This window comes from Pelomonas sp. Root1444 (assembly GCF_001426885.1).
GTDB lineage: Bacteria > Pseudomonadota > Gammaproteobacteria > Burkholderiales > Burkholderiaceae_C > Pelomonas.
This window is the reverse complement of record NZ_LMFP01000001.1, coordinates 272,484-327,003: the sequence shown is the minus strand read 5'-3', so window position 1 is coordinate 327,003 and position 54,520 is coordinate 272,484. Positions and strand designations below refer to the sequence as shown.

Annotated in this window: 56 protein-coding genes and 1 pseudogene (2 of these 57 only partly in view); 36 read left to right on the top strand and 21 right to left on the bottom strand. The window is 68.9% G+C overall.

Going from position 1 to position 54,520, the window contains the following annotated elements:
- Positions 1–1,699, top strand: the 3' portion of a protein-coding gene (locus tag ASD35_RS01360) for a ligand-binding sensor domain-containing diguanylate cyclase (protein WP_157275298.1). The gene continues 1,424 nt to the left of window position 1, outside the view; 1,699 of the gene's 3,123 nt are visible here — the last part of the coding sequence; its start codon lies off the left edge, out of view; its stop codon occupies positions 1,697–1,699.
- 42 nt (positions 1,700–1,741) lie between these two features.
- Here ASD35_RS01360 and ASD35_RS01355 read toward each other — a convergent pair whose 3' ends face one another.
- Entirely contained in the window at positions 1,742–2,350 is a 609-nt protein-coding gene (locus ASD35_RS01355; protein ID WP_235538202.1) for a hemerythrin domain-containing protein, read from the bottom strand.
- Positions 2,351–2,462: 112 nt separating this feature from the next.
- Between ASD35_RS01355 and tkt the strand changes: the two genes are divergently transcribed.
- Positions 2,463–4,481 carry a transketolase gene (gene tkt, locus ASD35_RS01350; protein ID WP_056873399.1) on the top strand — a complete coding sequence of 673 codons (2,019 nt, stop codon included), beginning with the start codon at positions 2,463–2,465 and terminating at the stop codon, positions 4,479–4,481.
- A gap of 135 nt (positions 4,482–4,616) precedes the next feature.
- The gene (gene gap, locus ASD35_RS01345; RefSeq protein WP_056873103.1) at positions 4,617–5,615 is read left to right on the top strand and encodes a type I glyceraldehyde-3-phosphate dehydrogenase; all 999 of its coding nucleotides are present in this window, start codon (positions 4,617–4,619) and stop codon (positions 5,613–5,615) included.
- A gap of 59 nt (positions 5,616–5,674) precedes the next feature.
- Here the strand turns inward: gap and sugE are convergent, their stop codons facing one another.
- The 3 genes from sugE to ASD35_RS01330 form a co-directional block, all read right to left on the bottom strand.
- Entirely contained in the window at positions 5,675–5,995 is a 321-nt protein-coding gene (sugE, locus tag ASD35_RS01340) for a quaternary ammonium compound efflux SMR transporter SugE (RefSeq protein ID WP_056873102.1), read from the bottom strand.
- Positions 5,996–6,038: 43 nt separating this feature from the next.
- The gene (locus ASD35_RS01335) at positions 6,039–6,590 is read right to left on the bottom strand and encodes an HPP family protein (RefSeq protein WP_082579806.1); all 552 of its coding nucleotides are present in this window, start codon (positions 6,588–6,590) and stop codon (positions 6,039–6,041) included.
- 140 nt (positions 6,591–6,730) lie between these two features.
- Complete coding sequence (locus ASD35_RS01330) at positions 6,731–8,095, bottom strand: cation:proton antiporter (RefSeq protein WP_056873100.1); 1,365 nt, start codon at positions 8,093–8,095, stop codon at positions 6,731–6,733.
- A 211-nt stretch (positions 8,096–8,306) separates the two neighbouring features.
- On the opposite strand from ASD35_RS01330, the gene ASD35_RS01325 reads away from it, so the two are divergent.
- The 3 genes from ASD35_RS01325 to ASD35_RS01315 all read left to right on the top strand — a co-directional run bounded on the left by ASD35_RS01325 (position 8,307) and on the right by ASD35_RS01315 (position 10,751).
- Positions 8,307–8,558 carry a type II toxin-antitoxin system Phd/YefM family antitoxin gene (locus ASD35_RS01325; RefSeq protein WP_056873099.1) on the top strand — a complete coding sequence of 84 codons (252 nt, stop codon included), beginning with the start codon at positions 8,307–8,309 and terminating at the stop codon, positions 8,556–8,558.
- A gap of 5 nt (positions 8,559–8,563) precedes the next feature.
- Positions 8,564–9,061: a PIN domain-containing protein gene (locus ASD35_RS01320; RefSeq protein WP_056873098.1), complete on the top strand. Its 498-nt coding sequence runs from the start codon at positions 8,564–8,566 to the stop codon at positions 9,059–9,061.
- 142 nt (positions 9,062–9,203) lie between these two features.
- A complete protein-coding gene (locus ASD35_RS01315) occupies positions 9,204–10,751 on the top strand; it encodes a tryptophan halogenase family protein (RefSeq protein WP_056873097.1) in 1,548 nt (515 codons plus the stop codon).
- Positions 10,752–10,917: 166 nt separating this feature from the next.
- Here the strand turns inward: ASD35_RS01315 and ASD35_RS26900 are convergent, their stop codons facing one another.
- Positions 10,918–11,403 (bottom strand): hypothetical protein, encoded by a 486-nt coding sequence (locus ASD35_RS26900; protein WP_162254407.1) that lies wholly within the window; start codon positions 11,401–11,403, stop codon positions 10,918–10,920.
- Between the two features lie 1,359 nt (positions 11,404–12,762).
- Between ASD35_RS26900 and ASD35_RS27750 the strand changes: the two are divergent.
- A pseudogene (locus ASD35_RS27750) lies at positions 12,763–13,005 on the top strand (tyrosine-type recombinase/integrase); the annotation flags it as partial.
- 59 nt (positions 13,006–13,064) lie between these two features.
- Here the strand turns inward: ASD35_RS27750 and ASD35_RS01310 are convergent.
- The 6 genes from ASD35_RS01310 to ASD35_RS01290 all read right to left on the bottom strand — a co-directional run bounded on the left by ASD35_RS01310 (position 13,065) and on the right by ASD35_RS01290 (position 17,362).
- Positions 13,065–13,913 (bottom strand): PHB depolymerase family esterase, encoded by an 849-nt coding sequence (locus ASD35_RS01310; protein ID WP_235538201.1) that lies wholly within the window; start codon positions 13,911–13,913, stop codon positions 13,065–13,067.
- Positions 13,907–14,029, bottom strand: coding sequence for a hypothetical protein (locus tag ASD35_RS28285; RefSeq protein WP_255354481.1), 123 nt, complete (start codon positions 14,027–14,029; stop codon positions 13,907–13,909). The genes ASD35_RS01310 and ASD35_RS28285 overlap by 7 nt, the downstream gene beginning before the upstream one ends.
- Positions 14,026–14,331: a DUF2789 family protein gene (locus tag ASD35_RS01305; RefSeq protein WP_082579805.1), complete on the bottom strand. Its 306-nt coding sequence runs from the start codon at positions 14,329–14,331 to the stop codon at positions 14,026–14,028. Before ASD35_RS01305 ends, ASD35_RS28285 begins: the two co-directional genes overlap by 4 nt.
- Before the next feature lie 119 nt (positions 14,332–14,450).
- The gene (locus tag ASD35_RS01300) at positions 14,451–15,335 is read right to left on the bottom strand and encodes a transglutaminase family protein (RefSeq protein ID WP_082579804.1); all 885 of its coding nucleotides are present in this window, start codon (positions 15,333–15,335) and stop codon (positions 14,451–14,453) included.
- Positions 15,320–16,447 (bottom strand): putative zinc-binding metallopeptidase, encoded by a 1,128-nt coding sequence (locus tag ASD35_RS01295; RefSeq protein ID WP_082579803.1) that lies wholly within the window; start codon positions 16,445–16,447, stop codon positions 15,320–15,322. Before ASD35_RS01295 ends, ASD35_RS01300 begins: the two co-directional genes overlap by 16 nt.
- A gap of 123 nt (positions 16,448–16,570) precedes the next feature.
- Positions 16,571–17,362 carry a helix-turn-helix domain-containing protein gene (locus ASD35_RS01290; RefSeq protein WP_082579849.1) on the bottom strand — a complete coding sequence of 264 codons (792 nt, stop codon included), beginning with the start codon at positions 17,360–17,362 and terminating at the stop codon, positions 16,571–16,573.
- A gap of 91 nt (positions 17,363–17,453) precedes the next feature.
- Between ASD35_RS01290 and ASD35_RS01285 the strand changes: the two genes are divergently transcribed.
- Positions 17,454–18,605 (top strand): PLP-dependent aspartate aminotransferase family protein, encoded by a 1,152-nt coding sequence (locus ASD35_RS01285; protein WP_056873095.1) that lies wholly within the window; start codon positions 17,454–17,456, stop codon positions 18,603–18,605.
- 288 nt (positions 18,606–18,893) lie between these two features.
- Here the strand turns inward: ASD35_RS01285 and ASD35_RS01280 are convergent, their stop codons facing one another.
- Complete coding sequence (locus ASD35_RS01280; protein ID WP_235538200.1) at positions 18,894–19,952, bottom strand: LacI family DNA-binding transcriptional regulator; 1,059 nt, start codon at positions 19,950–19,952, stop codon at positions 18,894–18,896.
- A gap of 564 nt (positions 19,953–20,516) precedes the next feature.
- Between ASD35_RS01280 and ASD35_RS01275 the strand changes: the two genes are divergently transcribed.
- From ASD35_RS01275 to ASD35_RS01260, 4 genes are all read left to right on the top strand, one after another.
- A complete protein-coding gene (locus ASD35_RS01275) occupies positions 20,517–21,059 on the top strand; it encodes a hypothetical protein (RefSeq protein WP_157275295.1) in 543 nt (180 codons plus the stop codon).
- A gap of 197 nt (positions 21,060–21,256) precedes the next feature.
- Entirely contained in the window at positions 21,257–21,610 is a 354-nt protein-coding gene (locus tag ASD35_RS01270) for a GntR family transcriptional regulator (protein ID WP_056873092.1), read from the top strand.
- Entirely contained in the window at positions 21,607–22,476 is an 870-nt protein-coding gene (locus tag ASD35_RS01265) for an ABC transporter ATP-binding protein (RefSeq protein ID WP_056873091.1), read from the top strand. The genes ASD35_RS01270 and ASD35_RS01265 overlap by 4 nt, the downstream gene beginning before the upstream one ends.
- 16 nt (positions 22,477–22,492) lie before the next feature.
- Positions 22,493–23,359, top strand: a complete 867-nt coding sequence (locus tag ASD35_RS01260; protein WP_056873090.1) for a hypothetical protein — start codon at positions 22,493–22,495, stop codon at positions 23,357–23,359.
- 9 nt (positions 23,360–23,368) lie between these two features.
- On the opposite strand, the gene ASD35_RS01255 is transcribed toward ASD35_RS01260, so the two are convergent.
- Together ASD35_RS01255 and ASD35_RS01250 are read right to left on the bottom strand one after the other, a co-directional pair.
- On the bottom strand, positions 23,369–24,238 hold the full coding sequence (locus ASD35_RS01255) for a hypothetical protein (protein WP_056873089.1): 870 nt from the start codon (positions 24,236–24,238) through the stop codon (positions 23,369–23,371).
- 12 nt (positions 24,239–24,250) lie between these two features.
- Positions 24,251–25,228 carry a MerR family transcriptional regulator gene (locus ASD35_RS01250; RefSeq protein ID WP_082579801.1) on the bottom strand — a complete coding sequence of 326 codons (978 nt, stop codon included), beginning with the start codon at positions 25,226–25,228 and terminating at the stop codon, positions 24,251–24,253.
- A gap of 535 nt (positions 25,229–25,763) precedes the next feature.
- Between ASD35_RS01250 and ASD35_RS01245 the strand changes: the two genes are divergently transcribed.
- The 8 genes from ASD35_RS01245 to ASD35_RS01210 all read left to right on the top strand — a co-directional run bounded on the left by ASD35_RS01245 (position 25,764) and on the right by ASD35_RS01210 (position 32,553).
- The gene (locus ASD35_RS01245) at positions 25,764–27,077 is read left to right on the top strand and encodes an NAD(P)/FAD-dependent oxidoreductase (protein ID WP_056873395.1); all 1,314 of its coding nucleotides are present in this window, start codon (positions 25,764–25,766) and stop codon (positions 27,075–27,077) included.
- Positions 27,074–27,835, top strand: a complete 762-nt coding sequence (locus tag ASD35_RS01240; protein ID WP_056873088.1) for a DUF1365 domain-containing protein — start codon at positions 27,074–27,076, stop codon at positions 27,833–27,835. The genes ASD35_RS01245 and ASD35_RS01240 overlap by 4 nt, the downstream gene beginning before the upstream one ends.
- Before the next feature lie 5 nt (positions 27,836–27,840).
- Positions 27,841–29,049 carry a cyclopropane-fatty-acyl-phospholipid synthase family protein gene (locus ASD35_RS01235; protein ID WP_056873087.1) on the top strand — a complete coding sequence of 403 codons (1,209 nt, stop codon included), beginning with the start codon at positions 27,841–27,843 and terminating at the stop codon, positions 29,047–29,049.
- A gap of 3 nt (positions 29,050–29,052) precedes the next feature.
- A complete protein-coding gene (locus tag ASD35_RS01230) occupies positions 29,053–29,568 on the top strand; it encodes a chalcone isomerase family protein (RefSeq protein WP_056873086.1) in 516 nt (171 codons plus the stop codon).
- A complete protein-coding gene (locus ASD35_RS01225; protein WP_056873085.1) occupies positions 29,558–30,790 on the top strand; it encodes an MFS transporter in 1,233 nt (410 codons plus the stop codon). The genes ASD35_RS01230 and ASD35_RS01225 overlap by 11 nt, the downstream gene beginning before the upstream one ends.
- Positions 30,787–31,308: a DUF3833 domain-containing protein gene (locus ASD35_RS01220; RefSeq protein ID WP_056873084.1), complete on the top strand. Its 522-nt coding sequence runs from the start codon at positions 30,787–30,789 to the stop codon at positions 31,306–31,308. Before ASD35_RS01225 ends, ASD35_RS01220 begins: the two co-directional genes overlap by 4 nt.
- 73 nt (positions 31,309–31,381) lie before the next feature.
- Complete coding sequence (locus ASD35_RS01215; RefSeq protein WP_056873083.1) at positions 31,382–32,140, top strand: SDR family NAD(P)-dependent oxidoreductase; 759 nt, start codon at positions 31,382–31,384, stop codon at positions 32,138–32,140.
- Positions 32,137–32,553: a nuclear transport factor 2 family protein gene (locus ASD35_RS01210; protein WP_056873082.1), complete on the top strand. Its 417-nt coding sequence runs from the start codon at positions 32,137–32,139 to the stop codon at positions 32,551–32,553. The genes ASD35_RS01215 and ASD35_RS01210 overlap by 4 nt, the downstream gene beginning before the upstream one ends.
- Here ASD35_RS01210 and corA read toward each other — a convergent pair.
- A complete protein-coding gene (gene corA, locus ASD35_RS01205) occupies positions 32,546–33,535 on the bottom strand; it encodes a magnesium/cobalt transporter CorA (protein ID WP_056873081.1) in 990 nt (329 codons plus the stop codon). The two genes, ASD35_RS01210 and corA, sit on opposite strands and share 8 nt — an antisense overlap.
- 408 nt (positions 33,536–33,943) lie before the next feature.
- Here corA and hpf point away from each other — a divergent pair, with 408 nt between their 5' ends.
- The 4 genes from hpf to ASD35_RS01185 all read left to right on the top strand — a co-directional run bounded on the left by hpf (position 33,944) and on the right by ASD35_RS01185 (position 37,417).
- Positions 33,944–34,285: a ribosome hibernation-promoting factor, HPF/YfiA family gene (gene hpf / locus ASD35_RS01200; protein WP_056200061.1), complete on the top strand. Its 342-nt coding sequence runs from the start codon at positions 33,944–33,946 to the stop codon at positions 34,283–34,285.
- A gap of 240 nt (positions 34,286–34,525) precedes the next feature.
- Positions 34,526–34,996, top strand: coding sequence for a PTS IIA-like nitrogen regulatory protein PtsN (gene ptsN / locus ASD35_RS01195; protein ID WP_056873080.1), 471 nt, complete (start codon positions 34,526–34,528; stop codon positions 34,994–34,996).
- 37 nt (positions 34,997–35,033) lie between these two features.
- Complete coding sequence (hprK, locus tag ASD35_RS01190; RefSeq protein ID WP_056873079.1) at positions 35,034–35,990, top strand: HPr(Ser) kinase/phosphatase; 957 nt, start codon at positions 35,034–35,036, stop codon at positions 35,988–35,990.
- The gene (locus tag ASD35_RS01185) at positions 35,990–37,417 is read left to right on the top strand and encodes a nicotinate phosphoribosyltransferase (protein WP_056873078.1); all 1,428 of its coding nucleotides are present in this window, start codon (positions 35,990–35,992) and stop codon (positions 37,415–37,417) included. The genes hprK and ASD35_RS01185 overlap by 1 nt, the downstream gene beginning before the upstream one ends.
- A gap of 124 nt (positions 37,418–37,541) precedes the next feature.
- On the opposite strand, the gene fur is transcribed toward ASD35_RS01185, so the two are convergent.
- Positions 37,542–37,982, bottom strand: a complete 441-nt coding sequence (fur, locus tag ASD35_RS01180) for a ferric iron uptake transcriptional regulator (protein WP_056873077.1) — start codon at positions 37,980–37,982, stop codon at positions 37,542–37,544.
- A 104-nt stretch (positions 37,983–38,086) separates the two neighbouring features.
- Between fur and ASD35_RS01175 the strand changes: the two genes are divergently transcribed.
- The 4 genes from ASD35_RS01175 to ASD35_RS01160 are packed head-to-tail and all read left to right on the top strand — an operon-like array spanning position 38,087 to position 40,449.
- Positions 38,087–38,656, top strand: coding sequence for an outer membrane protein assembly factor BamE (locus tag ASD35_RS01175; protein ID WP_056873076.1), 570 nt, complete (start codon positions 38,087–38,089; stop codon positions 38,654–38,656).
- Positions 38,653–39,390: a 4-hydroxy-tetrahydrodipicolinate reductase gene (dapB, locus tag ASD35_RS01170; protein WP_056873075.1), complete on the top strand. Its 738-nt coding sequence runs from the start codon at positions 38,653–38,655 to the stop codon at positions 39,388–39,390. The genes ASD35_RS01175 and dapB overlap by 4 nt, the downstream gene beginning before the upstream one ends.
- 1 nt (position 39,391) lies before the next feature.
- Positions 39,392–40,036, top strand: coding sequence for a MotA/TolQ/ExbB proton channel family protein (locus tag ASD35_RS01165; protein ID WP_056873074.1), 645 nt, complete (start codon positions 39,392–39,394; stop codon positions 40,034–40,036).
- On the top strand, positions 40,036–40,449 hold the full coding sequence (locus ASD35_RS01160) for a biopolymer transporter ExbD (RefSeq protein WP_056873073.1): 414 nt from the start codon (positions 40,036–40,038) through the stop codon (positions 40,447–40,449). Before ASD35_RS01165 ends, ASD35_RS01160 begins: the two co-directional genes overlap by 1 nt.
- On the opposite strand, the gene ASD35_RS01155 is transcribed toward ASD35_RS01160, so the two are convergent.
- The gene (locus tag ASD35_RS01155) at positions 40,415–41,284 is read right to left on the bottom strand and encodes a PEP-CTERM sorting domain-containing protein (RefSeq protein ID WP_056873072.1); all 870 of its coding nucleotides are present in this window, start codon (positions 41,282–41,284) and stop codon (positions 40,415–40,417) included. The two genes, ASD35_RS01160 and ASD35_RS01155, sit on opposite strands and share 35 nt — an antisense overlap.
- Positions 41,285–41,498: 214 nt before the next feature.
- On the opposite strand from ASD35_RS01155, the gene leuS reads away from it, so the two are divergent.
- The 5 genes from leuS to ASD35_RS01130 are packed head-to-tail and all read left to right on the top strand — an operon-like array spanning position 41,499 to position 48,809.
- A complete protein-coding gene (leuS, locus tag ASD35_RS01150) occupies positions 41,499–44,129 on the top strand; it encodes a leucine--tRNA ligase (RefSeq protein ID WP_056873071.1) in 2,631 nt (876 codons plus the stop codon).
- Between the two features lie 4 nt (positions 44,130–44,133).
- On the top strand, positions 44,134–44,697 hold the full coding sequence (lptE, locus tag ASD35_RS01145) for an LPS assembly lipoprotein LptE (protein ID WP_235538199.1): 564 nt from the start codon (positions 44,134–44,136) through the stop codon (positions 44,695–44,697).
- A 27-nt stretch (positions 44,698–44,724) separates the two neighbouring features.
- A complete protein-coding gene (gene holA, locus ASD35_RS01140; protein WP_056873069.1) occupies positions 44,725–45,795 on the top strand; it encodes a DNA polymerase III subunit delta in 1,071 nt (356 codons plus the stop codon).
- 39 nt (positions 45,796–45,834) lie between these two features.
- Positions 45,835–46,410, top strand: a complete 576-nt coding sequence (locus ASD35_RS01135; protein WP_056873068.1) for a methylamine utilization protein — start codon at positions 45,835–45,837, stop codon at positions 46,408–46,410.
- A gap of 5 nt (positions 46,411–46,415) precedes the next feature.
- Complete coding sequence (locus ASD35_RS01130; protein ID WP_056873067.1) at positions 46,416–48,809, top strand: bifunctional diguanylate cyclase/phosphodiesterase; 2,394 nt, start codon at positions 46,416–46,418, stop codon at positions 48,807–48,809.
- A gap of 26 nt (positions 48,810–48,835) precedes the next feature.
- On the opposite strand, the gene ASD35_RS01125 is transcribed toward ASD35_RS01130, so the two are convergent.
- The 3 genes from ASD35_RS01125 to thiL are packed head-to-tail and all read right to left on the bottom strand — an operon-like array spanning position 48,836 to position 50,811.
- On the bottom strand, positions 48,836–49,333 hold the full coding sequence (locus ASD35_RS01125; protein ID WP_056873066.1) for a CinA family protein: 498 nt from the start codon (positions 49,331–49,333) through the stop codon (positions 48,836–48,838).
- A 6-nt stretch (positions 49,334–49,339) separates the two neighbouring features.
- A complete protein-coding gene (locus ASD35_RS01120; protein ID WP_056873065.1) occupies positions 49,340–49,867 on the bottom strand; it encodes a phosphatidylglycerophosphatase A in 528 nt (175 codons plus the stop codon).
- The gene (gene thiL, locus ASD35_RS01115) at positions 49,864–50,811 is read right to left on the bottom strand and encodes a thiamine-phosphate kinase (RefSeq protein ID WP_056873064.1); all 948 of its coding nucleotides are present in this window, start codon (positions 50,809–50,811) and stop codon (positions 49,864–49,866) included. Before thiL ends, ASD35_RS01120 begins: the two co-directional genes overlap by 4 nt.
- A gap of 95 nt (positions 50,812–50,906) precedes the next feature.
- On the opposite strand from thiL, the gene ASD35_RS01110 reads away from it, so the two are divergent.
- The 3 genes from ASD35_RS01110 (at position 50,907) to ASD35_RS01100 (ending at position 54,299) form a co-directional block, all read left to right on the top strand.
- On the top strand, positions 50,907–53,204 hold the full coding sequence (locus ASD35_RS01110) for an NADP-dependent malic enzyme (RefSeq protein WP_056873063.1): 2,298 nt from the start codon (positions 50,907–50,909) through the stop codon (positions 53,202–53,204).
- A 234-nt stretch (positions 53,205–53,438) separates the two neighbouring features.
- Entirely contained in the window at positions 53,439–53,858 is a 420-nt protein-coding gene (locus ASD35_RS01105) for a ribonuclease domain-containing protein (RefSeq protein ID WP_056873062.1), read from the top strand.
- A gap of 45 nt (positions 53,859–53,903) precedes the next feature.
- The gene (locus ASD35_RS01100; RefSeq protein WP_056873061.1) at positions 53,904–54,299 is read left to right on the top strand and encodes a barstar family protein; all 396 of its coding nucleotides are present in this window, start codon (positions 53,904–53,906) and stop codon (positions 54,297–54,299) included.
- 212 nt (positions 54,300–54,511) lie between these two features.
- Here ASD35_RS01100 and rsmA read toward each other — a convergent pair whose 3' ends face one another.
- Positions 54,512–54,520 carry the end of a 16S rRNA (adenine(1518)-N(6)/adenine(1519)-N(6))-dimethyltransferase RsmA gene (gene rsmA / locus ASD35_RS01095; RefSeq protein ID WP_056873060.1) on the bottom strand. The gene runs 762 nt beyond the window's last position, so 9 of the gene's 771 nt are visible here — the last part of the coding sequence; its start codon lies beyond the right edge, outside the window; the stop codon is at positions 54,512–54,514.

The window sequence follows — 54,520 nt, the reverse complement described above, 5'->3', positions numbered from 1 at the left end:
CGCCATCCCCACCGCCGGCCTGGTGGGCGGCACCGGCGAGGTCAACACCTTTGCCAGCCTGCCCGATGGCAGCCTGTGGGCCGGCGGCGCGGCAGGGCTGTTCCGCGTCGCCCAGCCGGGCGCCCACGAGCCGGTGGCCGAGTGGGTCGAGCCCAAGGGCCTGACCGGCCAGACCGTGCTGGGCATGGCCGTGGACCCGGAAGGCACGCTGTGGGTCGACACCGGAACCGGCCTGCACCGGCTGCTGAAGATGGAGGGCCGCCAGGCCAGCTTCGAGCCGGTCGGCGCGTCCGAGGTGGGCGGGGCCTTCGGCGCCAACCTGCTGTTCGACGGCCACGGCCGCGTCTGGTCGCAGCGCAACATGTACGACACGCGCAGCGGCGAGCGCCGCGAGCTGGGCGCGGCGGACGGCGCCGACCTCGGCACCGGCTGGTTCCGCGCCTACGCCAAGCTCGACGACGGCCGCATGCTGTTCGGCGGCGCGCGCGGCCTGCTGGTCATCGACCCGGAGCGCTTCTCGCCCTGGTCCTACAAGCCGCCGCTGGTCATCTCGGAGCTGCGCGTGGACGGCCAGGAGCGCCCGCTGCCCGCGGGCGGCGGCCCGCTGCGGCTGGCGCCGGGGGAGCGCTCGTTCAGCGTGGCGTTCGCGTCGCTGGATTACAGCCAGCCTGGCCGCAACCACTACCGCTACCGCCTCGCCGGCCTGGACGCCGGCTGGATCTCCACCGGCGCGCTGAGCCGCACGGCCACCTACACCAACCTTGCGCCGGGCCGCTACAAGCTGCACCTGCAGGGCAGCAACCGCGACGGCGTGTGGGGCCCGCAGGAGCTGCAGATCGACGTCGACGTGCGCGCCGCCTGGTGGCAGACGCGCTGGGCGCTGGCGCTGGCCGTCCTCGCCGCCATCGGCGTCGTGGCCGGCATCGTGCGCATGCGCACCCGGCTGCTGCTGCGCCACCGCCGCGTGCTGGAGCAGCGCGTGCGCGAGCGCACCGAGGCCCTGGAGGCCGCCACGGCCGCGCTGACGGCCAAGTCCCTCGAACTCGAGGAAGCCAGCCTCACCGACCCGCTGACCGGCCTGCGCAACCGCCGCTTCCTGGACCGCCAGATGCCGGCCGACGCGGCGCTGGCGCTGCGCCATTACGAGCCGCTGAGCGACGGCCCGATCGCCGGCGAGAGCGAGCAGGACCTGCTGTTCTTCCTGATCGACATCGACCACTTCAAGCGCATCAACGACGCCCACGGCCACATGGCCGGCGACGCGGTGCTCGAGCAGATGCGCGGCCGGCTGCAGCAGGTCTTCCGTGCGACGGACTACCTGGTGCGCTGGGGCGGCGAGGAGTTCCTCATCGTCGCCCGCGGCACGCCGCGCAGCCGCGCCGCCGAACTGGCCGAGCGCGCCCGCCAGGCCGTGGCCTCGCAGGCCTTCGAGCTCGAAGGCGGCGTGCGCCTGGCGCAGACCTGCTCGGTCGGCTTCTCGGCCTTCCCGCTGTGCCCGGCCCTGCCGCGGGCGCTGGATTGGCGCTCCGCCATCGACCTCGCCGACGCGGCGCTGTACGAGGCCAAGGAAGCCGGCCGCAACGCCTGGGTCGGCCTGCTGAGCGCCGATGCACCGAGCGAGGACGAGCTGCGCCAGGACGTGCGCCGGCCGCTGGACAGCTGGGCGGCGAGCGGCCGGCTGCGCCTGATGCGCTCCTAGGCCTGTTAACAACGCGGCCCATTGCCGTGGTGTTAACAGGCCCTACTCCAGCGCCGGCCCCCAGCCGAACGGTGCCGGCAGCGCCTGCAGGATGCGCTGGCGCAGCGGCGCATAGGCCGCATCGACCGGCCGGCCAGGGCGCGGGGCGAGCGGGTCCTGGTGGCTGCCGAAGGCCTCGTCCAGGTCGGCCCAGTCCTCGGCGCTGAGCAGCTGTGCCGCGCGCGGCAGGATCTCGGTCTCTTCGCGCTTCATGTGGCGCAGGTAGCGCGTCGAGTACACGGACAGCTGCTGCTCGAACTTGGCGCGCCGCGGCTCGCCCATCTGCTCCCAGGCCAGCAGGCTGTGCTGCAGCTCGCGGATGGCGCGCTCGCCCTGCGCGTGGTCGGCGTCCAGGTCGTCCAGCGTGTCGCGCAGCGTCGGCGCGAGGGCGCGCAGCTTGGGGAAGAGCAGCTCGCTTTCCTTTTTGTGATGCAAGCGTTCAGGAAATTCGTCGACGTAGAACAGCATCGCCCGCAGCGCACCGAAGTCCGGCGCCACGCCGGCGCGGCGCTGTTCGGCCAGCAGCAGGGGCACGGTGCGCAGCATGGCGGCCAGGGCGTCGTGCTCGGCGCGGATCACGCGCACGGCCAGGGGCATGGGCGATGTGGGCATGCGCCAAGCGTCGCGCCAGGACGACGGCGGAGCCTTGCGTTGGATCAAGCCGCGCAAAGCCACCCCCGTAAAATCCCGGGTTTTGCCCTTCAGCCCCAAGAAAGCCTCGGCCATGACTGCATCGACCGCCTCCCCCACCCTCATGGCCAACGCGATCCGCGCCCTCGCGATGGACGCGGTGCAGGCGGCCAACTCCGGCCACCCGGGCGCACCCATGGGCATGGCCGACATCGCCGTCGCGCTGTGGGGCCACCATCTGCAGCACAACCCGGCCAACCCGCACTGGGCCAACCGCGACCGCTTCGTGCTGTCCAACGGCCATGGCTCGATGCTGATCTACGCGCTGCTGCATCTGACGGGCTATGACCTGCCTATCGACGAGCTGCGCAACTTCCGCCAGATGCACAGCAGGACGCCGGGCCACCCCGAAGTGGGCATCACCCCCGGCATCGAGACGACCACCGGCCCGCTGGGCCAGGGCGTGACCAACGCCGTCGGCCTGGCCCTGGCCGAGAAGCTGCTGGCACGCGACTTCAACCGCGAAGGCCACGAGATCGTCGACCACCACACCTACGCCTTCCTGGGCGACGGCTGCCTGATGGAAGGCATCAGCCACGAGGCCGCGTCGCTGGCCGGCGCCTGGAAGCTGAACAAGCTGATCGCCATCTACGACGACAACGGCATCAGCATCGACGGTCAGGTCGCTCCCTGGTTCGCCGACGACACCGCCAGGCGCTTCCAGGCCTATGGCTGGCACGTCATCGGCCCGGTGGACGGCCATGACGTCGATGCGCTGGACGACGCCATCGGCAAGGCCAAGGAGAGCCAGGACAAGCCCACGCTCATCATCGCCAAGACGGCCATCGGCAAGGGCTCGCCCAACCGCGCCAACACCAGCAAGGCCCACGGCGAGCCGCTGGGCGCCGAAGAAATCAAGCTGACCCGCGCGGCCCTGGGCTGGGAGCACGAGCCCTTCGCCGTGCCCGCCGAGGTGTATGCCGCCTGGGATGCCAAGGAGCGCGGCAACAAGATCGAGGCCGAGTGGGACAAGCGCTTCGACGCGTATGCCAAGGCCCACCCCGAGCTGGCCGCCGAGTTCCGTCGCCGCATGGCCGGCGCCCTGCCCGCCAACTTCGCGCAGGTCGCCGTCGACGCCGTCGTCAAGGCCCATGCCGAGGCGCAGACCGTGGCCAGCCGCAAGGCCAGCCAGTTGGCGCTGGAAGCCTTCACGCTGGCCCTGCCGGAAATGCTGGGCGGCAGCGCCGACCTGACCGGCTCCAACCTGACCAACACCAGCAGCACGCCCAACCTGCGTTTCGACGACAAGGGCCTGCCCAACAACGGCCGCCACATCAACTACGGCGTGCGCGAGTTCGGCATGGCGGCCATCATGAACGGCATCGCGCTGCATGGCGGCTTCATCCCCTACGGCGGCACCTTCCTGACCTTCAGCGACTACAGCCGCAACGCCATCCGCATGGCCGCGCTGATGAAGACGCGCGTCATCCACGTGATGACGCACGACTCCATCGGCCTGGGCGAGGACGGCCCGACGCACCAGTCCGTCGAGCATGTCGCCTCGCTGCGCCTGATCCCCGGCCTGGACGTCTGGCGCCCGGCCGACACGACCGAGACCGTCGTCGCCTGGACCATGGCCGTCGGCAATGCCCAACGCCCCAGCCTGCTGGCCTTGTCGCGCCAGAACCTGGCCTACTCGCCCAAGACCAACGTCGACGAGATCGCCAAGGGCGCCTACGTGCTGGCCGAGCCCGCCAAGGGCAAGGCCCGCGCGGTCATCATCGCGACCGGCTCCGAGGTGCAACTGGCCATGGCCGCCAAGGCGCTGCTGGCCGAAGAAGGCATCAAGGTGCGCGTCGTCTCCATGCCGTCCACCAACGTCTTCGACCGCCAGGACAAGGACTACAAGAAGAGCGTGCTGCCCAAGGGCCTGCCGCGCGTGGCCGTCGAGATGGGCGTGAGCGACTTCTGGTGGAAGTACGGCGTGGACGCGGTCGTCGGCATCGACACCTTCGGCGAGTCGGCACCGGCCGGCGTGCTGTTCAAGCACTTCGGTTTCACGCCGGAGAACGTCGCGGCGACGGTCAAGGCGGTGCTGAAGAAGAAGGGCTGAAAGGCGCGGGCACGTCGCGGGGCGCTTCACATCTTGAGCCAGCTCAAGCGCTGAAATCGCCCCGAAACCACCCCGTCGCGCGGATCGCCGAGAATCTCGGCCGACCCGAATTTTTCATCCTCTGGAGACTCTCCCATGACCATCAAGATCGGTATCAACGGCTTCGGCCGCATCGGGCGCATGGTGTTCCGTGCCGCCATCGCGAATTTCAAGGACATCGAAGTCGTCGCGATCAACGACCTGCTGGAGCCCGACTACCTGGCCTACATGCTCAAGTACGACAGCGTGCACGGCAAGTTCAATGGTGAAGTCTCGGTGGACGGCAACACCCTCGTCGTCAACGGCAAGAAGATCCGCCTGACCGCCGTGAAGGACCCGTCCGAGCTGCAGTGGGCCGCCGTCGGCGCCGACATCGTCGTCGAAGCCACGGGCATCTTCCTGGACAAGGCCGGCGGCGAGAAGCACCTGGCCGCGGGCGCGAAGAAGGTCATCTTCTCGGCCCCGTCCAAGGATGAGACGCCGATGTTCGTCTTCGGCGTGAACCACACCAAGTACGCCGGCGAGGCCATCATCTCCAACGCGTCCTGCACGACCAACTGCCTGGCCCCGCTGGCCAAGGTGCTGAACGACAAGTGGGGCATCAAGCGCGGCCTGATGACCACCGTGCACGCCGCCACCGCGACGCAGAAGACCGTGGACGGCCCAAGCAACAAGGACTGGCGCGGCGGCCGCGGCATCCTGGAGAACATCATCCCCAGCAGCACCGGCGCCGCCAAGGCCGTCGGCAAGGTCATCCCCGAGCTGAACAAGAAGCTGACGGGCATGAGTTTCCGCGTGCCGACCTCCGACGTGTCGGTGGTTGACCTGACCGTGGAACTGCTGAAGGACGCGACCTACGAGGAGATCTGCGCCGAGTTCAAGGCCCAGAGCCAGGGTGCGCTGAAGGGCGTGCTGGGCTACACGGAAGACAAGGTCGTCGCGACCGACTTCCGCGGCGACCCGCGCACCTCCATCTTCGACGCCGACGCCGGCATCGCGCTGGACGGCACCTTCATCAAGCTGGTGTCCTGGTACGACAACGAGTGGGGCTACTCGAACAAGGTGCTGGAGATGGTGCGCGTGGTCGCGGCCTGATCCTCAGCGCTTCAAGAAGCAAGGCCGTGGCCGCGCAAGCGGGCCACGGCCTTTTTCGTTCAGGTCGGCGACGACAGCTTGAGCCCGGCGATGCCGGCCACGATGAGGCCGACGCTGATCAGCCGCGTGGCGTGCGCCGGCTCGTCGAACAGCACGATGCCCAGGATGACGGTGCCCACTGCACCGACACCGACCCAGACGCCGTAGGCCGTGCCGACCGGCAGCGACTTCATCGCCACGCCGAGCAGCCAGACGCTGGCGACCATGCAGCCGGCGGTCAGCACGCTCGGGATGGGCCGGGTGAAGCCCTCGGTGTACTTCAGGCCGATGGCCCAGCCGACCTCCAGCAGGCCGGCGATGACGAGAATGATCCAGGCCATCCGTGTCCTCCTTGGCAATGGCGGCACGGATTCTGGGCGCTCCTCAATACCAGTACACGGGGTACTGCCGCCGGCAGCCGCGATGGAAGAGCACCGCGACCGCGACCATGGCCAGCGCGCCCAGCAGCGTCGGGAAGACGAGGAAGCCCCACGGCGGCGCCACCAGGAACACGATGACCGGGTTGGACCCCGCGGGCGGATGCAGCGTGCGCGTCAGCATCATCAGCGCGACGGCTGCCGCCGTGGCCGCGGCCAGCGCCCACCAGGCCGGGCCGAACAGCGCCAGCGCCGCCAGCCCCACGGCCGTGCAGATGACGTGCCCGCCGATGACGCTGCGCGGCTGGGAGAAGTGGAGCTCCGGGAAGGTGAACACCATCACCGCGGTGGAGCCGAACGAGCCCAGCAGCAGCAGCCAGCCCAGGTTGAAGGACGCGAACGCCATCACGCCGATGACGATGAAGACGCCGACGCAGGCAATGGCGCCGCGGGCCAGCGAGTAGCTGGGTGCCCGGGTGGCCACGTGGACGGCAGGCGGCGCGGCAGCGGGCGAAACGGCTGAAACGGGCGCTGCGGCGCGGGAAGCAACCTGGCTCATGGATCTCCTCGGCAGGCCTCGTGTGCGTAGCAAGGATCACGCCGCGCTAAAAAACGAGGGGCGGCTCGCATGGCCCCGCCCCTCTGGCAAAGCCGCCCACATCCTCTGGTGGCGGCACGGAGACCCTGTTTCGCGCGTGATCAGGCCCGGCTGCCAGCGGGGATGGCGGCCAGCTCGCCCGATCCACGCGCCTTGCGGCCGTAGAAGAGCTCGAACAGCGGCGTGGCCATCATGGTCGTGACCACCGCCATCAGCACCAGCATGGAGAACAGCGCCGGGCCGATGATCCCTTTCTGCAGGCCGATGTTGATGATGATCAGCTCCATCAGGCCGCGCGAGTTCATCAGCGCGCCGATGCCCAAAGCGGTGCGGTTGTCCTCGCCCGCCATGCGCGCGGCCAGGTAGCAGGCGCCGAACTTGGCCAGCACCGAGGCCAGCAGCACGCCCAGCGCGATCAGCAGCAGCTCGACCGAATTGATCATGTCCAGCCGCGTGTTCAGGCCGGAGTAAGTGAAGAACATCGGCAGCAGCAGGATCACCGTGAGGGGCTCGACCTTCTTCTTCAGCTCGGCCGCGAACTGGCCACGCGGCATGACGGCGCCGAGGATGAAGCCACCGAAGATGGCGTGGATGCCGACGGCATCCATGACGAAGGCCGACGTGCAGAAACAGATCAACGTGATGCCCAGCACCGTGTTGCTCATGTGGCCCTCACGCTCCACGATGCGGCCCAGCGGCGCGAGCAGCTTGCGGCCGAACAGCATGATGAAGGCCGCCCAGACGACGCCGCCGCCGATGGCCAGCACCGCCACGCCCGGGCCGGCGCCGAAGGCCGCCAGCACCAGCGCCAGCACGCACCACGAGGCCGCGTCGTCGAAGGCGCCGGCCGTCAGTGTCAGCGTGCCCAGCGAGGTGTTGGCCAGGCCCTGCTCGTTGATGATGCGGGCCAGCATGGGGAAGGCCGTCAGCGCGATGCAGGCGCCCATGAACAGCGTGGCGTTGGCCGTCGAGATGCCGTCGGCGAACAGCCCCGGGATGCCGACCAGGATGGGCGTGATCAGGAAGGCGATGAAGAACGGCGCCGCGATGCCCGCGACCGACACGCCCATGGCGCTCTTGGCCTTGGTGGCGAAATGGTCCAGCCGCAGCGTCGTGCCGACCAGGAACATGTACAGGCCCACGCCCAGCTGCGCGCCGGTGTACAGCACGTTCTTCATCTCCTTGGGGAAGATGGCCGCCTGGGCCTCGGGCATGAACAGGCCGAACAGCGACGGGCCGAGGATGACGCCGGCGATCATTTCGCCCACCACCTGGGGCTGGCCGAGGAACTTGCGGCCGGCCCAGCCGACGACGCGGCAGGCCAAGATGATGATGGCCAGCTGCAGGAAGAAGTGCACGCTGAAATCGGTGGGCGAGTAGGTCTGCGCCAGCGCGGGCGCCGCCGGGCCGTGTTTGGCGAAGACGTCGGCCAGGATGGCGACGAGGTCGATGTTGTTGAAATCCATTGGGTGTTCCTCTTGGTATTCGCGGCCGTTGCTCGGAGCCGCAGGGCGGCTCTCGACAACGTTGTCCCCTCAGGCCGGCGAAAGCGCTGCCAACCTGGCGGCGCACTGTGCCAGCGGCGTTTCCGCTGTCCATCGGGACGAACCGTGCTGGCCCGACGTGCCTACGTCCCCGTTGCATAAACGTAGGCACGTAGGTACATTGGCCGGCATCATGAAGCTCCTCAGCAGCCGCGAGTTCAACCGCGACGTCAGCCACGCCAAGCGCGCCGCGCAGGTGGAGCCGGTGCTGATCACCGACCGCGGCCAGCCCACCCATGTGCTGATGAGCATCGCCGACTACCGCCGCCTGACCGGCGAGGGCGAGAACATCCTGGAGCTGCTGGCCATGCCCGAAGGCGTGGCGCTGGACGCCGCCGAGGCGTCGCCGGACGGTGCCTGGGACCACCGCGAGCCGCTGGGCTGAACGCAATGTACCTGCTGGACACCGGCATCGTGCTCGAACTGCGCAAGGCCAAGGCAGGGCAGTCCGCCCCGGGCCTGGCCGCGTGGGCGGCCGGCATTGCACGGCAGAAGCTCTTCATCTCGGCGCTGAACCTGCTGGAGATCGAGAACGCCGCCGCCCGCCTGGGCCGCAAGGACCGCGCCGCCGGCCTGGCCGTGCGGGACTGGATCGACCAGCGCGTGATGCCCGCCTTCGAGGGGCGCGTGCTGCCGGTGGACGCCGCCGTCGTGCGCCGCCGCGCCCAGCTGCCCTACGCCAACACGCGCGACGGCCTGCTGGCCGCCACGGCGCTGGAGCACAGCCTGACCTTCGTGACGCACCGCGTCTCGGCCTTCCGCGTCGGCCGCGTCAAGCTGCTCAACCCCTCCGGCTATGTCGCCCAACCGTCCGACGAGGACGAGGACTGGAGCCACGGCACCGGCACCGGCCAGCAGTGGCTGAAGAACCTCTACGTACGCGCATAGAAATGAAGCCCCTCGTCCAACGCGTACCTTGGCCGGCCCCCCCGCGGGACGGCAATGGCCGCGGCATGGAGCCGCGAGCACATCGCCATGGCGGGCCCGCTTGGGAGCGGCCCGGCGCTCGGCCCGGATCTTTGAATCCCCGATGACCAACAAGCGACGCATCCTCATCGTCGGTGGCGGCACGGCCGGGTGGCTCACCGCTGCCTACCTGGCCAAGGCGTTGCGCCTGCCGGAGCGCAGCCATCTCGAGATCACCGTGCTGGAGTCGCCGGACATCAGCAGTGTCGGTGTCGGCGAAGGCACCTTCCCGACCATCCGGAGCACGCTCCAGTTCCTCGGCATCGACGAGGCGCAGTTCATCCGCGCGACCTCGGCGACGATGAAGCAGGGCATCCGCTTCGTCGACTGGGCGCACGCGCCGACCGCCGGCCGGCAGCACCAGTTCTTCCATCCCTTCGAGGCGCCCTTCTACGCCGACGGCATCAACCTCGTGCCCTACTGGCTGCTGCAGGACGAGGCCACCCGGCCGCCCTTCGCCGAAGCGATGACGCTGCAGTACCGCGTCGCGCAGGCGCAGCGCGCGCCCAAGCGGGCCGGCGAGGCGCCCTATGCCGCGCCGCTCAACTACGCCTACCACTTCGACGCCATCAAGCTCGCCCGGCTGCTGGCCGACCGCGCCCGCGAGCTGGGCGTGCGCCATGTCGAAGGCACGGTGAACCATGTCGCGCTCGACACCGCCGGCGCCATCGCGCACCTGGACAGCGTGCAGCAGGGCCGCCAGGAACGCCACCAGGCCGACCTCTACATCGACTGCACCGGCTTTCGCGCCGAGCTGATCGGCGGCGCCCTGGCCAGCCCCTTCAAGTCGGTGCGCGGCCAGCTCTTCGCCGACCGGGCGCTGGCCTGCAAGCTGCCGTTCGAGTCTCCCGACACACCGATGGAGAGCTGCACCATCGCCACCGCGCACGAGGCCGGCTGGCTGTGGGAGATCGGCCTGAACGGCGCGCGCGGCATCGGCTGCGTCTATTCCAGCAGCCACCTGAGCGACGACCGCGCCGCGGAGATCCTGCGCGCCTATTGCGGCGCCGGGCGCGACGAGGCGCTGGCGATGCGCAGCATCCCCTTCGCACCCGGCTACCGCGAGCAGCAATGGCTGAAGAACTGCGTCGCCGTGGGGCTGTCCGCCGGCTTCCTGGAGCCGCTGGAATCGACCGGCCTGGTCCTCATCGAGGCGGCCGTCGGCATGATTGCCGAGATGCTGCCGCACAGCGGCCCGATGGAGGCACCGGCGCGGCGCTTCAACGAGCTGATGACCGCCCGCTTCGACAACATCGTGGGCTTCCTCAAGCTGCACTACTGCCTGAGCCAGCGCACCGAGCCCTTCTGGCGCGACAACACCGCCCCGGCCACCATCCCCGCGCGGCTGGCCGAGCTGCTGGCGCAGTGGCGGCTGCGCCCGCCCGGCCGCTTCGACTTCGTGCTGGACACCGAGACCTTCGCCTTCTTCAACTACCAGTACATCCTCTACGGCATGGGCGTCCAGACCGACCTCGGCGCGGGCCGCGCCGACTTCACGCAGGGCGACGAGGCGCAGAAGCTGTTCGCCAAGATCCAGCGCTTCGCCGAGCGCGCGCTGGTGGACCTGCCCAGCCACCGCGCGCTGATCCAGCAGATCAATGCAGTGAAATAGAACCTCGCGGAGGTCGCGGCACACGCCGCGCAGGCTGTGCAAGCGTCGGGCGGCGACAGGTGGGCAGCTGAGCTGGTCGGGTCAGCCGGGCATACCGCCCGGCAGGTCGTTCCCGACCTAAAGCGGAAATCAGACTCTGCTGGACGTGCCGCCGCGAAGCTAACGTTCAACGTGCGAGTTCAGCGGGCGGCGAAGCCGTCCGCTGCAGCGACCGGTTAGGCGTCAACGCTGTAGCGGACATGAATTTTCCCGGTGCTGTTTTGAGGCCGCATATAAGTGGATGCACCGCCGGTGCGATCTTTGATAGAAAAGCTAATGACAAGTTCTGCATCCCCACCCAGCGCACTTGAACATCTGAGCCGCAGCTAACGCTGAAAACCTTGAAGTCTCGCATTAGATCGTCTGATTTTGTGCCGGCCGGCAGCCTCGGCTGCACCGTAACGACCTCGTTGCACCACCCCGCCGCACCACCGCCCATACCAACAAAATGAGCAGCTCGAAACTCAGAATTGGGTGACTCGAACTCGCCCTTCAAGTTAATGTCGTTACTCTCCGGCGACGAGACAAGCGTTGAGAATAAAAATGCCAACAGCACAAGAAGCAGCGCAAGGCTGCCGATGCCAGCAAGGAAAATGACGATAAAGCGCTTCATTCGACTTTGGGGCCTACGTGAAGATGAGCGGCCGCCGAAGGCGGTCCGCTCCAATGGCAGGTTGGACATCATCCGCTCACATGACGCGCACATTGCTCGCACAGCCCGTCTGAGTCGATGCTCAATGGCCGGAAATACTTCCTGAGATTCTGACCAGTGAACCGCGGTTCGTCGTTGGCAGGCATCTCGGGCCTATACCCCCTGATCCCACACGCCGCACATTGATTAATCCACTTGAGGAAGCGCGGATAAGTCTGCAGGTAGTCATCCGCGTCGCGAAATGAGGCGCCCATGATGTTCAACGTTGGCGCTCAAGCCGTCCGCTGCAGCAAATGGTTATGTCTCAATCGAGCGCTCCTGCTGCGGGCCGCCACAGTGACAAAGCTTGCTCCGAAAGCCTCGCCGCAACCCGTGCAATGACTGATTCCGGCGGCCCATCAAACTCGCCGTCATTGGTGCCCAATGAGAACCACTGAGGATCGACAAACAGTTGTGCCGTTCTACCTTGATGGCTCCATGACTTAATCTCCACATTCCCTTGCTTCTGGGGAAGAGTGATCCAGATGCAGTCGTGGTAAAGAGCATGCTCAACCCCCGCCGCACGCAAGGCAGCGGATAGCTCGTCAAGGCCGTCACCGTGAGACATAACGTGAAAGGTCAGCGGGCGGCGAAGCCGTCCGCTGCAGCGACCGGTTATGCCGAGCGCCGTTTGTCGAAGCGCCGGTGGCCGCGACACGACGAAGCCGCCGAAGTTGAAACCCGCCGCAGGCTGAGGCGAGCAGGCTTGGTGGACTAGCCGGACGCGCAATGCAGGCGGAATCCGGGACCTGGGCGCTGCTCAGTCGTGACACCGACACGCGTGCGCCCGAACTCGCGGACGGCTCGGCCTCCGGCACGACCAGGCCGCCGCGCAAGCCAGGCACGAAGCAGCTGATGGAGTTCAACCTAGCCTGCTGCATAACTATTGGTTTATCCAGCACGGTGTGCTGCAGAACTCACGGGCATGCCGCTTAACCAGCTCGCACTTTGCCGTCGCAAGTCCTTGAGCGGCATCATCAATTCGCCCATGTACTGGTGTTCTATGCAGCATTAAATTCCTGCACAAACCGGCATCTGCCGGCGGCCGACTGTGCCAGCCGGTCCCGAGGTGTGCAACGGTGGGTTTCACTTCAGCGGGGAGGTTATGCATGCCCGGTCCAGACAACGAGTTGCCGTCTCGCAAGACGCTGCGGCCAGCCCCAGTTCGCCCTCTGCCGCCGCTGCGATCAGCGCGCCTGCTGGACCAGTTGCGCGAGCGTATCCGCTACCTGCACTACAGCCGAAGCACCGAGGGCAGCCGACGCAGTCGCAGGCAAGCCGTTCCAGCGTGCCTTCAAGCGCACGGTGCAGGCTGCGGGCATCGCCAAGCCGGCAACGCCTCACACGCTTCGTCACTGCTTCGCGACGCATCTGCTCCAGAGCGGCAGTGACATTCGCACCGCCAGGAACTGCAGGGGGCATGCCGACGGGCGACCACCATGGTCTACACCCACATCCTGCGCCTGGGGAGGCGGTGCAGTGCAAAGTCCACTTGATGCACTGCCGGCGAACGGAGCGCCCTGAAGCGGACCGTCAGGAACGACGGCTCCAGGCCGCAAGCCGTCAACGAAGGTCGGTCGCGCTCAAGGGGCCGCCGCGGGTTCGCATCGGGAGCCGAACTGCTTCTCAGCGAAGCGCCACACCATCCGCGACGCATCCGGCCCGTTGGCATCGCTGAAGCGCTGGCGCGCCGCGCCGCCGCTCCAGGCATGGCCCAGGCGGCCGACCTGCACCAGCGTCGCCACCACGTCGCGCGAGCGCTTGAACTGGGTCACCGTCATCGGGTAGCGATTGCCGCGCTGCATCGCCTGCGGCGCGCCCTCGCGGGCGCCGGCCGCCTGCGACCACATTTGTGCGGCCGCGCCCGCGTTGCGGGCCGACACGACGCCGTCCGCCTCACCATGGATGACCATCAGCGGCGGCCAGGCTTCGGCCGGTTCAGCGACCACCGGCGGCACGCGCCGCCCCTGCATCGCACCCATGGCCGAGACTGTCGAATGCGCCGTGCCCGGCGGCACGCCGGAATGCATGACCAGCGCCTTGAAGCGCTGCGGATAGCGCGTGGCCAGCAGCGCCGCCATGCTGGCGCCGGCCGACAGCCCGGCCACAGCCGTGCGGTCGCGGTCGGCCGCATAGAGGACGCTGACCTGCTCGATGGCGCGCATGATCCACGCCGCCTCGCCGTAGGCGCGGCCCGACTGCGTCTCGAACCAGTTCCAGCAGCCCTGCGCATTGGCCAGGCGCGGCTGTTCGGGGTAGAGCACGAGGAAGCGCTCGCGCGCCGCGACCGCGTTCATGCGCGTGCTGGCCGCAAAGCTTTTGGCGTCCTGGTGGCAGCCGTGCAGCATGACCATCAACGGCAGCTTTTCGCCGAAGCGCACGCCCACGGGCCGGAACAGCCAGTAGCGCCGCGGGCCGGCCTCGCTCAGCACCGAGCCCAGCTGCCGGCGCCGGGTGGCGGCTTGGCGCGGTCTCGCAGCGGCTGGGCGGCGCGCTGCAGCAGCCGCGCATTGCGGCCCAGCAGCGTCGCCCAGGAGGGCTGCTTCATGAACAGCTGGGGTGGCCCGGCGTCGCCGCGCAGTCGACCTGCTCCAGGTCGCTGGTCGCGGGATGCTCGCGCAGCGCCGCGTTCAGCTGGTCGATCTGCACGACCCAGTCGCCGTCGTCGGCATGCCACTGCTCGCGCAGGAAGGCCACCTGGCTGGCGTTCCAGAACGGCGCCTCCGACAGGTTCAGGGACTGCGGCAGCGGCCGGTGGCGCTGGATGAACTGCTGGATCTCGGCGGGCGAATCCGGCAGCCCCAGCTGCGAGAACAGCGCGGACAGGTCGTGATGGGTGGTGGTGTCCATGGGCGAGTCCTTTCAGGTCGTCGCGGTGCAAAGCCCGCACGCGCAGCCACCTTAGTGGGGCAAGGCGGCCCACGGTGTCAGCCGAGGCCCCGTCTCGCGGACAGTCCAGGCGGTGCTGCTCAGCCCGCCGCCGCGTCGGTGGAGAGCGCCATCTCGCAGTGATGCGGCAGCACCCATCCGGCGGCGGCGTCCTCGCTGGCCTGGGTGCGTATCCAGGGCGCCCAGGAGGTGACGGTGCCGAAGATGGTGGCGAAGGCCACGTCCGCCGCGTCCCGGCCGGTGCCCAGGCGCACGAAGCCCATCGGAATCGCGGTGCCCGAGGGGTCGAAGATGTACCAGCGCCCGCCCAGGTAGACCTCGGCATAGGCATGGAAGTCCGGCGGGCCCAGCGCCGGGTCGGCGCCGTAGTCAGTGCCCGTGGCGAAGCGGGCCGGGATGTTCAAGGCCCGGCACAGCGCCACCATCAGGTGCGTGAAATCACGGCAGACGCCGACGCGCTCGATCAGCGTGTCCACCGCCGACGTGCTGGAGCTGGAGGTGTTGGACGTGAAGGTGACGTGCCGCTGTATCCAATCCCTGATCGCCATCACGCGGCCATGGCCGGGCGGGATCGCACCGAACTCCGCGGTCGCGAGCTTGATGAGGCGGTCCGACTGGCAGTACCGGCTCGGGTAGATGAACTGCAGCACGTCCAGCGGCAGCTGGTGCACCGGCACTTCCTGCAGCGTCGCCGGGTTGTCGCGGCGATGCAGCAGCTCCACCACGGCGTCGTAGCGCACCTCCAGGTCGCCCGGCTGCGCCTGCAGGCGCAGGTGCCGGTTGCCGCTGCGCGCGTCGGTCTGCACGGCCCAGGGCACGTCCTGGCTCAGCTGCAGTGTTTCGGCCGAGACCCTCTGGCAAGGCGTGTGGGCCGGATGGATGTTGAAGATGAAGTCGGCGCCAGGCGCGCTCACCTCGTACTTCAGCTGCACCTGGAGTTCGAAGCGGATCATGGGGTGGGGCATTCGACGGACTCGGCTTCGGGCTCGCGCGCAGACCCGAAGGTCATCGCGACCTCGCCACGCACGCCGGCACCGATGACGCGGTGGATGAAGGCCAGCTTGTCCAGCACCGCATCCGGCACCACGAAGGGGTAGCTGTCGCGGCCGCCGAGGCTGCGGGACATCGCATTGATGAACTGCGACACCGGCAGCCAGCTGCGCACCACGCGTCGTTGCAGATCGTCCGCATCGTGCGGGATGACCTCGGCGCGCACGGGCATGCCGCCGGGCACCGCATGGTCGAGCTGCAGCCCCCAGGACGCCGCCGTCTCCAGCCCGTCCTGCAGATGCATGTAGTGCGCCCAGCATTCCGCCCAGTCCTCCCACGGGTGGCAGCTGGCATAGGCGCTGACGAAGCGCTGCTGCCAGTCGGCCATCGGCGAGGCGTAGTGCTTTTTCAGTGCCTTGGCGTAGTCGGTCCGCTCGTCGCCGAACAGCGCGCGGAACTCACCCAGCCACGGCGTGTCGCGGATGAGCCGGTCCCAGTAGTAGTGGCCGATCTCGTGGCGCAGGTGGCCCAGCAGCGTGCGGTACGGCTCGCGCATCTGGGCACGCACCTGCTCGCGGCGGGCGTCGTCCGCCTCGGCGATGTTCAGCGTGATCAAGCCGGCATCGTGGCCGGTGAGCACGGTCTTGGCGGGGTCCACCTGCTCCAGGAACTGGAACGCGACGCCGTGCTGCGGGTCCTCGGCCTTGGAGGGCAGCGGCAGCCCCCAGGACAACAGGCTGTAGGCCAGCTGGCGCTTGGCCACCTCGATGCGAAACCAGTAGGCCCGGTTGGCCGCCGTGGCGAGCGACGGGCGCACCTGCGTCGTGCGGCACGACACGCACTGCGGCTGCGCATCGTCGGCATCGACCATCCAGTTGCACAGCACGGGCGCCTCATGGTTGGCGCAGCGCCGGAGCCCGGGCCGAGGAGTCTTGGACAGGCGCTTCAGGCCGCCGCGTGCATCGGCCTCGAACGACGCCATCGCCAGCTCGCCGGGCACGAAGCCCAGCTCCGCCTCGCAGGCGTTGCAGGAGACGTTCTCGAAGAACACGCGCGCATGGCAGCGCTCGCAGCAGAAGGTTTTCATCGTGCTCGAAGGTGTGGCACGTCATCGTAGGCAGTGGCGGCGCCCGGCGGTGTAGGCGGGCCACCTTTTCGACCCGGCGACTGAAAGCCCCGGGGGCCGCCGATCTGCGGCGTTGCTTCGGCGTCAGCCGCCGAAGAACTGGCTCGGCGTCTGCCCGAACTGCTTCCTGAACATCGCGGCGAAGGCGCTCGGGCTCTCGTAGCCCAGCGACAGGGCGACGTCGATGACCTTCTCGCCCACCGCCAGCAACTCCAGCGCACGCAGCAGCCGCGCCTGCTGCCGCCACTGGCCGAAGGTCATGCCCGTCTCCTTGACGAACAGGCGTTGGAGGGTCTTCACGTCCACGCCGAGGTGCTTTGCCCAATCGCCCAGCGTCGAGGCGTCGTCGAGCCGGCGCTGCAGCGCGGTGCAGACCTGCAGCAGCCGCGCATCGGCGGGCATGCGCAGGTGCAGCGGCAGCACCGGCAGCGCCTGCAGTTCGTCGAGGATCAGGCGCATGACGCGGCCGTCCCGCGTGCCGGGCTGGTAGGGCTGGCGCACGTCCATCGCCGCGCGGATGAGCTCGCGCAGCAGCGGCGAGATGCCGACGGCCTGCGTGCGGTCGAGCTGCCGGGGCGCCGCGCCGACCGCCACGCGCAGGCTGCGCATGTGCACCGCGCCCACGCAGCGGATCGCGTGCGTCATGCCGGCCTGCATCCAGATCGCACGCGTCGGCGGCACGACCCAGCGGCCCGCCTCCGCCTGGACGACCATGACGCCCTGCACCGCATGGATGAGCTGGTGCTCGGCATGCGCATGCGGCTCGATGCACCAGCCCGCCGGGTAGTCCGTGGGGCGCCCGCTGACCGCTGGTGCCAAGGCCTCGGCCACATCCGGCGGCCCATGCAGCGCCCGCGGCCCGCTGGCGGGCTTCATGTCCTTTTTGCGACGGTTGGTGGGCACTGGGCGCGAGACAGGCGGTGGCGGCGTTCGCACAATTCTCATCGCCACATCGACGCCGCGAGACATGCACCCCCATACCCAGTTGATCCACCTCGGCCGCGAGACGGCCACCGCCGCACACGCCGTGAGCCCGCCGCTGGTCCGGACCTCGACGACCGTGTTCGCGACGTACGGCGCCTACAAGCAGGCGCAGCGCAACCAGGTGTTCGACGCGCCGCGCTACGGGCGGTCCGGCACCTCCACGACGTTCGAACTCCAGCGCGCGATGGCCGCGCTCGCCGGCACGGAAAGCTGCATCGCGACGAGCTGCGGCCTGTCCGCCATCACCGCCGTGCTGGCCGCGCACGCGGGGCCGGGGCGGCACATCCTGCTCAGCAGCGGCGTCTATGGCCCCACGCGCGTGTTCTGCGACAAGGAGCTGGCGCCGACGGGCACGCAGGTGGAATTCTTTCCGCATGGGGCCGACATCGCCCCGCTGATCCGCGACCACACCAGCCTCGTCTTCATCGAAACCCCGGCGTCGCTCACGATGGAGATGCTGGACGTGCGCGCCGTCTGCGCGGCGGCGCATGCGCGCGGTGTGCCCGTGGCCTGCGACTCGACCTGGGGGACGCCTTTGTTCTTCGACGCCCACCGCCTCGGCATCGACCTCTCCCTCCACGCGGCGACGAAGTTCATCAACGGCCACTCCGACCTGATGCTGGGCCTGGTGACCGGCAGCGCCGACGCGCTGGCTGCGCTGCGCGCCCATTGCGACCGCAGCGGCACTCATGCCGCGCCGGATGCATGCTGGCTGGCGCTGCGCGGCCTGCGCACCTTGGCCGTGCGGCTCGAACGGCACCAGGCTTCGGCGCTGGTCGTCGCGAACTGGTTGGCGCGGCATCCGGCCGTGCGGCGCGTGCTGTTCCCGGCGCTGTCGTCAGACCCTGGCCATGCACTGTGGCGTTCGCAGTTCACCGGCGCGGCCGGCCCCTTCACCATCGAACTGGCGCCCTGCACCGAAGAGGCGTTCACCCGCTTCATCGACGGCCTGTCGCTATTCAGCCTGGGCACGAGCTGGGGCGGGTTCGAAAGCCTGGTCATGCCTGCGGTGCCCCATCACCTGCGCGCACTGGCGGCACCGGCAGATGCACCCAGGCTCGTGCGGCTGCACGTCGGGCTGGAAGACCCGCAGGACTTGTGCAACGACTTGGCCGCGGCGATGGGAGGTTTGTGATGCGTCTCACCCCGCCACCGAACCGGAACCACCGGCATCACGCCTTGGACTTGAGCGAGGCCAGTTGCCGTCGGATTCCCCTCGCGCCGGATAGTCGTTCTTGATCCCAAGTTCGTCAGCGCCATGGCGCGATTGGCCATCCTCCTTGCGCCTTGGCTCGACGCACGACGGCGTATCGCCATCAGACGACGCGTCGTCGACAAGTTCGTCCAGGACTAGGCATCGGCTTTATCGAGAGGTTGCAGGCCAACGGCGTGCAGTGCGTGCGCGGCCAGGTGGCCGAGACGTTCAGCGAGACGGAACGTTCAGAGCTCTGTTGCGAGGGCCCGGCAAGGTTTGGCCTGGAACGATTTCGACGGGCAGAACGATGTCGCTCGGGCCGGCGTAGGCTTCCCCACGGCGCTGCGCCTCGATCAGCTGCATCAGCACATCGACGGCGCGGCGCCCCATCTCAAGCAGGGGCTGGCGCACCGTGGCGATGTGCAGTGCGCGGGCCAGCAAGGTGTCGTCGAAGCCTGTGATCGAGACGTCCCGGGGAACGCTCAGCCCGACGCCCTCCAATGCGTCGATGCAGCCGAAGGCGATGTCGTCGCTGCCGCAACAGATGGCCTCGGGCAAGGGCTGACCCCGGTGGCGTTGCAGCCATTCCTGCATGGCCTGCCTACCCCCTTCAGCGGTAAACCACGTGCGGATCACATGGTCCGAAGCAACTTCGACCCCGGCTTCGGCATGGGCGCGCAAAAAGCCCTCGACACGCTGGTCTGCGCCCTTGACGCGCATCGGACCGCCGACGCAAAGGATGCGGCGATACCCAAGCCCGAGCATGTGGCGCGTGATGGCATATCCGCCCGCTTCGTCGTCCGCCTCGACGTTCACCTGCGCCCGCAACAGCCTGCCGGCATGGATCGTCACCATGGGCGTGTGCGGTGGCAGCCAGGTCGTGCTGTCGTCTTCCAGGTAGGGCGCCAGCACGACGAGGCCGTCGACGCGGCCGTCGCACAAGGCCGGGATGCGCTGCGGTGCTTCATCCCAGCCACTGAGCGGAAAAATGCAGGTGGTCTGGTGTGCCTCCGTCGCGCCCCTGACGACGCCGTTGAACACCTCCAGGAAGTAGAGGTTGGGTTTCTCATAGGCGATGTTGGCGACGAAGCCGATGGCATTGGTGCGCTGGTACGTCAGCGCGCGCGCATTCGCATTGGGTCGGTAGCGCAAGCGCTCCGCCGCTGCCAGTACCCGCTCACGCGTCAATGCCGACACGCGCGTCGATCCTTTTGCGCCGTTGAGCGCGCAGGAGGCCGCCACATCCGAAACGCCTGCCTCTCGCGCAACATCGGCAAGCGTTGGCAACTTGTGACGACGGCCCTTGGGGGGCTTGGAAGGCTGGGGTTTCGATTCGGACACTGTCCAGTGGGCGGAAAAGTGAAGCCGGTCACTTTAACCGGCGACCCCTGGCCATCTCCTGCGTCGAGGCAGCGCGCCGTTGAACCTACCCCCGGTCCCTTGAGCATCGACGGCCCGTCGAAGCCGCCCCACCTCGCCGTGAGCTGGATGTCCAGCACCGGCCATGGCCGAGCGGAAGTCGGACCGGTCTAGGTCTTTCCCTAGTTCGTCCGAGCGTCGAACAATCTAGGATGCCCGCGCGGCACGGCCGCAATCATTTGCAGCAAATGATTCGGCGTCAAATCAAGGCTCGGCCGTTCAAGGTGTTCCATGCCCCCATCCCGTTCAAACACGTTCTTTTCTTTGGCGGATTGCACGAGCACCGGTGCCGTCGGGCGCGGTCTGCCAGACTCCCCCCGTCACGACATTCGGCACGACAGAGTCGCGGTCAGGGCCGGGCTCGGCAGTGCCGGCGCGGCCTGGCTTGGCGCCGCGACGACCGAAGCCGGGCTCCTGGCGAACGCGAGCCTCATGGCCGAGCGCCTCTTGCCGGTGGGCTACGACATCGCCACGGTCGGACCGCGGTGGTACGTCGCGCAGATGACAACCTCGGGTTGCCGGCCGTTTGCACCCTTGGAACTGGATGCCCATGGCCGACCGCAGCCTGCGGCAAACCGGTTCCCCAGCGCCATCGAAGGGTACGGTTTCGCTCCGCTCGCAGCTCAGGTCCACCGCCTCCGCTTGCGCTTCGGTGTGCACCTGATGCCCGGCGTCCCCCGTCAGGCGGTCGGGCAAGGTCTGCCGATCGCCGGAAGCCCGTGGCGTTGCGATGAGATCGCCAACCCCGATTCAACCTGCGCCGGGAACACCGACATGTGCGGCGTCAACCCTGACCACCCCGGCGCTTTTGATTGGTACCGCGCCTGGTTGGTTCAACTCGCAGCGTGCGGCGTAGACGCCGTCACGGTGGACGACATCGCATCACCGGACGAGAACGCTGGAGAAATTGCCTTGATTCGCCGCGCGATCGATGCCATCGGCCGCCGCATCGTGTTGATTTCGTCCGAAACCTGACACGCCTCTCGGAACGTCTGGCGTGGCACATTGCGGCCCGGGCTTGGCGCCGGGGTGATCACGCGTGTTGAAGCGGTCGGCTCCACCGACAGTAAACGGCTCATCCCCCCAAATCTGCAGCCTGTCGCCCACGCCTTGGGCCGACCCAGCGCCGGAGATATGGTGTGCTACATCAGCAACACACCCCCGGAGCACCCATGACTCCCACCTGGACAGACCAGGCGCCGATCTACCAGCAGTTGGCCGACCGACTGGCCGTGCAGCTGCTTGACGGCAGCCCTTCGGAAGGCGAGGCCTTGCCTTCGGTGCGCCAACTCGCCAGCCAGTACGTCATCAATCCGCTGACCGTGACGCGGGCGCTGCAGGCGCTCAGCGACCACGGTCTCATCGAGTCGCGGCGCGGCCTGGGCATGTTCGTGACGAGCGGCGCCCGCGAGCGCCTGCTGCGTCATGAGCGCGAGCAGTTTCTGCAGAAAGACTGGCCGGCGCTGCGCGCCAAGCTGCAACGGCTGGGCCTGACCGCCAAGGATTTGAACTGGGAGTCGACATGAACCTCATCGAAGCCAAAAACCTGACGTTGCGCTACGGCAAGAAGACCGCCCTGAACGACGTCTCCGTGGCCGTGCCCAAGGGCCGCGTCGTGGGCCTGCTGGGCCACAACGGTGCCGGCAAGACGTCCCTGATGAAGGCGCTGGTGGGCCTGCTGCCCGTGCAGGGCGAGCTGAGCGTGCTGGGCCTGGAGCCGACGAAGAACCGCCAGCAGCTGCTGACGGAGCTGAGCTACATCCCCGACGTGGCCGTGCTGCCGCGCTGGGCGCGGGTGCATGAGCTGATCACGTTGATGTCGCAGCTGCAGCCGAAGTTCTCGGCGGAGCGGGCGCGCGCGCTGCTCAAGCGCACCAGCGTGGGCGAGGGCGACAAGATCAAGAGCCTGTCCAAGGGCATGGTGGCGCAGACGCACCTGGCGCTGATCGCCGCGATCGACGCGAAGTTGATGATCCTGGACGAGCCGACGCTGGGCCTGGACGTGGTGTCGCGCAAGAGCTTCTATGAAATGCTGATCGACGAGTGGTGCGACGGCGAGCGCAGCGTGCTGATCTCGACGCACCAGGTGGAGGAGGTGGAGGCGCTGCTGAGCGACGTGATCATGCTGGACGAGGGGCGCGTGGCGCTGTCGATCAGCCTGGAGGACATCGACCGCCGCTTCGTGGCGCTGAACCACGACCCCGCTGCCGCGGATGCGATGGCCGCCGCCCACCCGCTGCTGCGCTACCGCGAGCAGGGCCGCACGACCGCGCTGTTCGACGGTGCGCCGCCTGAACACATCACCAGCCTGGGCCAGCGCGTGCGGCCCAGCCTGGTGGACCTCTTCATGGCGCTGACCCGCAACCCGGCGCTGAACGGCAAGCAAGCCTGAACGACAAGGAGACGCCATGAACACCCACATCCCCACCCTGCTGCAACGCGAATGGATGCAGCACAAGCGCGGCTGGCTGATCGCCGCGCTGGCGCCGCCCCTGCTCTTCCTGGCGGTGCTGCCGTTCGGCACGTTCACCGGCATGCCTACCGAAAGCCCGGAGCTGATGTCCGTGGGCGTGGTGCTGGCGACCACGCTGGTCATCTACGGCATCTGCATGCTCATCGCGCTGTTCCAACTGCCGGGGCTCGCGCGGCGCGACACGCAGGACCGTTCGATCGAGTTCTGGCTGTCCCTGCCGGGCCGGCCGAGCGAGAGCGTGCTGTCCACCGTGCTGGCCCATGCGTGGCTGGCGCCGCTGGGCGGCGCGGTGGTCGGCATGCTGTTCGGCGTGCCGATCGCGATGGGCGTACTGAGCAACAAGCTGGGCTTCGCCGACGCGCTGGCGGTGAATTGGGGCGAGGTCGTCCTCGCCTCAACGCCGCTGCTGCTGCGCGGCTTGGCGGGTACCGTGCCGCTGATGCTGTGGCTGGCGCCGGTGATCTTCGTGCTGATGGCCGCGTCCAGCTGGCTCAAGCGCCTGGGCGTGCCGGTGGTGCTGATCGGCGGCGGCGTTGCCACCGCCGTGCTGAACAAGGCCTACGACATCAGCTGGCCGAGCGAGGCGCTGTCCGGCCTCAGCGATCGCATCAACCACACGTTGGTGCATGACGGCCAGAGCCTGGCCAACACGCTGCAGTCGGGCGACAACCTGGTCACCTGGGCGCTGCGCGACCTGGGCGCCACGTTGGCGGAGCTGGCCTCGCTGCAGTTCATCGGCTGGGCGGCCGTGGCCGCCGCGGCCTTCGCGCTGATCGTGATGAAGCGCGCCCGCGGCGGTTGAGTCAGGCGATCAGGCCGGCTTGCCGGTCAGCGCCTCGCCCGATGGCGGCACGATGCGTGCCGCCATTTCCTTGCGGAAGCGATTGAGCTCCTGCACGGTCGCGAAGCTGCGGTCCATCAGCAGGCTCATGTTGTGCAGGATGCGTTCGACGACCTTGTTCTCCCACACGCTGTCGAACTGGATCTGCTTGTCCAGCCAGTGCTCCAGCCACTCGGGGTCGGGCAGGCGGCTCTGGATGGTGTCGCGCGGGAACAGCTTGGCGTTGACGTGCAGGTTGGTGGGGTGCAGCGCCTGCGCCGTGCGGCGGGCGCTGGCCATCAGCACGCCGACCTTGGCGAAGGCGGCACGCGCCTCGTCGCCGAACTTGGTCATGGCGCGCTTCATGTAGCGCAGGTAGGCGCCGCCGTGGCGGGCCTCGTCGCGCGACAGGGTTTCGTAGATGGCCTTGATGACCGGCTCGGTGTGCCACTCGGCCGCGCGGCGGTACCAGTGGTTCAGGCGGATCTCGCCGCAGAAGTGCAGCATCAGCGTTTCCAGCGCCGGTGCCGGGTCGAAGTCGAAGCGCACCTCGTGCAGCTCGGCCTCGGTGGGCACGAGGTCGGGGCGGAAGCGCCGCAGATACTCCATCAGCACCAGGCTGTGCTTCTGCTCCTCGAAGAACCAGACGGACATGAAGGCGGAGAAGTCGCTGTCCTCGCGGTTGTCGCGCAGGAACATCTCGGTGGCCGGCAGCGCCGACCACTCGGTGATCGCGTTCATCTTGATGGTCTGGGCCTGTTCGTCGCTCAGCAGGCTGGCGTCGAACTGGTCCCACGGAATGTCGCGGTCCATGTTCCAGCGCACGGCTTCGAGTTGCTTGAACAGTTCGGGGTAAAGCATGGCGGGTCCTCGTTAGAGGCGCGATTCTAAAAGTTCGCGCCAGCGTGTGATCTCTAACGTGATAGAGCTCAGGCCGTCGACACAGCGCACGCCGTCTGGCAGGCCCGGCAAACGGAGTGCCCGGTTGCTGCCGCCGGCCCAGATCTCGATTGCAGGCGGCAGCAGCGCGCGCAGCTGGGCAAGCCCGTCGAGCACGGCGCGCGCCGGCAGCTGCCCGGTGAAGCTCAGCGCCACGACGTCCGCCCGGTGCACGGCCGTCGCTGCGGGCAGCTGGTCGACGGGCGTCTGCACGCCCAGCGAGAGGCAAACGGCCCCTTCCAGGCTGAGCAGCGCCTCCGCCATCAGCAGCCCCAGCGCATGGCCTTCACCGGAGAGCGTGGTCAGCAGCACCCGCGGCCCGGCGCCCTGCAGGTTGGCAGGCAAGGCCTGGATGGACTGGCGCAGCACCAGCTGCAGCGACTCGCTGTAGATGTGCTCCTCGAAGACCTGCAGCGTGCCGTTCATCCACAACTCGCCGATGCGCGTCGTCAGCGGTGCGAACACCTCCGTGACGCTACCGGCCAGGCCGCGGCGCAGCACGGCCTGCGACAGCGCGCGGCGCAGGCCGTCGATGTCGTGGCGCTGCAGCAGCGCAGCGCAGGCCGCCACCTCGGGCGCCTCGGCAGCCGGCGCAGCGCCCGCTCGCGTTGCAGCGGGCGGCTGCAGCAGGGCGGCCAGCTCCGCGGCCGGCGCGGCCACCACGCGGCCGGGCCGGTGTCCGGCGTCCAGCAGCCGCTTGACGAGGCGCAGCCGCTGCACCTGCTCGGGCGGGTAGAGCCGCTCACCCGCCGCGTCCCGCCACGGCGACGGGAAGCCGTAGCGGCGCTCCCAGACACGCAACGTTTCCTTGTTGATGCCGGTTTCACGCTCCAAGGCCGCGATGCCTACGCCGCCTGCCCGGCCGCCCGCATCCGCAGCGTCGTCGGATGCGTAAGCGCTGGTGTCAGCCACGGGCCGCCCTCGCGGTCAGCGACGAAGGCTTGTTAAACATGTTTTGTCCTGGACAAATGTGAGACAACATATCATTCTTACCGTAATATAGCCGTCACCAGCGCGTTTTGCACTGGACAAACCATTCACAACACCACCGTTCTACACCGTTCCAACATGCCGTTAGCAACACTGTTTGCTGCGGCTCTAGGGAGTGTCGAAGCGGCGCCGGACATTCATCATGACGCCAACAATCGTCGCCCGAACTCGGTACAGCGCTGCGAAACGCCAAGCGCCCGACCGTCAATCAGGCTACACAGGCAGTGAAAACCCGAGCACCGCTCGCACGGAGGCGTCCCCCACCCCCACCGAATTTAGGCCGCTCAACCTCTCTGAGTTCAGAGCAGCAATCCCGGAGCCGTTCTCCTCCTCCTCCCTCCCTCCCTCGTTGGCTTCGGGGCGTTCTGCGGCCGCTTTTACAGCCAGGGCCCGTGTCGATGACGCGGGCCCTTCCTTTTGCTCCGCCGGACACGCGACGCCCGCTGTTCTGGGCCTGCTGCGCGGTAGGGGGCACCCGCACCAGCCCGGTGCCAACACCGCCCGGCGCGTCGCCGTCGTCGGCTCGGGCATCGCCGGCCTGTCCGCCGCCTGGGCGCTGAGCGACCGTGCCCACGTCACGTTGTTCGAGGCCGGCCCGCACGCCGGCGGCCACACGCACACCGTCGACGTGACGCTGGACGGCCCCGACGGCCCGGTCACGCACGGCGTGGACACCGGCTTCCTCGTCTTCAACGAGCGCACCTACCCGCTGCTGATCCAGCTCTTCGCCCAGCTCGGCATCGCCACCGCGAAAAGCGACATGAGCTTCTCCGCCCAGGTGCCGGGCGACGGCATCGAGTGGAGCGGCAGCAGCCTGGCCACCGTCTTCGCGCAACGCCGCAACCTGCTGCGGCCTGCCTTCTGGGGGATGCTGGCCGACCTGCTGCGCTTCAACCGCCTGTGCACGGCGCTGGCCGAGCGCGGCGACGAGGCCGCGCTGGCCGAGCCCATCGGCGCCTTCCTGGCGCGCCACCGCTTCGGCCTCGCCTTCAGCGACTGGTACCTGCTGCCCATGGTCGCCTGCATCTGGTCCTGCCCGACGGCGCAGATGCTGCAGTTCCCCATCCGCACGCTGATCCGCTTCTGCCACAACCACGGCCTGCTGCAGATCAACGACCGGCCGCAGTGGTGGACGGTCTGCGGGGGGGCGCGCCACTATGTCGACGCGATGCTGCCGGCCATCCACGATGTGCGGCTGGGCACGCCGGTGCAGGCCATTCATCGGCCGCCTGCGGGCGGCGATGTCGTCGTGCAGAGCCCGCGCGGCCGCGAGCATTTCGACGCGGTCATCCTGGCCGGCCACAGCGACCAGAGCCTCGCGATGCTCGCCGTGCCGACCGAGGCCGAGCACCAGCTGCTCGGCGCCATCCGCTACCAGGCCAACCTGGCTGTGCTGCACACCGACACGGCACTGCTGCCGCGCCGCCGCGCCGCCTGGGCCGCGTGGAACTATGAGAGCGGCGCCGACGCGGGCGCCGTCTGCCTGCACTACCTGCTCAACCAGCTGCAGCCGCTGCCCTGGCACCAGCCGGTCATCGTGTCGCTGAACCCGCTGCGCCAGCCCGCCCCGGAGCGCGTCCTCGGCCGCTACACCTACGCCCACCCGGTCTTCGACGACGCGGCCGTGCGCGCCCAGGCGCGGCTGGCGGACATCCAGGGTGCTGGCGGCGTCTGGTTCGCCGGCGCATGGACGCGCTATGGCTTCCACGAGGACGGCCTGCTGTCGGGGCTCTGCGCGGCGCAGCAAGTCATCTCCAAGGTGCTGGCATGAACGCGCCCCAGCTCGGCCGGGGCCTGGTGCGGCACCGCCGGCTGAGGCCGCGCGAGCACGCCTTTGCCTACGCGAGCTACTTCCTCTGGCTGCCCATGCGTGCGCTGCGCCGCGCGCCCGCGCCGGTCCTGAACCGCAACGGCCGCCATGCATGGCGCCACCTGCTGAGCTTCCACGACGCGGACCACGGCGCCGGCGGCACCGACTCGCTCGCCTGGGCCGAGGCGCTGCTGTCGGCCGAGGGCATCACCGATGCCGATGGCGAGATTTGGCTGCAGACCTACCCGCGCGTGCTGGGCCACGTGTTCAAGCCCGTGAGCTTCTGGTTCTGCGAGCGGTCCGACGGCTCGTTGGCCGCGGTCATCGTGGAGGTCAACAACACCTTCGGCGAGCGCCACTGCTACCTGTTGCGCGGGCCGGCGCTCGCCTGGGGCCGCGAGCAGCAGGCGGCCAAGGTTTTCCACGTCTCGCCGTTCTGCCGTGTCGAGGGCCGCTACCGCTTTCGCTTCATGCGCGCCCGCGACCGCGTGGTCGCGCGCGTGGACCACGACGACGCGCAAGGGCCGCTGCTGCACACCAGCCTCGCCGGCCAGCTGCAGCCGCTGACGGCAGCCAGCGCCCGCGCGGCGTTCTTCGCCATACCGGCCCTGACGCTGATGGTCGTCGCCCGCATCCACTGGCAGGCGCTGAAGCTGGCCTTCAAGCGCGTGCCCTTCCTCTCCAAGCCCCAGCCGCCAGAGCGCTTCGTGACGCGCTGACCGCCATGACGACAACGACCTCCACGCCCTTCCCCCACACCACGCTGCCCCGCCACGCCCGCCGCGTGCTCGCGCTGCTGGATCGCCTTCAGCACGGCAGCCTCGACGTGCAGACGCCCGAGGGCGAGCTGCTGCACTTCGGCGCCGCCCGCGAGCCGCGCGCGGCCTTGCGCATCGCCGACTGGCAGACCTGCGCCGCCGCCCTCACCGCCGGTGACGTCGGCTTTGCCGAGGCCTTCGTCGCCGGCCACTGGAGCAGCCCTGACCTGCGCGCGCTGCTGGAGCTGCTGATCCGCAACCGCACCGCGCTGGAGTTGCTCGTCTACGGCGGCTTCTGGGGCGGCCTGCTGCACCGCGTGCGCCACCTGCTCAACCGCAACACCCGCGCGGGCAGCCGCAAGAACATCCACGCCCACTACGACCTCGGCAACGCGTTCTACAAGCTGTGGCTGGACCCGACGATGAACTACTCCAGCGCCTGGTTCGACGGCGCGCCGCAGCAGCCGCTGGCCGCGGCCCAGCAGGCCAAGATGCGCCGCGCGCTCCGCGAAGCCGGCGTCACGCCGGGCAGCCGCGTGCTGGAGATCGGCTGCGGCTGGGGCGCCATCGCCGAGGTGGCGGCGCGTGACTTCGACGCGCGGCTGACCGGCGTGACGCTGTCCACCGAGCAGCTGGCGTGGGCGCAGGACCGCCTGCGCAGCGCCGGGCTGAGCGCCGATCTGCGCCTGCAGGACTACCGCGACATCGCCGACGAACCCTTCGACGCCATCGTCTCCATCGAGATGTTCGAGGCGGTCGGCCGCGAGTACTGGGACGGCTACTTCCGCACCGTGCGTAACAAGCTCAAGCCCGGCGGCCGCGCCTGCATCCAGAGCATCACGATCCGCGACGACCTGTTCGACCGCTACGTGCGCTCGACCGATTTCATCCAGCAATACATCTTCCCCGGCGGCCTGCTGCCCAGCCCCAGCCAGTTCCGCGCCCATGCCGAGAAGGCCGGCCTGCGTGTCGTCAACGAGCTGGCCTTCGGCGCGGACTATGCCGAGACGCTGCGCCGCTGGCGCGAGGCCTTCCTGCGCCAGGAGGGCCCCGTGCGCAGCCTGGGTTTCGACATCCGCTTCATGCGGCTGTGGGAGTTCTACCTGGCCTATTGCGAGGCCGCCTTCGCAGCCGGCAACACCGACGTCATGCAGTTCACGCTGGTGCGGGACTGAGCGATGCAACGCCGCCTCTTGCTTGCCGCTGTCGCTCTTGCCAACCTCGCCCATGCCGCGCCCGAGCTGGCCGGGCTGACCCGGCGTGGCCAGGCGCGCTTTCGCTTCCTGGGCCTGCACATCTACGACATCCGGCTGTGGTCGGCCGCGCCGGTCACGGCCGCCAACTGGGCCACGCAGCCGCTGACGCTGGAGATCGAATATGCCCGCGGCCTCGACGGCACCGAGATCGCCAAGCGCTCGCTGAAGGAGATGCGCGGCCAGGCGACCGTCAGCGACATCCAGGCTCGAGCCTGGCTCGCCGAGATGCGGGCCGCCTTCCCCGACGTGAAGGCGGGCGACCGCATCAGCGGCGTCTACGAGCCGGGCGAAGCAGCGCAGTTCTTCTTCAACGGCGAGCCGCGGCGGCGCGTCGCCGATGCTGATTTCGCACGGCTGTTCTTCGGCATCTGGCTCAGCCCACAGACCTCGGAGCCCGGCCTGCGCCAGCAGCTGCTGGCCGGCGGCGATGGCCGCTGAATTCGCTCCCGCGCAAGGCCTGCGCTACGGCGCACTCGGCTTTGCGCTGGCGTTCGTGGCGCTGCCGCTGTACGTGCACCTGCCGGCGCATTACGCGACCCACTTCGGCCTGCCGCTGGCCACGCTCGGGGCGCTGCTGCTGGCCGCCCGCGCGCTCGACGCCGTCGTCGACCCGTGGATCGGCCGCCTGTGCGACCGCGCGCTGGGCCGCGCGGCGCTGGCCTGGCAGCTGCCATTGGCCGGCCTGCTGCTCGCGGCCGGTTTTGCCGGCCTGTTCTTCCCGCTAGTGCGCGAACCCCGCGCGCTGCTCGCCTGGGCCGGCGCGGGCCTGGTGCTGACCTACCTCGCCTACAGCTGGCTCGCCGTGTTGCACCAGGCCTGGGGGGCGCGGCTGGGCGGGAGTGCGGCCACGCAGAGCCGCATCGTGGCCTGGCGCGAGGGCCTCGCGCTCGCGGGCGTCGTGAGCGCCAGCCTGCTGCCCTCGCTCGCCGGATTCGGCATGACGGCGCTCGTGCTCGCGGCCGCCCTGTTCGTGGGCCTCATGCTGCTGGCCGGCGCGCCGCGGCCCGCCCCTGCCGTTGACGCGCCCGCGCCGCTGGCCCTCGCCTGGCGCGTGCCCGAATTCCGCCGTCTGCTCGCCGTCTTCCTGCTCAACGGCATCGCCGCGGCCGTGCCAGCCACGCTGCTGCTGTTTTTCATCGACGACCGGTTGCGCCTACCCGCATCGCAGGGCCTGTTCCTGTCCAGCTACTTCGCCGCTGCCGTCGTTTCGCTGCCCGCCTGGCTGCGCGTCATCGCCCGTGTCGGCCAGGCGCGCGCCTGGGCGCTGGGCATGGCGCTGGCCGTCGCCGCGTTCGCATGGGCCGCGGCCCTGGGCGAAGGCGACCGCGGCGGCTTCCTCGCCGTGTGCGTCGCCAGCGGGGCGGCACTGGGCGCCGACCTCGCCATCCCGGCGGCGCTGCTGGCCGGCGTCATCCAGCGTGCCGGCCTGGCCGGCCGTGCGGAAGGCGCCTTCTTCGGCTGGTGGAACGCGGCCAGCAAGCTCAACCTCGCGCTGGCCGCGGGCTTGGCGCTGCCGCTGCTGCAGGCGCTGGGCTACGCACCCGGCCAGCGCGACCCGCAGGCGCTGCAAGCCCTGACCCTCGCCTATTGCGTGTTGCCCTGCGCGCTCAAGCTCGCGGCCGCTGCGCTGCTGTACCGCCACTTCATCGCCCCACCATGAACCGACGCCTGCTGTTGACCACCCTCGTGCTGTCTGGCTGCGCCAGCGCGCCCGTGCCCGAGGACTACGCCGCCGAAAAGCCGGTGCTGAGCCTGGAGACCTACTTCAACGGCCCGCTGACGGCGCACGGCCTGTTCACCGACCGCGCCGGCAAAGTGAAGCGCCGCTTCATCGTGAAGCTGGAGGGCCGCTGGCAGGGTGGCGTGGGCACGCTGGAGGAGGACTTCAGCTACAGCGACGGCAAGACCGAGCGCCGCGTCTGGACCATCACCGCGCTGGGCGACGGCCGCTACCGCGGCACGGCGGCCGACGTCGTCGGCGAGGCGGTGGGCGAGGCGCGCGGCAATGCGCTGCGCTGGAGCTACACGCTGCGCCTGCCCGTGGATGGCACGACCTACGACGTGCAGCTCGACGACTGGATGTACCTGATGGACGACAAGGTCATGCTGAACAAGGCACGCATGAGCAAGTTCGGCTTCCACCTCGGCGACGTCACGCTGTCGTTCCACAAGCCATGAGCGCCGCGCCGGGCCGTCCCAAGCAAGCTCGCTCCCGCTTGGCGGGACAGGCCGAAGGCCGAAGGGTGCACCATTGAGCCTCAATCCGCGGCTGCAGGACTGGCACGGACGCACGGCCTGGCTGATCGGCGCGTCCACCGGCATCGGCCGCGCCACGGCGAGCGCGCTGCATACGGCGGGCGCGCGGGTCATCGTCTCGGCGCGGCAGGCGCCGCTGCTCAACGAGTTCGTCGCGCTGCATGCCGGCAGCCATGCGCTGCCGCTGGACGTGATGGACTTGCCGGCGTTGCAAGCGGCCGCAGCCGAGGTCGGCACGCCCGACCTGTGCGTCTACTGCGCCGGCTACTACCGGCCGATGAGCGCGACCGGCTTCGACCTCGCCGACGCGCGCCGGCACCTCGACATCAACTACGTCGGCGCGCTCAACCTGCTCGACGCGCTGCTACCGCAGCTGCTGATGTCGGGCCGCGGCCACCTGAGCCTGGTCTCCAGCGTCGCCGGCTACCGCGGCCTGCCCAAGGCGCTGGCCTACGGGCCCGGCAAGGCCGCGCTGACGCATCTGGCCGAGGCGCTCTACCTCGACCTGCATCCGCGCGGCATCGGCGTGTCCGTCATCCACCCGGGATTCGTGACCACGCCGATGACGGCGCAGAACGACTTCCGCATGCCGGCCGAGATCAGCGCCGCCCAGGCCGCCCGCTCGATGCTCGCCGGCTGGGCTGCGGGCGAGTTCGAGATCCACTTCCCCAAGCGCTTCACGCGCTTCATGAAGGCGCTGCGGCTGCTGCCCGACAGCGTCTACTTCAACCTGGTAAGCCGCGCCAACCGATGACCCATGCCGACCCACGCGCCGCCGCGCTCATCGCGCGGTACGAGACGCTTCAATCCGCCGATCTTGACCGCCTCATCGGGCTTTACGCCGAGGACTGCCGCTTCAAGGACCCGTTCAACGACGTCCGCGGCCGCGCGGCGCTGCGGCGCGTCTTCGAGCACATGTTCGAGACGCTGAAAGCGCCGCGCTTCGTCATCACCACGGTCTTCGTCGAGGGCGACCAATGCTTCCTCGCGTGGGACTTCCACACCGGCGACCTCGTCATCCGCGGCGCCAGCCACCTGCGCTTCGACGCGGCCGGCCTCGTGGCCGACCACCGCGACTACTGGGACGCCGCCGAGGAGCTGTACGAGAAGCTGCCGGTGCTGGGCGCGCTGATGCGGCTGCTGAAGCGCCGGCTGCGGGCTACCTGAGCCAACCCTTCCTGCGGAAGTAGATGAACGGTGCCGCCACCGACAACAGCATCAGCACCAGCGCGAACGGGTAGCCCCAACTCGACTCCAGCTCCGGCATGTTCTTGAAGTTCATGCCGTAGATCGACGCGATCAGCGTCGGCGGCAGCAGGGCGACGCTGGCGACCGAGAAGATCTTGATGATCTTGTTCTGGTTGATGTTGATGAAGCCGACGGTCGCATCCATCAGGAAGTTGATCTTGTCGAAAAGAAACGCCGTGTGCGAATCGAGTGAGTCGATGTCCCGCAGGATCTGGCGCGATTCCTCGAACTGCTCGGCGTTGAGCATGCGGCTGCGCATCATGAAGCTGACCGCGCGGCGCGTGTCCATCACGTTGCGGCGTATGCGGCCGTTCAAGTCCTCCTCGCGGGCGATGGCAGACAGCACTTCGCCGGCCTCGGCGTCGGTCACGTCGCTCTTCAGCACGCGCACGCTGACCGCTTCGAGCTTGTCGTAGATGCCCTCCAGCACGTCGGCCGAGTACTCGGCGTCGGCGTCGTAGAGCTTGAGCAGCACGTCCTTGGCATCCTCGATCAACGCCGGGATGCGCCGCGCCCGCAGGCGCAGCAGGCGGAACACCGGCAAGTCCTCGTTGTGGATGGAGAACAGCACGTTGTTGAACAGGATGAAGGCCACGCGCACATTGCGCGCCGGCTTGCCTTCGCCGCTGTCGTCGCCTTCGATGAGGAAGTCGGAGCGGATGTGCAGCTCGCCGTTGTCCTCTTCGTAGAAGCGCGCCGATTCCTCCAGGTCCTCGTCGACGATGTCCTCGGGGATGGTCAGGCCGAAGCGGTCACGGATCCAGCCCTTTTCCTGGGCACTCGGGCTCTCCAGGTCCACCCACACCGGGCGCGACAGCGCCAGCTCCTCGGCGGTCTCGATTTCTTCCTGGAACAGGCCACCCTTCAGGCGGCCGTTGTTCAGCGTGAAAACATTCAGCATGCATCGTCTCCAGCAGCGCTGGCAAGGGACGACGCGCAGCGCCGTCCGGGGTGGCGGGGTTCAGGTCAACCGTCTCACTCCGGGCGGGCGCGGCCGGACAAGGGGCCGGCGGCGGGAGTGGACGGTCACCGAGGGTGATCGCTGTCCAAGAAGGTCTCCGTAGGGGAAATAGCCGTGGATTATTGCATCGCCGCAAGACGTGAAAGAAGCCGCGAAAACGAGGCCTGGAAGGCCACAAACCGTCACCGTCATCCCCTTGTCACGCGGCGGCTTCGCGCGCAAACTGGGCTCGTCGATTTCCCCACTCCCATCCAACTCCGCTACCTGAAAGACCCCTCCTCCTCCCTCCCCTTTCCTCAGTTTTCCTGGTTTCGTTTTCCCCGACCCATTCCTCTGAAAGGAGGCTTTATGAATCTGACGATCAGTGGCCATCACCTCGAAGTCACGCCGGCCTTGCGCGAGTACGTACTCACCAAGCTAGACCGTGTGACCCGCCACTTCGATCAGGTCGTTGACATCAACGTCCTGCTGACCGTAGAGAAGCAAAAGGAGAAGGAACGCCGCCAGCGCGCTGAAGTCACGCTGCATGTGAAGGGCCGCGACATCTTCGTCGAGCAGTCTCATGAAGATTTGTATGCCGCCATCGACCAACTGATGGACAAGCTCGATCGCCAGGTCTGCCGCCACAAGGACAAGGTGCAGGACCATCACCACGCCTCGGCCAAGCGGCTTGAGGTTCCGGCCCGCTGACCCCAGCGGCTCACTTCAAGGCGGCCCACGGGCCGCCTCTGTTTTGTGCGATGCGCAATCGGCTGTTGCTGCAGTGCCGCAAAAACCCGCATTCGGGGGTGCCCAGGGGCGTTTTCCACGTCTGCAGGCACACCCGATCTCCCCAAACTGGCCCGCAGTTCCATAATCTGTGGCTCTGATTGACCCACAGCCCCGCTGCGGCCGCGCCCACCAGGCGCCCCCGATGCTCGGCCCTCATCCATGAACCGTCTCGCCGCCATCCTGCCCGCCGACAACGTGTTGGTGACCGTGGATGCGTCCAGCAAAAAACGCGCCTTCGAGCACGCCGGCCTGCTGTTCGAGAACCACCACCAGATGGCCCGTGCGCTGGTCACCGACAACCTGTTCGCGCGGGAGCGCCTGGGCTCCACCGGCCTGGGCCATGGCGTGGCCATCCCGCACGGCCGCGTCAAGGGTTTGAAGAACCCGCTCGCTGCCGTGTTGCGGCTGGAGCAGCCCATCGCCTTCGACGCGCCGGACGACGAACCCGTCGGCCTGCTGATCTTCCTGCTCGTGCCGGAAGCCGCCACGCAGCGTCATCTGGAGATCCTGTCCGAGATCGCCGAAATGCTGTCCGACCGGGAACTGCGCGAGCAGCTCAAGACCGAGCCGGACGCCGCCACACTGCACAAGCTCATCGCGGCCTGGGAGCCGCTCAAGTCCGTCGCTTGAGCCCCCGATCGACGCTTCGCGTAAACCCTGATCTCCATTGAAACCCACCTCGATCAGCGCCGAGCGCCTCTTTGAAGAGCACCGCGAGGCCCTGCGCTGGGAGTGGATCGCCGGCCACGCCCACCCGGAGCGGCGCTTCGACGAAGCCGCCGTGCGCGACGCGCAAAGCGCGGCCGACCTGGTCGGCTACCTGAACTACATCCATCCCTACCGCGTACAGATCGTCGGCCGTCGCGAGGTGGCCTACCTGAACCAGGAAGGCACCGAGGTGCAGGACCGGCGCATCTCGCGCATCGTCACGCTGGAGCCGCCGGTCATCATCGTGGCCGACGACTCCGTGCCGCCGCCGCGCCTGGTGGCGATGTGCGACCGCGCGGAGATCCCACTGTTCCGCACCACCGAGTCCGCCGGCCACGTCATAGACCTGGTGCGCGGCTACCTGGCCCAGCTGTTCGCCAACCGCACCACCCGCCACGGCGTGTTCATGGACATCCTAGGCCTGGGCGTGCTGCTGACCGGCGAGTCGGGCCTGGGCAAGAGCGAACTCGGCCTGGAGCTGATCTCGCGGGGCCACGGCCTCGTCGCCGACGACGCGGTCGACTTCTTCCGCATCGCGCAGACCGCCATCGAAGGCCGCTGCCCCGAGCTGCTGCTGAACCTGCTCGAGGTGCGCGGCATCGGCCTGCTCGACATCAAAGCCATCTTTGGCGAGACCGCCGTGCGCCGCAAGATGCGCCTGAAGCTCATCGTGCACTTGGTGCGCAAGGAGACGATGGAGCGCGACTTCGAACGCCTGCCCTACGAGCCACTGCATGAGGACGTGCTGGGCATGCCGGTGCGCAAGGTCGTCATCGCCGTGGACGCCGGCCGCAACCTCGCCGTGCTGGTGGAAGCCGCCGTGCGCAACACCATCCTGCAGCTGCGCGGCATCGACACGTACAAGGAATTCGTCGAGCGCCATCAGCGCGCCATCGACAACGGCTCGATCGACTGATGGCGCTGCATGCCTTCAGCGACATCACCCGCCTGCTCGTCCTCAACACGGACAGCTACAAGACCAGCCATTGGCTGCAATACCCGCCGGGGACGACGACGGTGTTCAGCTACATCGAGGCGCGCGGCGGCTCGACGCCCTACACGGTCTTCTTCGGCCTGCAGGCGCTGCTGAAGGAGTACTTCACCGAGCCCGTGACCGACGACGATGTGGCCCTGGGCGCGGAAGTCTGCGCGGCCCACGGCGTGCCCTTCAACCGTGAGGGCTGGCTGCACATCGTCCGAGCGCATGGCGGCCGCCTGCCGCTGCGCATCCGCGCCGTGCCCGAGGGCATGGTGGTGCCGGTCAACCACGCCCTCGTCACCGTCGAGAACACCGACCCGGCCTGCTGGTGGCTGACGAGCTATGTCGAGACGGCGTTGCTGCGCCTGTGGTACCCGACGACGGTCGCGACGCACAGCCACGCCACGCGGCGGCTCATCGCCGAGTCGCTGGCGCGCACCGGCTCGCTGGAAGGCCTGCCCTTCAAGCTGCACGATTTCGGCGCCCGCGGCGTGTCGTCGCTGGAGTCGGCCATGCTGGGCGGCATGGCGCACCTGGTGAGCTTCCAGGGCACGGACACGATGACCGCCCTGCTCGGTGCGCGCCTCTACTACGGCGAGCCCATGGCCGGTTTCTCCATCCCCGCGGCCGAGCACAGCACCATCACTGCCTGGGGCCGCGACGGCGAGTTGGACGCCTACCGCAACATGCTGCGCCAGTTCGGCAAGCCCGGCGCGCTGCTGGCCGTCGTGTCCGACTCCTACGACCTGGACGCTGCCGTCAGCCAACTCTGGGGCGACGCACTTCGCGAGGAGGTCATCGCCAGCGGCGCCACCGTCGTCATCCGCCCCGACAGCGGCGACCCCACCACCGTCGTCGCGCGCACCGTCCGGACTCTGGACGCGGCCTTCGGCAGCGATGTGAACGCCAAGGGCTACAAGGTGCTTCGCCATGTGCGCGTCATCCAGGGCGACGGCATCACGCGCGAGTCCATCGCCAGCATCCTCGCCGCGCTGGAATCCGCCGGCTACTCGGCTGACAACATCGCCTTTGGCCAGGGCGGCGCGCTGCTGCAGCAGGTCAACCGCGACACGCTGGGCTTCGCGATGAAGGCCTCGGCGGCGGAGGTCGACGGGCAGTGGCGCGACGTCTTCAAGGCCCCCGTGACCGACCCCGCCAAGCGCAGCAAGGCCGGCCGGCTGACGCTGATGCGCAGCGGGACAGCCTTCGCGACCGTGCGGTTGGATTCACCCGGCTACCAGCAGGCGCTGGCCGATGGCGCGACCGAGGTGCTGCGCACGGTGTATGAGAACGGTCGCCTGCTCGTCGACGACAGCTTCGCGGCGATCCGCGCGCGAGCAGCGGCCTTCGAGCCGGCACGGTAGAAGGCGCGGCCGCGTTGAATCCGGCGAGGGCGCAGGCAAGGGGTGAGGAGGCCGCGGGCTGATGCCCGCATCGGCCGAGCAACGCCACATGCGCCTTGCCAGCCTCGACCCGCAGTGCCGGCTGCTAGCCGCGGTTGGGGCAGTCGGTCTTCACGCAGGTCGCGTACAGCGCCAGCGAGTGCTCCTGCAGCTGGAAGCCGTGCTCGCTCGCGATGGCGTGCTGGCGCGCCTCGATGCCGGGGTCGAAAAACTCCTCGACCTTGCCGCAGTTCAGGCAGACGAGGTGGTCGTGGTGGTGCCCCTCGTTGAGCTCGTAGACGGCCTTGCCGGTCTCGAAATGGTTGCGGCTCAGCAAGCCGGCCTGCTCGAACTGCTGCAGCACCCGATAGACCGTCGCCAGGCCAATGTCGGCGCCTTCGCCGAGCAAGGCCTTGTAGACATCCTCGGCCGTCATGTGGCGCTGCTGGGTGCGCTGGAAGATCTCGAGGATCTTGATGCGCGGCAGCGTTGCCTTGAGGCCGCTGTTCTTGATGTCGCTGGTCTGGTCTTTGACGGAGGAAGGCATGGCGCGTGGGGCCGGGGCGCCGGAAGGGGGCCCCGCTAGAATCCGCCCGATCATAGCCAGCCGCACTTCCGGCGGGCACTTTCCGTACTCTCTCCAGCCGCCCCATGCGTCCCCTGCTTGCCTCTCTCCCGCTGATTGCGCTGCTTGGCGGCTGCTCCCTGATGCCCTCCTGGGCCAGCCTGCCCTCCGTCACCGGTGACAAGGTGCTGGGCGTGCTCACGCCCTACCGCGTCGAGGTGGTGCAGGGCAATGTGCTGACCAAGGAAATGGTGGCCCGCGTCAAGCCCGGCATGCCCAAGGCGCAGGTTCGCGACCTGCTCGGCTCGCCGCTGCTGACCGACATCTTCCACGAGTCCCGCTGGGACTACGTCTTCACCATCCGCCGCCAGGGCGCGCAGCCGCAGCAGCGCCTGGTCGTCGCGGAGTTCGACGGCGACCGGCTCAAGGCCTTGACGGTGCCGGACGACCTGCCCGCCGAGAACGATTTCGTCGCCGCCATCAACACCTTCAAGCCCAGCGGCAAGCAGCCCAAGCTGGAGCTCAGCGAGGCTGAGCGCGAGGCCCTGCCGCCGCCCAAGCGCAGCGCCGAAGCCGCGCCCACCGCCGCCGCCGAAGGCCCGGCACCCGGCCGCACCTACCCGCCGCTGGACGCCAAGCTGGGATCGGGCTCGTGATCCGCGTCGCGATCGTGGGCGCCGGCGGGCGCATGGGCAGGATGCTCGTGGAAGCCGTCGAGGCGGCCGACGACTGCCAGCTGCACGCGGCGCTGGGACGGCTTGACGACCTGCGCGCCGGTCTCGCAGGTGCCGACGTGCTGATCGACTTCACGCGCCCCGAGGCCACGCTGTCACACCTGGCGCTGTGCGCCGAACTGGGCGTCAAGGCCGTCATCGGCACCACCGGCTTCGATGCCGGCCAGAAGGCCGAGATCGCCCGGCATGCCGAGCGCACGGCCATCGTCTTCGCGCCGAACATGAGCGTGGGCGTCAACGTGGTGCTCAAGCTGCTCGACATGGCGGCCCGCGCGATGAACGAGGGCTTCGACATCGAGATCGTCGAGGCCCATCACCGCAACAAGGTCGATGCGCCCAGCGGCACCGCGCTGCAGATGGGCCAGGTCGTGGCCGACGCATTGGGCCGTGACCTGAAGCAATGCGCCGTCTACGGCCGCGAGGGCGTCACCGGCGTGCGTGACGCGTCGACCATCGGCTTCGCCACCGTGCGCGGCGGCGACATCATCGGCGACCACACCGTGCTGTTCGCCGGCACCGGCGAGCGCATCGAGATCAGCCACAAGGCCAGCAACCGCAGCATCTACGCACAGGGCAGCCTGCGCGCGGCGCGTTTCCTGGCGAGCCAGAAGACGGGCTTGTTCGGCATGAACGACGTGCTCGGCTTCAACAGCTGATATGGGCGGCTTCGCCGACTTCTGGGCCCAGAGCGACCTGGTCGGCCGCGCGGTCGCGCTGCTGCTGCTGGCGATGTCGGTCAGCGCCTGGGCGCTGATCCTGTGGAAGACCTGGCTGCTGCGCCGTGCGCGCCGCGGCCTCGCCCGTGCGGTCCCGGCCTTCTGGGCTGCAGCCGGCGTGGCCGAGGGTCGCAGCGCGCTGCAAAGCTTTGACACCGAAAGCCTGCTGCTGCCGCTGCTGGACGCCGCCACGGCCGAGACGAACAGCGCCACGCTGGACGCTGTCGGCCGGCGTGAATCCCGTTTGACCCGCCGCCTGCGCGACGCGCTGCACGCGGTGCTGGCCAAGCTGCAATTCGGCCAGGTGCTGCTGGCGTCCGTTGGCGCCACCGCGCCCTTCGTGGGCCTGTTCGGCACCGTCTGGGGCATCTACCACGCGTTGGCCAGCATCTCGGCGGCCGGCAACATCACCATCGACAAGATCTCCGGGCCGGTCGGCGAGGCGCTGATCATGACGGCCGCGGGCCTTGCGGTCGCCATCCCGGCCGTGCTGGCCTACAACGTCTTCGGCAAGATGGTGGCGGCCTGCGAGGCCGATCTGGAAGGTTTCGCGCACGACTTGCGCGAGTTGCTGGACCACGACTGATGGCGTTCGGCCGCCTTGAGAAGCCCGAAGGGTCGCGGCCCATGAGCGACATCAACATGACGCCGCTGATCGACGTCATGATGGTGCTGCTGGTCATCTTCATGATCGCAGCGCCCTTGATGACGGCCTCGCTGCGCCTGGATCTGCCCAAGAGCGAAGCCGCCACGCCCAGCGATGCGCCCAGCTCTATCGCCGTGGCCATCACACCGGACGGCAAGCTGCACCTGGGGGACGACGAGCTGGATGCCAAGGCCTTCCAGCAACGCATCTCCGAACTGGGCCGCGCCAACGCGCAGCTCGAAGTGCAGCTGCGCGCCGACCGCACCGTGCCCTACGGCCAGGTGGCGGAGCTGATCGGCTGGGTGCAGGCCGCCGGGCTCAATCGCATCGCGTTCGTGGCGCAGCAGCCCTAGCCAACTGTTTATCGCGACGACGCTGGAGGCCGGCGAGCAACGCGCCACCGGCGAGTGCCATCAGGCCGGTGGCCGGCTCCGGCACGGGCGCGGTCAAGAAGACACCGGACGCCGACCCCAGCGTGTAGCCGTCCGGCAGCGTGTAGGACACGCGCGCGGTGTGGCTGGCATCGATCTCGGCCGTGAGGCCGACAGGGTAGATGAAGGTCTGCAACTCGACAGTGGCCCAAAAGGTGAAGCTGGTGTTCGGCACCACCATGCCCTGCACCATCAACTTGCCATTGACGACACCGGCCAGCGTCAACGGCTCGTTGAGCAGGCCGCAATCCCACTGGCAGATGATGTCGTCCTGCGTGACGGCGCCGTTCTCGTCCAGGCTCTTGGACCGTATCACCCGCATTTCCTTCCCCGGCGCGCCGAGGGCCGACATCGTGGCGCGGAAGTTCAGCGATTCGAGACTGTTGGGCCCCAGGGCCGGGTTGATCGCCAGCAGGGCATCGACGTCCAGCGTCATCGTCATGGGCACGGGAGTCGTGCCGGGGCCGATGACGTGGAGGTCGTCCGTGATGGACGCCCCCGTGATGGCGATGGGGCTGCTCTGATAGACCGTCACGGGCGTGGTGCTCATCTTCGCCCGCAGCGTGCCGTCGCGCAGGTCGGCGGCGCCCCACATGTCGGCGAACAACTGGGAGTTGTCGACGTGCCGGCTGTGCTCGGTGAACACCGGATCGCTGAAGCTCATGGGCGGGAACTCGCCCTGGAGGCCGAAGCCCACCGACGCCGTGGGCGCGGCGTGCGCCATCACCGGGGCCATCAACGCCAGCAAGGTGGCCATTGCCCAGCGGCATGGGGCGCGGCCCCGAGGAGCCAATGAATGAAGGCGCGCAGCAGGCATGGACGGGCTCCCTGGCCAGAGTTGTCCAATCAGTAAAGGCGCTGGAATGCCGTTGTGAAAGTTCAAGCTAGGGGCCGTCGCTCGTCCAGGCCCGGCGGCAGTCGAGGTCCGGCCGCAACCTGGCCGTCGAAGGGCCCCACCTACAATTTGGCCCATGAACGCCAAGAACGAAGCGCCCAGCTACAACCCCAACCAGATCGAAGCCGCCGCCCGTGCCTACTGGACGGAGCGCGACGCCTACCGCGTGACCGAAGACGCGAGCAGGCCACACTTCTACGCCTGCTCCATGCTGCCCTACCCCTCGGGCAAGCTGCACATGGGCCATGTGCGCAACTACACGATCAACGACATGCTGGCCCGCCAGCTGCGCATGAAGGGCTACAACGTCCTGATGCCCATGGGCTGGGACGCCTTCGGCCTGCCGGCCGAGAACGCCGCGATGAAGGGCAAGGTCCCACCCGCGCAGTGGACCTACTCCAACATCGCCCACATGAAGGGCCAGATGCAGGCCATGGGCCTAGCCATCGACTGGAGCCGCGAGGTCGCGACCTGCCAGCCCAGCTACTACAAGTGGAACCAGTGGCTGTTCCTGAAGATGCTGGAGAAGGGCATCGCCGAGCGCCGCACCCAGGTCGTCAACTGGGACCCGGTGGACCAGACCGTGCTGGCCAATGAACAGGTCATCGACGGCCGCGGCTGGCGCTCCGGCGCGCTGGTCGAGAAGCGCGAGATCCCGGGTTACTACCTGAAGATCACGCAGTACGCCGAGGAGCTGCTGTCGGCCGTCGCGAATCCTGAAGACCCGAACTACCTGTCCGGCTGGCCCGAGCGCGTGCGGCTGATGCAGGAGAACTGGATCGGCAAGAGCCAGGGCGTGCGCTTCGCATTCCCGCATTCCATCGAAGGCGGCGGCGGGCGGCTGTGGGTGTTCACGACCCGCGCCGACACCATCATGGGCGTGACCTTCTGCGCCGTGGCGCCGGAGCATCCGCTGGCCACGGTCGCGGCCAAGGACAAGCCCGAAGTCGCCCGTTTCATCGAGGAATGCAAGGCCGGCGGCACGACCGAGGCCGAGCTGGCCACGCAGGACAAGAAGGGCGTGCCCACGGGCCTGTTCGTCACGCATCCGATCACCGGCGCCCAGGTCGAGGTCTGGGTCGGCAACTACGTGCTGATGAGCTACGGCGACGGCGCCGTCATGGGCGTGCCGGCGCATGACGAGCGCGACTTCGCGTTCGCTAACAAGTACGGCATCGAGATCAAGCAGGTCGTGGCCGTCGACGGCGAGACCTTCACGACCGACGCCTGGGCCGAGTGGTACGGCGACAAGACGCGCGGCGTCTGCGTGAACTCCGGCGTGCTGGATGGCCTGAACCACAAGCAGGCAGTCGAGAAGATCGCCGAGTTGCTCGCCGAGAAGGGCCTGGGCGAGAAGAAGACCACCTGGCGCCTGCGCGACTGGGGCATCAGCCGCCAGCGCTACTGGGGCACGCCCATCCCCATCATCCATTGCGACGACTGCGGCGTCGTGCCGGTGCCCGAGAAGGACCTGCCCGTCGTGCTGCCCGAGGATCTGATCCCCGACGGCAGCGGCAACCCGCTGAACAAGCATGCCGGCTTCCTCAACGTCGGTTGCCCGAAATGCGGCAAGCCGGCGCGCCGCGAGACGGACACGATGGACACCTTCGTGGACTCGTCCTGGTACTTCATGCGCTACTGCGACCCGAGCAACGACCAGGCGATGGTCGCGGACGGCACGAAGTACTGGATGCCGATGAACCAGTACATCGGCGGCATCGAGCACGCCATCCTGCACCTGCTGTACGCGCGCTTCTGGACCAAGGCGATGCGCGACCTCGGCCTCGTCACCATCAGCGAGCCGTTCGAGAAGCTGCTGACGCAGGGCATGGTGCTCAAGGGCGCCTTCTTCCACAAGCCCGAGGGCGGCGGCAAGGACTACTACTGGGACCACGAGATCGACGTCATCCACGACGACAAGGGCGGCATCGCAGGCGCGAAGCTGAAGAAGGACGGCACGCCGCTTGAGTACGAGATGACGACCATGTCCAAGTCCAAGAACAACGGCGTGGACCCGCAAGCCTTGATCGACCAGTACGGCGCCGACACGGCCCGCCTGTTCGTCATGTTCGCATCGCCGCCCGAGCAGACGCTGGAGTGGAACGACGCCGCCGTCGAAGGCGCGCACCGCTTCCTGAAGCGCGTGTGGAACTTCGGTACGCGCAACGCCGACGCGATCAAGGCCGGCGGCAGCGACTACGCCGCGCTGAACGGCGACGGCAAGGCGCTGCGCCGCGAGGTGCATCACGTGCTCAAGCAGGTCAGCTACGACTACGAGCGCATGCAGTACAACACCGTCGTCTCCGGCGCGATGAAGCTGCTCAATGCGCTGGAAGGCTTCAAGGCGGAAGGCCAGGCCGCGGCCATCCGCGACGGCTTCTCGGTGCTGCTGCGCGTGCTCTACCCCGCCACGCCGCACATCGCCCACCAGCTCTGGCAAGACCTCGGCTTCGCCGCCGAGCTGGGCGACCTGCTCGACGCGCCCTGGCCCACGGTGGACGAGGCCGCGCTGGTGCAGGACGAGATCGAGCTGATGCTGCAGGTCAATGGCAAGCTGCGCGGCGCGGTGAAGGTGCCGGCCTCGGCCGACAAGGCGGCCATCGAAGCGGCAGCGCTGGCCACCGAGGAGTTCGCGAAGTTCTCCGAAGGCAAGGCGCCCAAGAAGGTCGTCATCGTCCCCGGCCGCCTCGTCAACATCGTCGTCTAACAGCATGCGCCCCCACGCTCGCTCACGCTCGCTGCACCCCGAGGGGGCGCCAGCCGCCTCGGGGCGGCCCAGCGCCGGCTGGATGGACCGCCGCTTCGCTCTGTTGGGCCTTGCAGCCCTCGCGGGCTGCGGCTTCGAGCTGCGCCGCGAACCCGAGCTGCCGTTCAAGACGCTGGCGCTGACCGGCTTCGAACCGAACTCGCCGCTGGCCGCCGGCCTGAGGCGCCAGATCAAGCGCACGCCGGTGCAGCTGGTCGACGACCCGGCGCGTGCCGAGGTCGTGCTGGAGGTGCTGCACGAGTTCCGCGACCGCACCGTGGTCGCCTCCACCAGCGTGGGCCAGGTGCGCGAATTCCAGCTGCGCCTGCAGTTCGACTACCTGATCCGCACGGCGTCCGGCGAGCTGCTGGTGCCCAAGGTCGAGCTGCGCCTGGCTCGCGACATGAACTACACCGAGAAGGATGCGCTGCCGAAGGAGCAGGAAGCGGCCAATCTGTATGGCGCGATGCACTCCGACGCGATCGCGCAGGTCATGCGCCGGCTGGCGGCGGTGAAGCTGCCGACATGAGACCCATCAGCCGCTTTCCGACGCACCATGCAGCTTCGCGCTGAAGGCCTGGCCGCCCACCTGGCCAAAGGCCTGGCACGCATTTACACCGTCCATGGCGACGAGCCACTGCTCGCGCAGGAGGCGGCCGACCAGGTCCGCGCCGCCGCGCGCGTGCAGGGCTTTGGCGAGCGGCAGATCTTCATCGTCAGCGGCGCCTATTTCGACTGGGCGCCGGTGCTGGCCGCCGCGCAGGCGATGAGCCTGTTTGCCGAACGCCAGTTCATCGAGATCCGCATCCCGAACGGCAAGCCCGGCAAGGACGGCTCCGAGGCCCTGCAGCGCTATGCGCAGGCGGCGCCGGATGACGTGCTGACCCTCGTCACACTGCCGCGCCTGGACAAGACACAGCTCAGCAGCGCCTGGTTCACGGCGCTGGACGGCCAGGGCGTGTCCGTCCGCGTCGAGCCGGTCGAGCGCCGCATGCTGCCGGCCTGGCTGGCGCAGCGGCTCAAGGCCCAGGGCCAGTCCGTGCCCGAGGGCGAGGACGGCCAGCGCGCACTGGCCTTCTTCGCCGACCGCGTCGAGGGCAACCTGCTGGCCGCCCACCAGGAGCTGCAAAAGCTCGCGCTGCTGCACCCCAAGGGCGAGCTGACGCTGGCCCACATCGAGGCGGCCGTGCTGGACGTGGCGCGCTTCGATGTCTTCAAGCTCAGCGAGGCCGTGCTGTCGGGCGCCGTGCCGCGCCTGCTGCGCATGCTCGACGGCCTGGAGGCCGAGGGCGAGGCGGCCGTGCTGGTGCACTGGACGCTGGCCGAGGACGCCCGGGCCCTGGCCCGCGTGCGCGGCGCGCTGGACGCCGGCAAGCCGCTGCCGCTGGCGCTGCGCGAGGCGCGCGTGTGGGGCGCCAAGGAGCGGTTGATCGAGCGCATCGCGCCGCGTCTCGACGCGACCCAGGCCGGCGTCCTCGTGCAGGCCGCGCAGGTGTGCGACGGGCTCGTCAAGGGCCTGCGCCACCCCGACTGGCCCAGCGATCCCTGGGCCGCGCTGCGCCGCCTCGCGCTGATGCTGGCCGAAGCCGCAGGCGCCAAAACCGGGGCAGTCCTCACGGTCCGCTGAGGCGGGTTCGGCTATCGTCAGGTGCCCCGCCCAGCCGCCATGACGCCCCTCCGCCCACTCGCCGTCCTGACCATCGCGCTGAGCCCCGTCGCGGCGCTGGCCGTGCCGGTCACCGTGCAGCTCAACGATGCCGGCGGCCGGCCTTTGCCCGGGGCCGCCGTCGCCATCGAGGTGAAAGGGCGCACCGGCAAGGCGACGGCCAAGGCCGAGATGGGCCAGCGTGACCGCCAGTTCACGCCGCAGTTGCTCATCGTGCAGACCGGCACGGCGGTGAGCTTCCCGAACTTCGACACCGTGCGGCACCACGTCTACTCGATCTCGCCGATCAAGGTCATCGACATCAAGCTCTACACCGGCACGCCGACGGAGCCCATCGTCTTCGACAAGCCCGGCGTCGCCGCCTTGGGCTGCAACATCCACGACCGCATGAGCGCGCACATCGTCGTCGTCGACACGCCGACCTTCGCTCGCACCGACGACAAGGGCCAGGCCACGTTCGACCTCCCCGCGGGCGAGCATGCCGTCAAGGCCTGGCGGCCGGGCCAGAAGTCGGCCACGCTGCAAACCCTCAAGCTCGATGCAGCGGGCGGCACGAGCGTGCTGACGCTGGAGTGACGGCGATGCGCCTGCCGGCCTGGCTGAACCCGCGCCGCCTGGAAGGCCGCATCGTCGGCCTGTTCCTGGCGCTGCTGCTGGTCGTGCAGCTGGTCAGCTTCGGCGCCATCCACGCCAGCATCACCCACAACGCGCAGGACTCGCTGGCCGCCGAGCTGCGCACCGGCGAGCGTGTGCTGCGCCGCCTGCTCGACCAGCGCGCCGGCAAGCTGCACGATGCGGCCGAACTGCTGGCCAAGGACTACGGCTTTCGCACCACCATCGGCCTGTCACTGGCCGAGGCGGGCACCGTCGAGACCATCAAGGACGCACTGTCCAACCAGGGCGAGCGCATCGGCGCCTCGGTCGTCGCCTACTTCGACGACCAGCTGCACCTCGTGGCCGCCACGCGCGACGGCGCGGCCTCGTTCGGGGCGACGCTGCAGCAGCTCGTCAACCGCCAGGACGGCACCGCGCTGGCCGTGCTCGGCGACCAGGTCTACCAGGTCGTGGCCGTGCAGGTGCGCACGCCGCAGCCGGTCGGCTGGGTGCTGATGGGCTTCGCGCTGAACCGCGAGGTGCTGGACGACCTCAAGGCGCTGTCGGAGCTGCAGAGCGTCGTGCTGATGCAGCCGCCGGGCCAACCCTGGTCCGGCATCGTGGCCAACCTCGACAAGGAGGCCGCCGGCGCGCTGCAGGCCGGCCTGGGCACCGCGGCGCCCGCCGGCGGCGTGCTGGCGCTGGCCGGCGAACGCATGGGCGCGCGCTTCGTGCCGCTGCTGGACGGCGAGCAGCGCCTGGGCGTGCTGCTGCTGCGCTCGCTGGACGCGGCGCTGGCGCCCTACCAGCAGCTGCAGCTGGTGCTGCTGGGCCTGACGCTGCTGGGCGTGGCGGTCTTCGCCCTCGTCAGCGTGCTGCTGGCGCGCGGCATCAGCGGGCCCATCACGCTGCTGTCGGCCTCGGCGCGGCGGCTGGAGCGCGGCGACTACGACACGCCGGTGCCGTCGACCTCGCGCCTGGCTGAGGTGCACAAGCTGGCCGTGGCGCTGGAGAGCATGCGCGAGGGCATCCGCCGCCGCGACGCGCTGGTCAACAACCTCGCCTACGTCGACCCACTGACGCTGCTGCCCAACCGCGCCCGCTTCGCCGAGTTCCTGCACCACCACCTCGTCAACAGCGACACGCCCGGCGCCGTGCTGATGCTGGACCTGGACCGCTTCAAGCACGTCAACGACGTGCTGGGCCATGACGTCGGCGACCGGCTGCTGCAGAGCGTGGCCGAGCGGCTGCGGGGGCTGTGCGCGCCGGCCCACTCGGTGCTGGCGCGGCTGTCGGGCGACGAGTTCGCCATCCTGCTGGCGCACACCGACGCGCGCGATGCCAGCGAGGCGGCGCTGGCCATCCTGAAGGACTTCGAGAACCCGCTGCACATCGACAACGAGACCATCGACCTCGGCGCCGGCATCGGCATCGCGCTGTTCCCCGACCACGGCCGCGAGGTCGGCGTGCTGCTCGGCCGCGCGGAGCTGGCCATGTATGCGGCCAAGACCCGCCAGTGCGGCAGCCTCATCTATCACGCGCAGCTGGACGCCGGCAGCCAGGAGTCGCTGTCGCTGCTGACCGAGCTGCGCCATGCCGTCGAGAAGGAGGAGCTGCGCCTGTTCCTGCAGCCCAAGGTCGACCTGCAGCGCGGCCGCGTCATCGGCGCGGAGGCACTGGTGCGCTGGCAGCATCCGCGGCGCGGCCTGGTGCCGCCGATGCAGTTCATCCCGTTCGCCGAGCAGACCGGCTTCATCCGCATGCTCAGCGCCTGGGTGCTGTCGGGCGCGGCCAAGTTCGCGCGCGAGGCGCTGGACGCGGGCCTGTCGCTGCGCCTGTCGGTCAACCTCTCGACCCGCGACCTGATGGACCAGGACCTGCCGGCCAAGATCGAGGCGCTGCTGGCGCCGCGCGAGGTGCCGCCAGCCGCGCTGTGCCTGGAGATCACCGAGAGCGCGATCATGGACGACCCGGAGCGCGCGCTGTCCACGCTGGAGCAGCTGCACGCGATGGGCCTGAAGCTGTCCATCGACGACTTCGGCACCGGCTACTCGTCGCTGGCCTACCTGAAGCGGCTGCCGGTGGACGAGCTGAAGATCGACAAGAGCTTCGTCATGGCCATGGAGCGCGACCTGGACGACGCGCGCATCGTGCGCTCGACCATCGAGCTGGCCCACAACCTGGGCCTCAGCGTCGTCGCCGAAGGCCTGGAGACGGCCAAGGCCTGGGCCATGCTGGCCCGGCTGGGCTGCGACGAGGGCCAGGGCTACTTCATCTGCAAGCCCATGCCGCAGGAGCAGTTCATCGCCTGGGCCGCCGCCTGGCAGCCGCCGGACATCTCGACGCTGTCGGCCGAGAGCGCGATGGCCAGGCTGGGCTGAACCGCCTGCAGGCCGGGTCGGCTGGTTCAGCCGTCCTTGTCTTCCAGCGCCTCGCACAACGCCGTCAATCCGGCCGTCACCGTCTGCGCCCGCACCGCACGGCGGTCGCCGCTGAAGTGCTCGCGCCAGACCTGCGCCGGCCGGCCGGCGTGCACCAGCGCCAGCCACACGGTGCCGACCGGCTTGGCCTCGCTGCCGCCGGTCGGCCCGGCGATGCCGGTGACCGACAACGCCCAGTCGATGGGTGCATGCGCGAGCAGCCCGCGGGCCATGTGCTCGGCCACCTCGGCGCTGACGGCGCCATGCAGCGCGATCAGCCCTTTGGGCACGCCCAGCAGCTCGGCCTTGGCCTCATTGCTGTAGCTGACGACGCCGCGCTCGAACCACTGGCTGGAACCGGCCAGGCTGGTGCAGGCGGCGGCGATGAGGCCGCCGGTGCAGCTCTCCGCCGTGCCGATGCGCTCGCGCCGCTGCATCAGCGCCACGGCGATGCGGTCTATCAGTTCGGTGTCGTCAGCAAACATGGCTCTTCACCCCAGCAGCGCGCGGTAAAGCGCGATGACGGCAAGCGTACAACCGGCCGCCACGAAGTCGTCGAACAGGATGCCGAAGCCCTGCCCCCAGGTGACGCGGCCACCGCGCTCGCCCTTGAAGAGCCGGTCCGCCCAGCCCACCGGCCCGGGCTTGGCGGCGTCGAAGAAGCGGAACAGGCCAAAGGCGACGATTTGGCCGACAACACCCGCCGGTGCGATCAGCCACAGCACCAGCCAGAAGGCGAGCACCTCGTCCCAGACGATGGCCCCCGGGTCCGGCGTGTGCATGTCGCGCGCGGTGCGCGTGCAGGCCCACCAACCCACCAGCGTGCCCACGCCGATCAGCAACGCCCAGCCGCGGTCATCCAGCCAGGGTGAGAGCACCCACCAGGCCAGCCAGGCCCACAACGTGCCGACGGTGCCGGGCGCCTTCGGGCTCAGGCCACTGCCGAAGCCCAGCGCGAGCCAGCGCGCCGGGTGGCGCAGCATGAAGGCCGGCGTCGGTCGGACGGGCGCGCCGTTCATGCCTTGAAATGGTCGAAGCTGCGCAGGCCGTGGGCGACCGCTGCGCCTTGGGCATCGACGACACGCAGGCCACGCTCAAGCTCGATGACGCCGATGCGGGTCAGCTCGACGCCGACGTCGGGCAGGCGCGCAGCGGCGGGCGCGGTGAAGACCAGCTCGTAGTCGTCGCCGCCTGCCAGCAGGCATTCGCGCTGCAGGGCGGCCGGCTGCGCGGCGAGCAAGGCGCTGCGCGGCAGCGCATCGACGTCCAGCCTGGCGCCCACGCCCGACGCGGCCAGGATGTGGCCGAGGTCGCCGAGCAGGCCGTCCGACACGTCGATGGCCGCGGTCGCGATGCCGCGCAGCGCCTGGCCCAGCGACAGCCGCGGCGTGGGGCTTTCCATCGCCGCGCGCGCCGCCTCGAAGCCGCCCGCGTCCAGCGCCAGCGTGCCGCGGAAGACCTCCAGCGCCAGCCGCGCATCGCCCAGCCGCCCCGACACCCAGATGGCGTCTCCCACCCGCGCGCCGCTGCGCAGCAGCGCGGCGCCCGCCGGCGCTTCGCCGAAAACGGTGATGCAGATGTTCAGTGGCCCTTGCGTGGTGTCGCCGCCGATCAGCGGGCAGCGGTGCGCGTCCGCCAGGGCCAGCAAACCGCGCGAGAAACCGGCCAGCCAGGCTTCGTCGACACGCGGCAGGGCGAGCGCCAATGTGAAGCCTCGCGGCGTCGCGCCGCAGGCCGCCAGGTCGCTCAGGTTGACGGCCAAGGCCTTGTGCCCGAGCCGCGCGGGATCGACCGTCGACAGGAAGTGCCGGCCCTCCACCAGCATGTCGCTGGACACCAGCCAGCGCGCGCCGGGCGTGGGCACGAGGACGGCGCAGTCGTCGCCCACGCCCACCTCCACGCCGTTTGCCAAGTCCATCGCGGGACGCATGAAGTAGCGCCGGATCAGATCGAATTCGCCCATGCGGGGATTGTCCGACGTGTGGACATCCGCAGCGCCCGGTGCCGGGTTGAGGTGGCATGATTCCCACCCCGCCGCCGGCCCTTGCTCGTCCCGCCATGCACAGTCCAGAAGAAAAACGCGCCCAACTCCGCCAGGCCGCACTCGAATATCACGAGTTCCCGACCCCGGGCAAGATCGCGATCGCGGCGACCAAGCAGCTCGTCAACCAGCGCGACCTGGCACTGGCCTATTCGCCCGGCGTCGCCGCAGCCTGCGAAGAAATCGTCGCCGACCCGGCCAACGCCTTCCGCTACACCTCGCGCGGCAACCTGGTCGCCGTGGTCTCCAACGGCACCGCCGTGCTGGGCCTGGGCAACATCGGCCCGCTGGCCTCCAAGCCGGTCATGGAAGGTAAGGGCGTGCTGTTCAAGAAGTTCGCCGGCATCGACGTCTTCGACCTCGAAGTGGCCGAGAACGACCTCGACAAGCTGGTCGACTGCATCGCCGCGCTGGAGCCGACGTTCGGCGGCATCAACCTCGAGGACATCAAGGCGCCGGACTGCTTCTACGTCGAGCGCAAGCTGCGCGAGCGCATGAAGATCCCCGTCTTCCACGACGACCAGCACGGCACCGCCATCGTCGTCGGCGCGGCCTTCCTGAACGGCCTGAAGGTCGTCGGCAAGGACGTGAAGGACGTCAAGCTGGTCACCTCGGGCGCAGGTGCTGCGGCGCTCGCCTGCCTGGGCCTGCTCGTCAAGCTGGGCCTGCCGCGCGAGAACATCTTCGTGACCGACCTCGCCGGCGTCGTCTACGAGGGCCGCACCGAGCTGATGGACCCGGACAAGGCCGAGTACGCGCAGAAGACCGAGGCGCGCTCGCTGCGCGAGGTCATACAAGGCGCCGACGTGTTCCTGGGCCTGTCCGCCGGCGGCGTGCTGAAGGCCGACATGGTGGCCACGATGGCCGCCAAGCCGCTGATCTTCGCGCTGGCCAACCCCACGCCGGAGATCCTGCCGGAGGAAGTCCAGGCCGTGCGTGGCGACGCCATCATGGCCACCGGCCGCACGGACTACCCCAACCAGGTCAACAACGTCCTGTGCTTCCCCTACATCTTCCGCGGCGCGCTGGACTCGGGCGCCACGACCATCAACATCGAGATGGAGATCGCCGCCGTCCACGCCATCGCTGACCTGGCCCAGGCCGAGCAGAGCGAAGTGGTCGCCGCGGCCTACGTCGGCGCGACGCTGAGCTTCGGGCCGGAGTACCTGATTCCCAAGCCCTTCGACCCGCGGCTGATGATGCGCATCGCGCCGGCCGTGGCCAAGGCCGCCGCCGACTCGGGCGTCGCCGCCCGCCCCATCCAGGACTGGGACGCCTACCGCGAAAAGCTGCAGAGCTTCGTCTATGCCTCGGGCAACACGATGAAGCCGATCTTCACCGCCGCGAAGGCCGCGCCCAACAAGCGCGTGGCCTATGCCGAGGGCGAGGAGGAGCGCATCCTGCGCGCGGCGCAGGTCGTCGTCGACGAAGGCCTGGCCCGCCCGACGCTGATCGGCCGTCCGGCCGTCATCGCCGAGCGCGCCGAACGCTTCGGCCTGCGCCTGCAGCAGGGGCGCGACTACGACGTCGTCAACGTCGAGCATGACGACCGCTACCGCGACTACTGGCAGACCTACCTGCGCATGACCGAGCGCAAGGGCGTGACCCAGCAGCTCGCCAAGATCGAGCTGCGCCGCCGCCTGACGCTGATCAGCGCGATGCTGCTGCACAAGGGCGAGGTCGACGGCATGCTGTGCGGCACCTGGGGCACGACCGCCACCCACCTGCACTACATCGACCAGGTCATCGGCAAGCGGGCGGGCGTGAAGACGTACGCCTGCATGAACGGCCTGATCCTTCCGGGCCGCCAGGTCATGCTGGTCGACACCCACGTCAACTACGACCCCAGCGCCGAGCAACTGGCCGAGATCACCATCCTGGCCGCGCAGGAGATGTGCCGCTTCGGCTTGACGCCCAAGGCCGCGCTGCTGTCGCACAGCAACTTCGGCACCAGCGACAAGCCTTCGGCCATCAAGATGCGCGACACGCTGGCGCTGATCCAGCAACTCGCACCCTGGCTGGAAGTCGATGGCGAGATGCACGGCGACACCGCGCTCGACCCCGCCTACCGCAAGCAGCTGATGCCGCACAGCCCGCTGACCGGCGAAGCCAACCTGCTGGTGCTGCCCAACATCGACGCCGCCAACATCTCCTACAACCTGCTGAAGACGGCCGCTGGCGGCGGCATTGCCATCGGCCCGGTGCTGCTCGGCGCGGCCAAGCCGGTGCACATCCTGACCCCCTCGGCCACCGTGCGCCGCATCGTCAACATGACGGCGCTGACCGTCGCCGATGCCAACGCCGCGCGCGTCTAAGGCCTTGCGCGGAACGGGGGAAGCCGGTCTGAGCGGCCCGGACTCCCCCAATTGACATAAGTTTTCACGCCCCGCTGGGCGACACGAAGCTGTCATCAACCGAGCACTGACAAGTACTTGGCGGCGTGTGAGCGCCGGCTCACATACCCCTGCTCCAAGCTCCGGCGCCCGGGCCCGGCTTGAGCTTTTGGGGTCGCTTCGGTACCATATCGGTTTTCTGAACAGGGTAAACCCGTGTTTTTGCTCTCGTGGCTGGCGCGCTCCGGCGCCTCGACGGTCACCACCGCCCTGCTGCTTTCCGGCCTCGCCGGGGGCGTGCAAGCCAAGGAAGCACCCACCGCAACGCCCGCTCTGGCTGAAATTTCGCTGAGCGAGCTGCCCGTCCAGGCCCAGGAAACCCACCGGCTCGTCCACGCTGGCGGCCCGTTTCCTTACGCCAAGGACGGCGTGGTGTTCGGCAATCGCGAACGGCTGCTGCCCCGCAAGGCGCGCGGCTTCTATCGCGAGTACACGGTCAAGACCCCTGGCGCGCGCACCCGGGGCGCCCGCCGCCTCATCTGCGGCGGCACGCCCCCCACGACGCCCGAAGTTTGTTATTACACCGACGATCACTATGCCAGCTTCAAGCGCGTACGCGCTCTAGCGGCCCGGTGAAGGTCGAGGTGAGCTGTTTTGTGACTTGAAAGGAGGAACGCGACCATGCTTTTGCAGACCGTCCGTCCCAATATCGTGCAGGCCATACGGGCCTACCGGGTCGAGGACTTGATGCAGGCCGCTCAAGAGGCAGGCCAGCATTTCCTGTACGCCAACCTGTCGGAGGCGCAGTCCAAGCAGGACGTGCTCGATGGCATCGCGCAGGCCTTCCTGTTCCCGGCGCATTTCGGCAAGAACCTGGACGCCCTGCATGACTGCATGACCGACCTCGTCCACAAGGCCGGCAGCCAGCCGGGCTTTGTCGTGGTGCTGGAGCAGTTGCCAGACAACGTGCGCTTCGACCGTGAGGCACGCGAGCAGCTGCTCGATGTCTTCCGGGACACGGCCGACTACTGGGCCGATAGAAAGATACCCTTCCGGTGTTTCTATTCTTTTCAGTAGCCCGCTCCCAAGAAAACGGGTCATGGGAGCGGGCTGCTGAGGTGGCCCCGGTGATTGAGAAGCCCGCGCCGAAAAGCGCGAAGACGATCGGCAACCCCAACTTCGGCATGAACATGCCGATGATGTGCAGTGCCTTCGACACGTCGATGTGGCTCAACGCAGCCTGATGCGCTGACGCACGACACGAGAACGGGACCCGCGGGTCCCGTTTTTCATTTCTG

What these genes read in the sequence shown, in the direction of transcription:
- ASD35_RS01355 (WP_235538202.1), bottom strand. Translation starts at nt 2,350, where the DNA reads ATGCCCACATCGCCCATGCCCCTGGCCGTGCGCGTGATCCGCGCCGAG.
- tkt (WP_056873399.1), top strand. Translation starts at nt 2,463, where the DNA reads ATGACTGCATCGACCGCCTCCCCCACCCTCATGGCCAACGCGATCCGC.
- gap (WP_056873103.1), top strand. Translation starts at nt 4,617, where the DNA reads ATGACCATCAAGATCGGTATCAACGGCTTCGGCCGCATCGGGCGCATG.
- sugE (WP_056873102.1), bottom strand. Translation starts at nt 5,995, where the DNA reads ATGGCCTGGATCATTCTCGTCATCGCCGGCCTGCTGGAGGTCGGCTGG.
- ASD35_RS01335 (WP_082579806.1), bottom strand. Translation starts at nt 6,590, where the DNA reads ATGAGCCAGGTTGCTTCCCGCGCCGCAGCGCCCGTTTCAGCCGTTTCG.
- ASD35_RS01330 (WP_056873100.1), bottom strand. Translation starts at nt 8,095, where the DNA reads ATGGATTTCAACAACATCGACCTCGTCGCCATCCTGGCCGACGTCTTC.
- ASD35_RS01325 (WP_056873099.1), top strand. Translation starts at nt 8,307, where the DNA reads ATGAAGCTCCTCAGCAGCCGCGAGTTCAACCGCGACGTCAGCCACGCC.
- ASD35_RS01320 (WP_056873098.1), top strand. Translation starts at nt 8,564, where the DNA reads ATGTACCTGCTGGACACCGGCATCGTGCTCGAACTGCGCAAGGCCAAG.
- ASD35_RS01315 (WP_056873097.1), top strand. Translation starts at nt 9,204, where the DNA reads ATGACCAACAAGCGACGCATCCTCATCGTCGGTGGCGGCACGGCCGGG.
- ASD35_RS26900 (WP_162254407.1), bottom strand. Translation starts at nt 11,403, where the DNA reads ATGAAGCGCTTTATCGTCATTTTCCTTGCTGGCATCGGCAGCCTTGCG.
- ASD35_RS28285 (WP_255354481.1), bottom strand. Translation starts at nt 14,029, where the DNA reads ATGAAGCAGCCCTCCTGGGCGACGCTGCTGGGCCGCAATGCGCGGCTG.
- ASD35_RS01305 (WP_082579805.1), bottom strand. Translation starts at nt 14,331, where the DNA reads ATGGACACCACCACCCATCACGACCTGTCCGCGCTGTTCTCGCAGCTG.
- ASD35_RS01300 (WP_082579804.1), bottom strand. Translation starts at nt 15,335, where the DNA reads ATGCCCCACCCCATGATCCGCTTCGAACTCCAGGTGCAGCTGAAGTAC.
- ASD35_RS01295 (WP_082579803.1), bottom strand. Translation starts at nt 16,447, where the DNA reads ATGAAAACCTTCTGCTGCGAGCGCTGCCATGCGCGCGTGTTCTTCGAG.
- ASD35_RS01290 (WP_082579849.1), bottom strand. Translation starts at nt 17,362, where the DNA reads ATGAAGCCCGCCAGCGGGCCGCGGGCGCTGCATGGGCCGCCGGATGTG.
- ASD35_RS01285 (WP_056873095.1), top strand. Translation starts at nt 17,454, where the DNA reads ATGCACCCCCATACCCAGTTGATCCACCTCGGCCGCGAGACGGCCACC.
- ASD35_RS01275 (WP_157275295.1), top strand. Translation starts at nt 20,517, where the DNA reads ATGGCCGAGCGCCTCTTGCCGGTGGGCTACGACATCGCCACGGTCGGA.
- ASD35_RS01270 (WP_056873092.1), top strand. Translation starts at nt 21,257, where the DNA reads ATGACTCCCACCTGGACAGACCAGGCGCCGATCTACCAGCAGTTGGCC.
- ASD35_RS01265 (WP_056873091.1), top strand. Translation starts at nt 21,607, where the DNA reads ATGAACCTCATCGAAGCCAAAAACCTGACGTTGCGCTACGGCAAGAAG.
- ASD35_RS01260 (WP_056873090.1), top strand. Translation starts at nt 22,493, where the DNA reads ATGAACACCCACATCCCCACCCTGCTGCAACGCGAATGGATGCAGCAC.
- ASD35_RS01255 (WP_056873089.1), bottom strand. Translation starts at nt 24,238, where the DNA reads ATGCTTTACCCCGAACTGTTCAAGCAACTCGAAGCCGTGCGCTGGAAC.
- ASD35_RS01240 (WP_056873088.1), top strand. Translation starts at nt 27,074, where the DNA reads ATGAACGCGCCCCAGCTCGGCCGGGGCCTGGTGCGGCACCGCCGGCTG.
- ASD35_RS01235 (WP_056873087.1), top strand. Translation starts at nt 27,841, where the DNA reads ATGACGACAACGACCTCCACGCCCTTCCCCCACACCACGCTGCCCCGC.
- ASD35_RS01230 (WP_056873086.1), top strand. Translation starts at nt 29,053, where the DNA reads ATGCAACGCCGCCTCTTGCTTGCCGCTGTCGCTCTTGCCAACCTCGCC.
- ASD35_RS01225 (WP_056873085.1), top strand. Translation starts at nt 29,558, where the DNA reads ATGGCCGCTGAATTCGCTCCCGCGCAAGGCCTGCGCTACGGCGCACTC.
- ASD35_RS01220 (WP_056873084.1), top strand. Translation starts at nt 30,787, where the DNA reads ATGAACCGACGCCTGCTGTTGACCACCCTCGTGCTGTCTGGCTGCGCC.
- ASD35_RS01210 (WP_056873082.1), top strand. Translation starts at nt 32,137, where the DNA reads ATGACCCATGCCGACCCACGCGCCGCCGCGCTCATCGCGCGGTACGAG.
- corA (WP_056873081.1), bottom strand. Translation starts at nt 33,535, where the DNA reads ATGCTGAATGTTTTCACGCTGAACAACGGCCGCCTGAAGGGTGGCCTG.
- hpf (WP_056200061.1), top strand. Translation starts at nt 33,944, where the DNA reads ATGAATCTGACGATCAGTGGCCATCACCTCGAAGTCACGCCGGCCTTG.
- ptsN (WP_056873080.1), top strand. Translation starts at nt 34,526, where the DNA reads ATGAACCGTCTCGCCGCCATCCTGCCCGCCGACAACGTGTTGGTGACC.
- ASD35_RS01185 (WP_056873078.1), top strand. Translation starts at nt 35,990, where the DNA reads ATGGCGCTGCATGCCTTCAGCGACATCACCCGCCTGCTCGTCCTCAAC.
- fur (WP_056873077.1), bottom strand. Translation starts at nt 37,982, where the DNA reads ATGCCTTCCTCCGTCAAAGACCAGACCAGCGACATCAAGAACAGCGGC.
- ASD35_RS01175 (WP_056873076.1), top strand. Translation starts at nt 38,087, where the DNA reads ATGCGTCCCCTGCTTGCCTCTCTCCCGCTGATTGCGCTGCTTGGCGGC.
- ASD35_RS01165 (WP_056873074.1), top strand. Translation starts at nt 39,392, where the DNA reads ATGGGCGGCTTCGCCGACTTCTGGGCCCAGAGCGACCTGGTCGGCCGC.
- ASD35_RS01160 (WP_056873073.1), top strand. Translation starts at nt 40,036, where the DNA reads ATGGCGTTCGGCCGCCTTGAGAAGCCCGAAGGGTCGCGGCCCATGAGC.
- ASD35_RS01155 (WP_056873072.1), bottom strand. Translation starts at nt 41,284, where the DNA reads ATGGCCACCTTGCTGGCGTTGATGGCCCCGGTGATGGCGCACGCCGCG.
- leuS (WP_056873071.1), top strand. Translation starts at nt 41,499, where the DNA reads ATGAACGCCAAGAACGAAGCGCCCAGCTACAACCCCAACCAGATCGAA.
- lptE (WP_235538199.1), top strand. Translation starts at nt 44,134, where the DNA reads ATGCGCCCCCACGCTCGCTCACGCTCGCTGCACCCCGAGGGGGCGCCA.
- holA (WP_056873069.1), top strand. Translation starts at nt 44,725, where the DNA reads ATGCAGCTTCGCGCTGAAGGCCTGGCCGCCCACCTGGCCAAAGGCCTG.
- ASD35_RS01135 (WP_056873068.1), top strand. Translation starts at nt 45,835, where the DNA reads ATGACGCCCCTCCGCCCACTCGCCGTCCTGACCATCGCGCTGAGCCCC.
- ASD35_RS01130 (WP_056873067.1), top strand. Translation starts at nt 46,416, where the DNA reads ATGCGCCTGCCGGCCTGGCTGAACCCGCGCCGCCTGGAAGGCCGCATC.
- ASD35_RS01125 (WP_056873066.1), bottom strand. Translation starts at nt 49,333, where the DNA reads ATGTTTGCTGACGACACCGAACTGATAGACCGCATCGCCGTGGCGCTG.
- ASD35_RS01120 (WP_056873065.1), bottom strand. Translation starts at nt 49,867, where the DNA reads ATGAACGGCGCGCCCGTCCGACCGACGCCGGCCTTCATGCTGCGCCAC.
- thiL (WP_056873064.1), bottom strand. Translation starts at nt 50,811, where the DNA reads ATGGGCGAATTCGATCTGATCCGGCGCTACTTCATGCGTCCCGCGATG.
- ASD35_RS01110 (WP_056873063.1), top strand. Translation starts at nt 50,907, where the DNA reads ATGCACAGTCCAGAAGAAAAACGCGCCCAACTCCGCCAGGCCGCACTC.
- ASD35_RS01100 (WP_056873061.1), top strand. Translation starts at nt 53,904, where the DNA reads ATGCTTTTGCAGACCGTCCGTCCCAATATCGTGCAGGCCATACGGGCC.